Raw genomic sequence first — 49,258 nt, 5'->3', positions numbered from 1 at the left:
ACTGTTACCAGCATTACAAAGTAATACCATCGACATTGCTATTTCTGATATGACCATTTCTGAAGATAGAGCAAAATCTGTTGATTTTAGTAAACCATACTATATTGCAGGTAATGGTCTCGTTGTTAATATAGATAACACAAATATTAATAGCTTTAAGGATCTAGAAGGCAAGCGCATTGGTGTATCTATTGGTTCTACGGGTGCAGAGATTGCTAGCAAGATTCAAAATGCTGATGTACGCCAGTTTAATATCATCGTTGATGCCTTTTTAGAACTACAAAATAAAGGTGTCGATGTAGTTATTAACGATACACCGGTAAATGAATATTATGTTAATGGGAAGGGAAAAGGTATCGCAAAAGTCACTGGAGAGGACTATGATGCGGCACCACTTGGTATTGCTGTGAAAAAAGGTAATACAGAGGTCCTTACTAAAATTAACGATGGTCTAGCTAAGATTAAAGCGAATGGTAAATATGCTGAGATTTATAAAAAATGGTTTGGTAAAGAACCACCAGCAGAGGTGTTAAAATAGTTTGTAGATAGTACCAAAACGTATTATTTGATATAATACGCTTGGTAAGCCTCAAGTTGTAAGAGGCTTTAGAATGGGTGATATGATGGCTAAACGAAGTGCATTTTTAGATATTATTAAGGATAAGGGGGCCCTCGTCTTAGATGGGGCTTTAGGGACTGAATTAGAGAGTTGTGGTTGTAATATTCAGCATAAGCTGTGGTCCGCAAAAGTTCTCATGGAACAACCTGATGTTATCAAAAAAATACACATTGCGTACTTAGCTGTTGGAGCAGACATCATTCAAAGTTCTGGTTATCAAGCTACTGTAGCGGGCTTTAAAGGCTTAGGCTATGGTACAGAAGAGGCGATAGAGCTCGTTAAATTATCTGTTCGCCTAGCAGTGCAAGCGCGTAATGAGTTCTTAGAGGCAAAAGCGAGTGGAGCACTTATGTTACGGGGCATTACTCTCGGTGAAGAGACTCCAGAGGGAGTTAAGTATTTTTCAGAAGGTGCATTGCCTAAACCGTTGGTAGCGGCCTCTGTAGGTCCTTATGGGGCTTTCTTGGCTGATGGATCTGAATACCGTGGATATCCTGATGTGCAAACAGAATACCTTGAGGTGTTCCATATCCCTCGGTTAGCATTGTTTGCGGAAGAGAATCCAGATATATTATCCTTTGAGACGATACCATCTTATGCTGAGGCTATTGCTATTGCTCGTGCTATGTCTGATCCCTTTACATCAAAAGGTATTCCTGCGTGGATTGCCTTTGCTTGTAAGGATGGTCATCATGTAGCTAGTGGCGAAACTATTATTAAATGCGCTGAAATGATTGATAAGGTTCGTCCTATAACAGGTATTGGTATCAATTGTACTAAACCTGAATATGTAGAGTCCTTGATTAAGGATATTCGTACTGTTACGGACAAGCCTATTGCAGTATATCCAAATCTTGGTGAAAGCTATGATAGTAAAACTAAGACTTGGTATGGTGATCCAGCATCCTTTGTAGACTACGTAGATGTATGGCGCGAAGCGGGGGCTGAAATTATTGGTGGCTGCTGTAGAACGACACCTGAAATCATCGGTAATATTGCAAAGAAAATCCATAATTAATATGGTTAAATACATATAATAACAAAAGGCTATTCGAATTAAAGTCGAATAGCCTTTTGTTATATAGAGATAATACATAAAATATGAGATAAGAGATAATATATGCTATTTTGAAAGTATAAAAGAGGCGATACAAGTATCGCCTCTTTTTAGATAAATAAAAAAGCAGTGCCTAAGCACTGCTTTTACTATGGCGGAGAGACAGGGATTTGAACCCTGGGTACGGGATAACCGCACACATGATTTCCAATCATGCTCCTTCAGCCGCTCGGACACCTCTCCATGTATTCTGTTGTGTAACAGGTACTTGTATAGTATATGAAAAAGTTAGATTTATGTCAAGCGAAAAATAGTGAAAATCTTAGACTTTCATAAGACTTTTAAAGTATAAGAAAAAGCCGCCTTTTCAGGCGGCTTTTAGTTTGAGTATTATAATACTTCTTTGATTTCAGCAGCATCAATGGATGCTTTAATATCGTCTGCCATTTTTTCGATTTTTGGAAGATCTTCTGGTTTTAAAGAGGATTTGATATCAAGTGGTTCGGATATGATTTCAATGTCTTTGAAGTCGTTTTCAAAGTGGGATACCATGATTTTCATGGCCGCAGATGCCCAAGAGTGGTTACCAATGATGGATACCTTATGGTTTTGGAAGTTAAGTGCTTTCAATTCATGAATGAAGTTTTCCATAGTAAGGTATAGGTTCAAATTGTATGTAGGTGCAATTGTTACCAAATTAGTGTATTTCCAAGCATCAGCGATAATGTAGGAAGCATTAGTTTTGGAAACATCGTAGATTTTGATATCTGTAATGCCGCGTTTGGACAATTGCTTAGCCAATTGTTGTGCAATAGCACGAGTGTTACCGTACATAGAACCGAAGGCGATAACAACACCTTTTTTACAAGCTGTGTAGCTGGACCAGTGCAAGTATTTTTGCAAGATATAATCGATAGTTTCAGGTGTACGCCAGATAGGACCATGAAGTGGAGCAATACGCTTGATGTCAAGACCAGAAACTTTACGAATCGCATTTTGTACTTGAGGACCGTATTTACCAACTATATTTGTATAGTAACGACGAGCTTCATCTTCGTAGGTAGCAACGTAATCAGTTTGGTCTGCAAAGATATTACCGTTAACCGTACCGAATGTACCGAAAGCATCTGCAGAGAACAATGTACCAGTAGATTTTTCAAATGTACAAGTTACTTCTGGCCAGTGAACCATAGGCATAGTGTAGGAAACAAGAGTATGTTTACCTAAGCAAATTTCGTCGCCTTCTTTTACAGTGTAATATTGGTCTGGTTTTGGAGAATTGTAGAATTGCTCGAACATGCGGAATGTTGTAGCATTACCTACCATTTTACAGTTTGGATAGCGCTCTAAAGTGTCCAACAATGTTTGGCAATGATCTGGCTCCATGTGATTTACGATGATGTAGTCAAGATCGCGACCATTTAAAAGATGAGTTAAGTTGTCAAAGTATTCTTCGCGAATTTCAGCATCTACAGAGTCAACAACACAAGTTTTCTCATCATCAATGAAATAGCTATTATAGCTAACACCATTTGGAATAGGGAATAAGTTTTCAAAACGTTCAGTAGTCCAGTCATTACTACCAATCCAGTAGATATTATGGGTCATTTTCTGAGCACAATGCATAATAAAATCCTTTCTTAACTCACTTACGTATATATGTATCGATTTAAATGAAATTATTTTTGTAAATATGTCATCAACTTATAATACTAATATTTTCTAAAAAAATCAATATGGAAAAGCCTACTCTTAGGAGTAGGCTTTCACATGAAAGTATAGAAATTATTTAAAGTATTTTACACCAGATGTAAAGATTGGCATTTCTAATTGGCCAGGAATATTTTTACTAATACTAGTACCACAGCGTTCGGAGTGGGCCATTTTACCAAATACGCGACCATCAGGACTATAAATACCTTCGATAGCAGCGACAGATTGGTTTGGATTGAATCGGCTGTCCATGGAGGCGATGCCATCAAAGTCTACATATTGTGTAGCGATTTGACCAGTTTTATTGAATTCCAATACTTGTTGAGGGGATGCGATGAAGCGACCTTCACCGTGAGAGATAGGTACAGTGTAGATTTCGCCTGCTTTAGCATCACACATCCAAGGGGATTTAGTGGAGATTACCTTGGTATTGACCATGCGAGATAAGTGACGACCAATTGTATTGTACGTCAATGTAGGATGATCTGCAGTCAATGTTTCAATGTGACCGCCAGGCAATAAACCTAATTTGATAAGAGCTTGGAAACCATTACAGATACCAAGAACTAGACCATCTTGTTTATACAAGAGATTTTCTAAACCTTCTGCTAGGTATGGATTGCGGAATAGTGTAGCCATAAACTTACCAGAACCATCTGGTTCATCACCAGCACTGAAACCACCTGGGAACATAAGAATTTGAGACTCTGCTAATTTAGCTTTGATTACGTCGATGGATTCTTTTAATTGTTCTGGCGTTTGATTGCGGATGACAACGATATCTGCTTCTGCACCGGCACGCTCAAAGGCACGAGCTGAATCGAATTCACAGTTTGTACCTGGGAATACAGGAATGAGCACTTTAGGTTTGGCGCCTAAGGATGTGCTGCGTGGTTTAGTATGTTGGTCGTGAATGTACGCCACCGCTTCACCAACGCCATTTGGGGCGTGCATAGGGAATATATCGTTGAGTGGAGCTTCATAAGTTGCTTGGATCTCCTTGAGTGATACGGATTGATCCGCCCATTCAATAACTGGATTTGCTTGTGTTACACCGATTACTTTTAAACCTGGTAACTCTAAGAGATAGTTAACAGCTTTAATGTCTACCTCTACGATAAATGCACCAAGAGCAGGTTGGAAAATTGCACGTTCAGCATATTTATCGAATTTAACACCAATATTATTGCCGAGGGCCATTTTTGTGACAGCTTCAGGGATGCCGCCTTGTTCAACTACATAAGCGGAGTAAACACGACCTTTTTCAATTTGTTCTTGTAAGACGTCACAGTTTTCTTTGAATCGATCCCAATCAGGAGTGTCATCGTACATGCGAGGTACATCGAAGAATACGAGGCGATGGTCTACGCCTTTAAGATCTTGGCTCACAATGTTATCCACATGAGCTGTACCAACCGCAAAGGATACAAGGGTAGGAGGAACTGTAAGGTCCATAAATGTACCGCTCATAGAATCTTTGCCACCAATAGCGCCAATTTCAAGTTCTTTTTGTGCTTTATAAGCACCGAGAAGAGCTGCTACAGGTTTACCCCAAGATTCTTTAGAGTTAAGGCGTTCAAAGTACTCTTGTAACGTTAAGTACGCATCTTCACGACGACCGCCGAGAGCTACTAATTTAGCGACAGATAAAAGTACAGCATATTGTGCGCCATGGTATGGGCTCCAGTCGGATAACTCAGGTACAAAGCCGTGTGTCATGATGCTAGCAGTTGTAGTTTCACCATTTAATACAGGTAATTTTGCTACCATGCCTTGAGTCGGTGTTTTCTGGAATTTGCCACCAAATGGCATGAGCACAGTATTAGCACCCACAGTGCTGTCAAAGCGTTCTGCTAAGCCCTGTTGGGAAGCGGTGTTTAAATCGGATACAGCAGCGAGCCATTTTTCTTTGAAGTTATCTGCACTAGCAGAACCGCGTAAGAAGTAAGAACGATCTGCTGGAGCTTTTACAATAACCTCTTGTTGTTGGCTGGCGCCGTTTGTATTTAAGAAGTCACGGCTAATGTCGACGATTGTTTCCCCATTCCAGTTCATGATGAGGCGATTGGTATCGGTCACATCTGCTACGACTGTACATTCTAAGTTTTCTTCATCGCAATAAGCTTTGAATGTATCTACATCAGAAGCGGCGATAACACAAGCCATGCGCTCTTGAGATTCAGAGATGGCTAGCTCTGTACCATCAAGGCCAGCATATTTTTTAGGAACTAAATCAAGATTGATAGTTACGCCATCTGTTAACTCACCGATAGCAACGGATACGCCACCTGCGCCAAAGTCATTACAACGTTTGATAAGGGTAGTTACTTCACCGCGACGGAAGAGACGTTGAATTTTACGTTCTGTAAGGGCATTGCCTTTTTGAACCTCTGCCCCACATGTGGAAAGAGATTCTACTGTGTGTTCTTTAGAGGAACCGGTAGCACCGCCACAGCCATCGCGACCAGTTTTACCACCGAGTAATACCACAACATCACCAGCAACAGGCGTTTCACGGCGTACTTGATTGCGTGGAGCAGCACCGATAACGGCGCCAATTTCCATGCGTTTTGCTACGTAGCCAGGATGGTAATACTCTTTAACCTCACCTGTAGCTAGGCCGATTTGGTTGCCGTAAGAGGAATAGCCACGAGCTGCTTCTTGAGTAATTTTCTTTTGTGGTAATTTCCCTTCTAATGTATCTTCGAGGCTAGTATGTGGATCGCCAGAGCCAGTGACGTGCATAGCTTGGTACACGTAAGCACGGCCGCTCAATGGGTCGCGGATACAGCCTCCTAAACAAGTAGCAGCACCGCCGAATGGTTCGATTTCAGTAGGGTGGTTATGAGTTTCGTTTTTGAACAATAACAACCATTCTTCCGTTTTGCCGTCTACATCGACAGGAACGATGATAGTACATGCATTGATTTCATCGGATTCATCAAGATTTGTTAAACCACCAGCATGGCGCAATTCTTTTACAGCTAATGTAGCCATGTCCATGAGGGAACGAGCTTTTTTCTTAGTTGTATAGAGCTCAGCACGGCCTTCCATGTATTCTTCGAGGGCTTCTTCAATAGGGCCTGTGAAGCGACTGGCTTCGATGGAGATATCTGTTAACTCCGTCATAAATGTGGTATGGCGGCAGTGGTCGGACCAATATGTATCGAAGAGGCGAATTTCTGTAATCGTAGGATTGCGGTGTTCTACCTCTGCATACTGTTGTCGAATCATTTGAAGGTCTGCCAATGTCATAGCGAGGCCATAATTTTTGATAAGTTCTTCTAACTCCGCATCGCTCATTGCCGTAAAGCCATCAATTGTTTCTACTGGTTTTGGATCCTCTAAATCGAGCGCCAAAGTGTTAGGTAATTCAAGGCTTGCTTCACGGGAATCAACAGGGTTAATATAGTATGCTTTGATGGCATTTTCTTGTTCTTTTGTGAAAGTGCCTTCGATAGCAAATACACGAGCACATCTCACGATGTGACCGGAGGTGAGAGTGAGCATAGAAATACATTGTTCTGCGCTGTCGGCACGTTGATCATATTGACCTGGCACATATTCAACGGCAAACACAAAACCTTGTACTGTTGGGATTTCTTCTAATACTGTGTCCACAGGAGGTTCGGAGAAAATTAGATTTTTTGCAGCTTCTAAATCTTTTGCATCTAAATTTTCAATATCATAGCGCTCGTAGATGGTTACCCCTGTAGCAGGCATAGATAATTCCTGTTGTAAGGTATGTAACATGCGTTGTGCTTCTTGGTTGAAAGATTCTCGTTTTGTTACGAATAATCGTTGTATAGCCATTGTAGCCTCCTGTAATGTATATAATTCCCTATGGGATATTGACAAATTAAGTATAGTCGGTCTAGACTTATAAGTAAAGATAATCTTACTAATGAAAAGATTAGAAATACTAATAAATATGAAAAATTCATGAAGGTCATAAGACCTAATATTCATGAAAATTTCTACATATTCATTATATATTGAGAGTTCATAGTTATAATATAGTAAATGATATGTATAGTTAAAAGTAAGACGTTACTATTAGTATATAACAGAGGTGACTAAAATGGCAGTATCTGCAGATTTATATAGAACCTTTTTAGGGGTAGGCTTATATTTATCCTTTTCTCGTGCCGCAAAAGAATTAGGTGTGTCCCAATCCGCCATCAGCCAAAGCATTAAACAATTAGAAGGGGAACTCAATATGCCTCTTTTCGTGCGCACTACAAAATCTGTAGGGTTCACGCCAGAAGGTAAAGAATTGTTTGATACAGTAGCTAAAGCATTTTCTATTCTTGATAATGGTGTTACCCAATTACAAGAACGTGTTAGTCAAGCTTATGAAAGCTTGAATTTAGCTGCTACAGATACATTATGTCGCCATTTCTTATTGCCTTATTTCCATAAATGGCAATTGCAAGAAAGTGAAATCGGTCTACATATCATCAATCGTCCATCTCCTGATTGTGTAGAGTTAGTACTTAACAAAGAAGCGCAATTAGCAGTGGTTAATGATTATGAAGGTTTGCGAGATAATCCACAATTAGAAGTGACTACGCTTGCTACGATTCAAGACGTCTTCGTTGGGGGGCCTGACTATAAAGGAGCAGGGTTCTTCGATCAAGGTCGTTTGCTTAATGAGCCTATTTTGCTCTTGCATAAAGGTTCTGCGAGCCGCACCTTCTTCGATGAAGTTACTCATGGCGCATGCCGTAAACCTCGTTTTGAACTTGGTAGTGTCGATGTATTGCTAGACCTTGTGGAAATCAATATGGGCATTTCTATGTTGCCTAACCACGTGGTACAACAAAAAATGCAAGAAGGGACTATTGTTCGTATCGATACAGACATTCCTGTGCCGACTCGCGATATTGTGCTTGTACGTTCTCGATTGGTACCTCAATCTGAAGGGGCTGCTAGATTTACATCCTTGCTCGTTAACCGTGAAAGTAACCGCGATAAAATTTTATAAAAAGATAACACACTTTATGAATTTTCATAAAGTGTGTCTTTTTATATTTTAGGCTAGGTCTTTCTGTGCTATATTATATTGTTATAAACCTGTTGAATCCTACGGTTCAGAAGAAAAAGTTTTTTAAGTCTTGTATGTAATAATTTTTGGCAACCCATCTCTTGCGATTTTTACTAGTCGTATTATAAGACTTTTACTACATATAGGTTGACCCTGAGGGGCTATTTACGTTAAAATTTAAAGATAGTTATGCGGAGGTATAAGCACATGGAATTATTAAAAAAGCGCATTCGTGAAGAGGGTATTGTCCTCAATAATCGCGTGCTAAAAGTAGATGGCTTCTTGAACCATCAAATCGATCCACAATTGTTTAAAGCAATCGGTAAAGAAATCGCGGATCGTTACCGTGATGCAGGTGTGCAACGTATTGTTACCATTGAAGCATCTGGTATTGCGTTGGCATTGATGGCTGCTCTTGAGCTCGACGTGCCATTGGTATTTGCGCGTAAGAAAAAATCTATCCTTATGGTAGATGACGTATATCATAGTGTTGTGTACTCTTATACAAAAGAAGAAAACTACGATATTACTATTTCCAAAAAATTCTTGCCAGCTGGCGAAAAAGTATTGATCATCGATGACTTCTTGGCATCTGGTGAAGCAGCTATGGGCCTTGCTAAATTAGTTCAAGATGCTGGTGATGAAGTAGTAGGTATGGCCATTGCTATTGAAAAATCCTTCCAACCTGGTCGTGAACGCCTTGAAAATGCAGGTTACCGTGTAGAGTCTTTAGTTCGCATTAAAGAATTTAAAGACAATGGATGTGTATTTATCGAAGACTAATAGTCTGATTATTTGTAGAGGGAATTATGAATCAAAAAGCAGAAAAATTCGACTTACTTGTTGCTGATCTGAATAAAGGTGGCAACTCTTGGTTTACAAAGGAAGAAATGGCAGACGACCTTCATACTGTTGTGTACCACGGCCGTTTGGATGTTCATAATCATAGCTTGCCTGTATTCATCGTTGTGGATGATTCTGCATTCTCCTATGCGCGTATAGCTATCACAACAACATCTATTGATGAAAAAGTAATTCCTGCTGTATTAAAAGAGCTCAACACCTTAAACCAAGATTACAAAGTATCCAAATATTATGTAAGCACTGAAGATAACAATATCTACATGGACGTATCTGTTCCTGGCTTGACTGAACAATTCGATCCTACTGTAGTAGTAAATCTTTTGCTTGAAGTAGTCCAACCACATTTAGATGCTGTACATAAAGGCATTCTTAAAGTAGCTGGTTTAGCTTAATAGAGGTTGTTATGAATCCTAAAGCATTATTATTTGATAAGTTTTTGAAAGAAGAAGAAATTACATCCTTTGAACGTAAGGATTTTGATGATGAAGACGGTACAGTAGTATATCGTTCTTACATCAAATCCCCATTATGGGATATGCCTTTATTCGTTATTCTTGATAACAGTATTTATAGTGTCATTCGTTTAGTATTGGGCCCTGAAAAGGTAACAGCACAAAACATGGCTGCCTTAAATGCGTTAATCAACCGTGACAATGCGACTTACAAAAACTATAAACTCTATATTGATGAACAAGACTCCAGTTTATATTTAGATTGCGTATACATGTGTGGTGACGATGCGTTTGAACCTGCATTAATGTATGCGTTGATGTCTTCTATCGTAGATTACATCCCTGAATCTGTAGGTGAATTAAAAGCTGCTTTTGAAAGTGGTACTCACTAATTAATAGTAACTACAAATTAAGTGGTCTAATGTTCGGAAACGTATAAAAGAGGATAACCTGTTTTAAAACGGGTTATCCTCTTTTTTGTATTCTTAAAGAAATTATATTAATACTAATTAATATAATATATCTAAGTTATTCTTAGTAAGTTTTAGTTATTTCTCTATTTTACTAAACTATTTTGATATATATCTATATAACAAAATAAGAATTCTTTATAAAGTTCGGAATATAACGAATAATAAAAATAATTAATTAAAAAACATTCGAAAATAATGTTGCTTTTGAAAAGGTTAGGTGTTACAATTTGTGTACAAGAAGGAGGTAGCACCGTGAACTATGCAAATCAACAAACTCAAGGCAAGTCTACGGAGGCTATTTGTGCGCATTTTTCCCGGTCTATTTAGGCTGGGCTTTTTTATTAGGAGGATCTATGAAGGTCGGTATTATTATGGGCAGCAAGTCTGACCTAGACACAATGAAAAAGGCATCTGCTGTACTTGATGAATTTAACATTCCTTATGAAATGGTTATTGCTTCTGCACATCGTACGCCAGAGGCTGTAAAGGATTTTGTTACACGACTTGAAGATGAAGGGGCTATTGCTTTTATCGCTGGTGCTGGTGCAGCGGCCCACTTACCTGGCGTAGTAGCCAGCTTTACCACATTACCTGTAATCGGTATTCCTCTTAATGCAACGGCATTGAAGGGCATTGATTCCTTGCTTGCTATCGTTCAAATGCCATCTGGCATGCCTGTAGCAACTATGGCTGTAGATGGTGCTAAAAACGGAGCACTCTTTGCAGTCCAAATTGGAGCAGCTTTCAACAAAGAATTGAAAGAACAATATGTACAATATCGTAAAGATATGGCTGAAAAAGTCTTAGCAGATAATGCAGAGCTACAAGGCGCTATTAAACTATAATCGTTTGAAGCGTTTACATCATCATTTATACATCTTCGAATAGAAAAGAGTAAAAGGAGACATATCATGGCTAACATCGACTTGGAAAAATTAACATTATTGTACGAAGGTAAAGCAAAACAAGTATATCAAACAGATAACAAAGATGAGTACATCGTTCATTACAAAGATGATGCTACTGCATTCAACGGAGAAAAACATGATACTATCCTTGGCAAAGGCGTATTGAACAATAAAATTTCTTCTTTCTTCTTTGAATTGTTGAAAAAGGAAGGTGTACCAACTCACTTTGTTCGCCGCGAAGATGATCGCAATCAAACAGTACTTACTTTGGATATCATTCCTCTAGAAGTTATTGTTCGTAACATTGCAGCCGGCTCTATGGCTAAACGCTTTGGCATTGAAGAAGGTACATCTCTTAAACATCCAATCCTTGAATTCTGCTACAAAAATGATGAATTAGGCGATCCATTTGCCAATGAATCCCAAATCACAGCACTTGGCTGGGCGACTCAAGAACAATTAGATGTAATCTCTACTATTACTTTAAAAGTAAACGATATTTTGAAAAAATTCTTGGCTACAAAAAATGTAACCCTTGTAGACTTTAAATTAGAATTTGGTACACACAATGGTGAAGTACTATTAGGCGATGAAATCTCTCCTGATACATGCCGTTTCTGGGATGCTACAACAGGTGAAAAACTCGATAAAGACCGTTTCCGTCGAGACCTTGGCAATATCGAAGAAGCGTACAAAGAAATGTTATTCCGTCTTACTGGCGAACGCGCCTAAGGGGGCACAATGAACTACGATCCTGTTTTTGATAAATGGCATGAAGAGTGTGGTGTATTCGGTGTCTATGATAGAACCGTTGATGTAGCACGCTATGTATATTGGGGCCTTTTTGCGCTCCAACACCGTGGCCAAGAAAGTGCGGGTATTGCCGTTACAGATGGTCATGATGTAGAACTAAAAAAAGGCATGGGCTTGTTGACTGAAGCTATCAAAGAATTACCATCTTTGTCTAGCCATATGGGTACAGGCCATGTGCGGTACTCTACAACAGGGTCCAATAATCCACGTAATATTCAACCGTTAGTTATTCATTATCAAGGTGGCCAAATTGCAGTGGCTCATAATGGTAATTTAACGAATGCTTTAGCCATTCGTAAACGCCTTGAAGCAGATGGTTCCATTTTCCAAACGACTATGGATTCCGAGGTTATCGTAAACCTCATTGCTCGTTCTAAAGCCGGAACTCAGGTGGAACGCATTGCTGATGCAGCCCGTCAAATTGAAGGGGCCTTTTCTCTCGTTATTACTACGAACGACTCCTTGGTAGGGGTGCGCGACCCTCAAGGTTTTAGACCCCTGTGTTTAGGTAAAACTGAAAATGGTTATGTTCTCTCTAGTGAAAGCTGTGCTTTTGACGCCATTAAGGCTGAGTTCATTCGCCACATAGATCCAGGCGAAATGGTTATCATCGATGACTCTGGTGTGCGTAGCACCATTTATGCAGAACCAGAAAAAATCGACAAAAAGCTTTGTGTCTTTGAATATATTTATTTTGCTCGTGGCGATAGCCATATCGATGGTCAATCAGTTTACCAATCTCGGCTTAACATGGGGTGCGAACTATATAACGAAACTAAATATGATGCGGATATTGTTATGTCCATTCCAGACTCTGGCACAACAGCTGCACTAGGTTATGCCCGTGCATCGGGCATCCCTTTTGCAGAAGGTCTTGTTAAAAACCGTTATAGTGGACGTACCTTTATCAAGCCTAATCAAGAGGAACGGGAATTAGCTGTTCGCATGAAGCTTAATGCATTGCCTAATATTGTAGGTGGCAAACGGATTGTCCTCATCGATGATTCTATCGTACGTGGTACTACGAGTGGTATTATCGTTAAAATGCTAAAAGAAGCGGGCGCCAAAGAGGTTTACATGTGCGTAAGTTCTCCAACGATAGAGTATTCTTGTCACTATGGTATTGATACATCCGTACGAAAAGAGCTCATTGCAGCTACTCATACAGTAGATGAAATTAGAGATTATATTCATGCTGATAAATTACATTACTTGTCTCGTGAAGGTTTATGCCGCGCTATATCTGATGTAGCACCAAATGATTTATGCTTTGCCTGCTTCAATGGTGATTATAGCGTAGCGGTTCCTGCGGACCAAGAGGAAGGGGTCAAATATGTGCTCGAATAAAACTAGTTTAACTTATCGCGATGCAGGTGTTGACATCGATGCAGGCAATCGCGCTGTAGAGTTGATGAAAGAGTCCGTAAAACGCACTTATACTCCTGGTGTTGTAGGTGATTTAGGTGGTTTTGGAGGACTCTATTCCTTAGCTGGTCACTCTATGTCTGACCCTATGCTCGTATCTGGTACGGATGGTGTAGGCACCAAATTGCGCCTCGCTATCATGATGGATAAACATGATACAATCGGCCAAGATTGCGTAGCTATGAGTGTTAACGATATTCTTGTGCAAGGTGCTACACCTCTATTCTTCCTCGATTACATTGCAGTAGGTAAACTTGATCCTGTGAAAGTAGCAGATATCGTGCGCGGTGTAGCTGAGGCTTGTGAAGAGTCGGGCTGCGCTTTACTAGGCGGTGAAACTGCTGAAATGGCAGGATTTTATGATAACGATGACTACGATGTGGCTGGTTTTGCCGTTGGTATTGTTGATCGTCCTAAATTGATTACTGGTGAAAGTATCAAAGTGGGCGATGTAATTTTAGGCTTGCCATCTTCCGGCGTTCATTCCAATGGTTTCTCATTGGTTCGTAAAATCGTATTCGACCATAAACAATTGTCTATCGATACAGACATCCCAGAGTTTGGTAAAACCTTAGGTGAAGAATTATTGACACCTACACGTTTATATCCAAAAGCTGTATTGCCGTTGATTGAACAAGAGCTAGTAAAAGGCATGGTTCATATTACAGGTGGTGGTTTCTATGAAAACATTCCTCGCGTATTGCCAAAGGGTGTGACTGCAGAGGTAGACGTTACTACATGGCCACGACTTTCTATATTTACAAAACTACAAGAATGGGGCAATGTAGCATGGCCTGAAATGTACCGAACTTTCAACATGGGTATTGGCATGATCCTCATCGTTGATCAAAATGATGTAGAAAAGGTTAAAGAAAATCTTGGCAGTCGTGGTGAAGCTGTATATGAAATTGGCCGTATCGTAAGTGGTGATGGTCCTGTTGTCCTTAAAGGGGCTGAGTTTGATGCGTAATTTTAAAAAGCGATTAGCCCTCTTTGCCAGTGGCCGTGGCTCTAATGGGGAAGCACTGTATAAGGCTATGGAAGAAGGCTATATTAATGGTGAATTTGTTGTCATCATTACAGATCACGGCGATGCCGGTATTGTAGAACGCTCTAAATCTTGGAATATTCCACTTATTGTTATCAATCGTAGCGACTATGATTCTAAAGCTGGCTTTGAACAAGCTCAGTTAGATGCCTTAGAGCCTTATAAGGTAGATGGTATTGTATTGGCGGGCTATATGCGCATAGTTGGGGCTAAGCTCATTGAACGTTATGAGCATAAGATTTTAAATATTCATCCTGCATTATTGCCATCCTTCCCAGGCCTTCATGGTCATCAACAAGCTATTGACGGAGGCGTAAAGATTACGGGCTGTACGGTACACTTTGTTGATGCGGGAATGGATACGGGCCCAATCATTATGCAGAATACGGTTCCTGTACTACCCGATGATACAGAGGATACTTTGAGTGATAGATTATTACCTATTGAGCATAAAACGTATAAAGAGGCGTTGCGACTATTTTGTGAGGATAAGCTCACTATAAAAGGTCGCATTGTATATATTGAAGATTAATGAGAAAGCAAATGGAGAGGTTACATGATTAAAAATGCACTTCTTAGTGTTTCAGATAAAACAGGTATTGTAGACTTTGCGAAAGGTTTAGTTGAATTAGGTGTAACTATTTATTCCACAGGTGGAACCCTTAAAGCCATAACTGATGCGGGCATTGCAGCAAAAGCCGTAGAGTCTTTGACGGGTTTTCCTGAAATGATGGACGGTCGTGTAAAGACATTGCATCCAAAGGTTCATGGTGGTATTTTGGCAATCCGTGATAACGGGGAGCATCAACAAGCTATGGCGGATCATGGTATTGAACCAATTGATTTAGTAGTTGTCAATCTCTATCCATTCCGTGAAACCATTGCTAAACCAAATGTATCCTTAGAGGAAGCTATTGAAAATATCGATATCGGCGGTCCTACCATGGTGCGCTCTGCGGCGAAGAACCATGCGTATGTGGGTATTGTGGTAAATCCAGATCATTATGCCGAAATCTTAGCAATGCTTAAAGAACGTGGCGAATTGACTAAAGACTATCGCTTTGGTCTAGCGAAAGAGGCCTTTGCTCATACAGCTGCGTATGATGTAGCTATTGCTAACTACATGAGCGGTATCTTGAACGAAGGTCCTACACCTCCAGAATATTTAAGTGCTTATGAAAAGGTAACAGACCTTCGCTATGGGGAAAATCCGCATCAAAAGGCGGCATTCTACAAAGAAATTGGTACAGCTCATGGCATGGGGGCCTTGAAACAACTCCATGGTAAAGAGCTTTCTTATAACAACATCGTAGATATGGAAGCGGCTTGGAATATGGTGTGGGAGTTTACAGATCCTGCAGCATGTATTATTAAGCATACAAATCCATGTGGTGCAGCTACAGCAGCCACATTGCATGATGCTTATGTAAATGCTTACGAAGCAGACTCCGTATCTGCCTTTGGTGGTATCGTGGCTTTAAACCGTGAAGTCGATGCTGCTACTGCCGGAGAAATGAGCAAAATTTTCTTAGAAGTCATTATGGCACCTGCTTTCACAAAAGAAGCATTACACATTCTCGAAGCTAAGAAAAATATTCGCCTCATAGAATTATCTAAACCTGAGTCTGGCCAAGTGACAGTGAAAAAGGTTTCTGGTGGTCTATTGGTGCAAACAGAGGATGATATCCAAGAAGACCGCGCTCACTATAAAGTCGTTACAAAGGTGCAACCAATAGAGGAACAATGGAAAGCCCTTGAATTTGCTTGGAAGCTCGTAAAACACGTGAAATCCAATGCCATTTTGATTTCTAACGAAAAACGTACACTCGGTGTGGGGGCTGGTCAAATGAATCGCGTTGGTTCTGCAAAAATTGCTCTTGAACAAGCTGGTGAAGCTGCTAAAGGCGCTGTATTAGCATCTGATGCATTCTTCCCATTCGGTGATACTGTAGAAACAGCGGCAAAACATGGTATTGCAGCTATTATTCAACCAGGTGGGTCCATTCGCGATGAAGAATCTATCAAAGCTGCTGACGAAGCAGGCATTGCTATGGTATTTACAAGTATTCGTCATTTTAAACATTAATTCGTTTAGCATAATTGAGATTTACAGTTGAGCACTAGTTCATATTTAATCATTGATGCGTAATAATGATTGTAGAGGATATAAGTGCTTACATAAAATGATGTATTGATGGCGTTTAGGCGTCGATGGAGGACTTATGAAAGTATGTGTAATCGGTAACGGCGGCCGCGAACATGCCTTAGCATGGCGCTTGTCCATCAGCCCTAGCGTAACAAAGGTATACGCCATTCCTGGCAGCGCGGCTATGTCAGACTGTGCTGAGTTAGTTGGTATCGACTGGCAACAAAGCGACCTTTTGATTAGCTTTTTGAAGGACAACCAAGTTGATTTAGTCGTTGTCGGTCCTGAGGCACCTCTTGTAGCAGGCTTGGCAGATGTACTGAATAAGGCAGGAATTCCTGTCTTTGGCCCATCTAAAGCAGCTGCTCAATTAGAAGGCTCAAAGGTGTTTGCCAAGGATCTTATGAAAAAATACAACATACCGACCGCTGCGTATGGTGTATTCCACAAGGTCGATGAAGCAAAAGAATTTATCGCTCAAACGGGTGCACCTATCGTGGTGAAAGCTGACGGTTTAGCGGCTGGTAAGGGCGTTGTAGTAGCTATGACCATTGAAGAAGCGAATGCAGCTGTGGAAGACATGCTTAGCGGTAATCGTTTTGGTGAGGCAGGTAGCACCGTTGTTATCGAGGAATTCATGGAAGGTGAAGAAGCGAGCTTACTTGCTTTTGTCGATGGCAAAACAGTAGTTCCTATGATTGCCTCTCAAGATCATAAACGTATCTTTGATGGTGATAAAGGTCCTAATACAGGTGGCATGGGCACCTATGCACCGGCGCCAGTACTTACTGATGCATTGCGTGATGAAGCGATGAAAACAATTTTAGAACCTATGGTGGCTGCCATGCAAAAAGAGGGCATGCCTTATGTAGGTTGCCTCTATGCAGGGCTAATGATTACTGCTGAAGGTCCTAAGGTGGTAGAATTCAATGCTCGATTTGGTGATCCTGAAACACAAGTTGTATTGCCCTTACTAGATAGTGACTTAGGTCAAATCATGATGGCTTGTGCCACCGGCAATTTGACAGCTCATATGGTGAGATGGAAAGATTCCTCTGCGGCTTGTGTTATCCTTGCCTCTAAAGGATATCCTGAAACATCTTCCAAGGGTGATGTGATTCATGGTGATATTAAACAACATGATACAACCATCGTATTCCACTCAGGCACTAAACTAGTGGGTGAAGAGTATGTCACAAATGGCGGTCGCGTGCTTGGCGTTGTAGGCCTTGGTAAAGACCTTAGAACCGCGCTCGATAGAGCTTATGGACGTATAGAACACATCGATTTTGAGGGCATGCAATATCGTACAGATATTGGGGCGAAAGCTTTCAAATAAACTAAAGATCTTTTAAATCATGAAAACATGTATTTAAATAGTACAATAGCATTTCAAAATATAAAAACCTCTACATTTATGTATAGCGCATGTGGTGTAGAGGTTTTATTTTCTACCTTTTAACGGTTACCTATGATATAATAAATTAGATATAAAGAGGGCCCATCGACGTGTGATGGCGTTAGGCTCATCTCAAAATTTGGAAACTTATGGATGACGCCTGACGTGTAGAAGAAACCTTCTACACGTTAGGTGTTTTTACTATAGTCTATTTTTCGTATAGCGACGTACAACTATGAAATATAACAAAGAACCGTTAGAACTGAATAGTCCGGTGGCCTTTTGGCTGAACTTCCCCAATGAAGAACGCGTGTTTTGGGTGGATCGTCAGAGTGACCGTATCGTTGTAGGCGCTAAACGTCTGGCGACGGTCAAAGATGATGAGGACCGTCATAATTACGCTTACGTATTTTATGGGGATACTTTTTTTGAGACCTCCAAGGATCCTAAATGGTCTGGTATGGGCCATGAAATGATTGCTTTTACCCATTATTACATCGTAGAAAATGGGGAATCTTTCTACCTTCATGCTGGTGAAAGCGTGCCTATCGAGGATTTTGAAGTGCCTCGCGTACGCCATAACTACAAGGAAACTAGTGATGATAAGGCGGCTTGGGATAGCTTGATGAATGCTATTGCTGAGGGGATTAGCAGTGGTGAAATGACTAAGGTCGTTTCCTCTCGTGAAGTCCAGTTTACCAGCGATACCCCGTATAATGTGGCTAGTATTTTAGCCAATTTAGTAGATAACAATCCTAATTGCTTTATCTTTGGTTACGAAAAGGATGGACGTACCTTCGTGGGTGCCTCTCCAGAAATTCTAGTACGTCATCGTGGCAGTGAAATCCTTAGTTATGCCTTGGCTGGCACAGCTCCTAAGCACGGTTCTAACGCGTGGACTAAGGAGCAATTGTTAACAGATAAGAAAAATCTTTTTGAACATAACATCGTCCGCGATCGCATTGTAAATACTATGAAAGCGATTACTCCAGATGTGACTATAGGTGAAACGGGTATTATGGAGCTAGCTCACCTCTATCATTTGCGGACCATTATTACCGCAAAGGATAGTACGAAGTCCCTTGTAGAGTGGGCGAAATTGTTACATCCTACACCTGCTCTCGGTGGGGAACCGCGAGAAAAGGCATTGGCACTGTTGCAACAGTACGAAGCCCATGAGCGCGGCATGTACGCGGCTCCATTTGGCTTTATGAAGGATATGGGGGATGGCATCGTTGTCGTTGCCATTCGCTCTGCTCTCATCATGGATAATGTACTCTATGCCTATGCAGGGTGTGGCGTTGTGGCCGACTCTGATGCGGATGAAGAATACACAGAAACTAATAATAAAATGCGCACCATTTTGGAGGCGCTCTAATACATTTCCAAACCCTTAGGGGTTGTTGAAAGGGAATATAATGAACGAATATATTGCTGCCTTGGTAGACGAGTTCTATCAACTCGGCATCCGTCATGCCGTGTTTAGCCCCGGCTCTCGTTCTACGACGATGGCCATGCTTTTCACGGAGCATGAAGGATTTGAAACATATATGAATATAGATGAGCGCTCTGCTAGTTTTATGGCTCTTGGTATTGCAAAGGCTCATAAGGAACCAACCGTACTCGTTTGTACCTCTGGTTCGGCAGTGGCTCATTATTTGCCCGCTATTTTAGAGGCTCAATATAGCGGTGTGCCTCTCATTGTACTATCTGCTGATAGACCGCATACACTGTTACACGTAGGGGCTCCGCAAACAGTGGACCAACAGAAAATCTTTGGTACTGCTGTAAATTATTATGAAGAATTAGCAGTGCCTCAAGAGGCTCATTACTATACATATTCACGCCAAGTAGCGCGTAAGGCGTATATGAAAGCGATGGATACTAAAAAAGGACCAGTACATATCAATGTGCCGCTCTTTGAGCCATTGGTGCCTGAACTGGACCGTAAACACTTTGAAGCAGGACGTAGTCCCTTTAACGTGGTTAAGCCAAATTATAGCGGCGGATATAACTATGACCATAAAAGTAGTACAAGTCGTGTAAGCGATATTCGTAACGGTAATAATGAAGGCTTCCTTGCACAGTATAAGAATATTCTTATACTAGCTGGACCACAGGTAGATATTGCGGAATCTAACAGTATTCTTTCTTTTGCTGCTGCACTACAAGCACCTATCTTGGCAGATCCATTATCTAATGTAAGACGAGGTTATAACTCTGTTGATAGTCACAGTGATAAGGACTGCATCGATGCTAGTAATGTTGTTATTTCTACATATGATGCATTTTTAGCTGATAAAGAGCTATGGTCTGTGTTAAACCCAGATTGTATCATTCAGTTCGGCCGAATCGTTGTGTCTAAACGAGTGCAACAGATGGTAGCGAGTTGGGATAATGTAGAGTACATCGAGGTCAACCCTACGATGGATTCCTTGAATCCAACGGGCAAGACCACAGTACATATGCAAGCAAGTGTAGATGTGTTTACGAATCTGTATAGTGCAGTAAACGACTCTAATGCATATCTAAAAAAATGGCAAAGTTTAGAAGAAGCTGGCAAAGCTCAACTAGGTACAGCATTAGAGGAGCCAAGTTGTTTTGAAGGTCGTACGATACGCGAGTTACAACAGTATATTTCCGATAATGCACAAGTACTTGTGGCCAATAGTATGAGTATTCGAGACTTTGATTACTTCTGGTTTGGTGGAGAATCCACTGCCGTTATTTATGGCAACCGCGGTGTTAATGGTATCGACGGTACCATTTCTACTGCTCTAGGCCTTGCCACAAATGGTGTGCCTACATATCTTGTAACTGGTGACTTGTCGTTGTTCCACGATTTAAATGGATTGGCAGTCGCCAAAACACATAATCTCAATTTGACGATTATTTTGCATAATAACGATGGAGGCGGTATTTTTGAGTACTTACCGCAAAAGGGGACGAAGCACTTTGGTTACTTGTTCTCTACATCACAGGGGCTAGATTATAGTGGGGCTGCCAAACTCTACGGCTGTGGTTACACTAAAATCTCAAGTCCTGCTGAATTAAGATCGGTATTAGATAAGGCAAGTGCTGAATTAGGCGTTCATATCATTGAGATTCCTACAAATCGGGAATATAGCCGACAGCTACATAAAAAATATACAAAAGTTTCAGTTGATATGGAGGCATTACTATGAGTCAGTATTTTTGCAGTATTGTAGATAATGCTTTGTGTAATCCAGCTCAGCGCATGTACTTTGACTTAGGGGAATACCGCTACGGTTTGACTGTAGTTGGCGACGGGGAACCTATCGTGTGTTTTCACGGCTTCTCTGAATCGAGCTACACTTGGGATGCTATTAATCTGCCTGGATATCGCTTGGTCCGTATCGATTTGATAGGTCATGGTGATTCAGATATTCCTGATGAGGAACAGGCCTATACAATTCCTCAAATGATAGAGGACTTGCATACGGTTATTTATCATATGGTTGGCGATAGCTATTACCTCATGGGCTATTCCATGGGGGCCCGTATTGCGCTTTCCTATGCTTTGGAATATGAAAGTGAAATTAAAGGGCTTATTCTTGAAAGTGGATCTGTAGGCATCGCCTCTGAGGATGAACGAGCAGAACGCCGTAAGGCTGATGAAGACTTAGCCGTTCGCATTGAAAATCATGATGGTGCTTGGTTTGCCTCGCGTTGGGCGGAGATTCCTATTTTTGAAAGTCAAAAACAACTTTCAGAGGGCGTAGAGGAATTAATCTATCTACGTCGTTCCAATAATAGTACGTACGCCTTAGCATGTACATTGCGTGGCTCGGGACAGGGTGTCATGCCTTATGTAGGAGATAGATTAGAAAAATTCTCTGTTGAAGGCTTATATGTGAGTGGCGCATTAGATACAAAATATACTACAATAGGAAGAGATGTATTTGGCAAGTTGCCAAACTTTAAGCATGTCATCGTCGAAGGGGCGGGGCATAATGTGCATATAGAAAAACCGCAAATATTTGAACAAGCGGTGTTAGATTTTTTACAGAAGAAAGGTTAAGTCCATGAGTAAATTTGATTGGAAAGTATTGGATCGTAATTATGAAGATGTAATTTACGAAACATATAATGGCATTGCAAAAATTACTATTAACCGTCCAGAGGTGCGCAACGCGTTCCGTCCTAAAACAGTTATGGAGTTAATCGACGCTTTCACAGTGGCTCGTGAAGATAACGAAGTAGGCGTAATCGTATTGACTGGTGCTAACCACGGCAAAGGTGAAGATAAAGAAGCGTTCTGCTCTGGTGGCGACCAAAGTGTACGCGGTCACGGTGGTTATGTAGGTGATGATAATGTACCTCGCTTGAACGTTCTTGATTTACAACGTTTGATCCGTGTTATTCCTAAACCTGTTATCGCCATGGTTAATGGTTATGCTATCGGTGGCGGTCATGTATTGCACATAGTATGTGACCTTACTATCGCTTCTGAAAATGCTAAATTCGGTCAAACAGGTCCTCGCGTAGGTTCTTTCGATGCTGGTTACGGTGCAGGTTACTTGGCTCGTATGATCGGTCACAAACGTGCTCGTGAAGTATGGTTCTTGTGCCGTCAATACACTGCTGCTCAAGCGTATGAAATGGGCATGGTTAATACGGTTGTACCATTCGACAAATTGGAAGAAGAAACAGTTCAATGGTGTAGCGAAATCCTTGAATTGTCCCCAATGGCATTGCGCATGTTGAAAGGCTCCTTCAATGCTGATACAGACGGTCTTGCAGGCTTACAACAATTTGCAGGCGATGCAACATTGATGTACTACACAATTGATGAAGCTAAAGAAGGTCGTGACGCGTTCAAAGAAAAACGCAAACCTAACTTCAAACAATTCCCTAAATTCCCTTAATAGGGAGAGTTACTAGTCCTAAACTGAGGACTGATTAACTGTTAAAATAACAAGGGCGCCTCTATATGAGGCGCCTTTCTTGTAATATCTCTATATTTATGATATCTCGATTATTTATTGGTAATTAGTCGTTAGTGATTAGCTATTAGGTTTAGATATGAGGTGAGACGATGGAATGGTTACGTTATGGTGCAGAGCACTATCCTAATCGTATATGCATAAATGAATATACCTATAACGATATATACCGTGGCGTAGTCCATGTAGCTCGTACATTAGAACCTCTAAAAGCATCTCGCGTAGCCATCTTATCGGATAACTCTGTAACGATGGCGATTTACGTATTGGCAGCTATGCTCGTGCATAAAGAGGTACTACTGCTAAACGTACATCTTAAGCCTAAGGAAATAGAAAACCAATTAGCTCAGCTAGATGTTACTACCGTATTGCATAGCATTGAGCGACGAGATCAATTACCTAATTCCATTTCTACCATTGTTTTTGAATCGCTAGAAAGTATTTTATCAGACCTAGAGCCAGAGGATACCTTTGATTGGACCTTCAAAGATAGTGATGTGGCGGCCATCATGAATACCAGTGCCACTACGGGGCAGTTTAAGTCTGTTCCTCTTCGATGGGGGCAAATTAGAGCTCATGTACAAGCGTCTAAAGCGGTACTAGGTAAAACTGAACAAGATAATTGGCTCATGGTATTGCCCCTATTCCATGTAAGTGGTCTATCTATCTTGATGCGCTCTCTTTATAATGGTACGGCTGTTACTATATTGCCTAAATATGATGAAGCTCAAGTTCTCAAACTCATAGAGTCTGAAAACATCAATATGATGTCTTTAGTACCTACTATTTTGACTCAATTAGAGCCCAGTATTACATATCATAAATTGCGTGTTATCTTGCTCGGTGGTGAGTTCATTCCCATGGCGCTCATCGATGCTTGTGAAAAGAAATCCTTACCTATTTACAAGACCTATGGCATGACGGAAACCTTTAGTCAAAGCGTGACCTTCTCCGTATTGGATTATCCACATAAACGAGATTCCGTAGGCAGACCATTACCTGGCATGCAGGTTCGCATTGATAATCCTGATACAGACGGGGTAGGTGAGATTCACTTAACAGGTCCTATGGTTATGACTGGTTACATTAACAAGGAACCTATCGATGGGGACCTTAATACAGACGATATCGGTTACGTCGATGAAGAGGGATTTGTATATATTTTGAACCGTCGCAAGGACCTTATCATTTCCGGTGGTGAAAATATTTATCCTAAGGAATTAGAGGATCTAGTCTATACAGTGCCATCCGTTAAGGAATGTGCCGTTGTACCTGTGCCTGATGATAAATGGGGACAAGTGCCGGCGCTTTTTGTGGCCTTTCACGATGGTGAAAGTATGACTGCAGATGATATTCTGTCGTTTATGACCAAGTCCTTGGCGAAATATAAAGTTCCTAAATACGTAAAGATACTGCCTGCATTGCCTCGTAATGGTACAGGTAAAATCGTGCGCAATGAATTGCGTTTAGAAGATTGAGGCGCCTATGAATGATATTTTAAACTTTAAAAGTATAACTACATATCGCCTTAAATTGCCATTAAAGTTCAATTTTAAAACCGCTAAAGGTGAAGTAAAAGAACGAGAAACTATCGTCATTCGCATCGAGGACCAACAAGGTTATGTAGGTTATGGGGAATGTGTGGCTTTCACGGAGCCCTTTTATACAGCAGAAACTGTAGAGACATGCTGGCAAAAATTAGTTGATGACTATATTTTCAATCTCCGCTTGATGCGGCCTAAACCGCTCATGACCTATGTGCGTCAGTTACAGTTTTGGCTCAATCGAGATCATATGCCTATGACCATTGCCGCCTTAGAAAATGCATTGATTAACCTTCATTGCGAGCGATTAGGTGTAAATTCCGTTTCCTATATTATAGGGCAGCCTTTACAAGATACCATTGAAAGCGGCATTGTTATCGGGGATGTACCGATGGAACGATTGTTGGATGCCGTAGAAACTCATGTGGCGAATGGTTGTAAGCGCATCAAGTTAAAGGTGAATCCTACAGACGGCTATGAACGAGTATCCTTAATACGTAAGCATTACCCTGATTTAGTCTTGGCGGCCGATGCAAATCAAAGCTATTCTTATGGTGATATCCATAAGGTTCGCCAATTTAACGATTTGAATCTAGCTTGTATTGAAGAACCTTTTGCTATAACGACACTTCAATCCTATAAGGAGTGGAAGTGGGAACGACTCAATAACAACGATTGGCATATTGAAACGCCTATCTGTTTAGATGAATCCATATTGGGTTATGATGATTTATCTTATGCTATCGAGCACGGCTTAATCGATGTACTCAACATAAAGGTAGGGCGTATGGGTGGCCTTGTGCCGACCAAGGCCGCTATTAATCTTTGTAGAGAGTGTCATATTCCCTATTGGGTTGGCAGCATGGTAGAGTCGGGTATTTCTAAAATGATGCACGCTCAACTAGCGGCTCTAGGTGATTCCTATATGGCAGGAGACCTATCTGATTCTAATAGATATTTTGAACGAGATCTCATCTATCCAGATTTAACCTTTAAGGATGGTATTATGCAAGTTCCTGACGGAGATGGACTAGGTGTAACCGTCTTTGATGATAGATTAGAAGCGTATTGTGTGGAGAAACGAAGACTATGAATTTAATAGAATCCTTACAAATTGAACCGCCTCGTATGACGAGCGATACTACATGCATTGCAAAAATGAACTTAGGAGAATTCCACAAACAGCCTCAAGGCTATCTAAACGGTGGTGCCACCTTAGCATTTGCTGAAATCATCTCAGGCATGATGAGTAACGAACTCATTGGTCCAGAGAAATTTGGCGTAGGTCAATCTGTTACAGCCAACCATTTGCGCCCTGTAAGATGTGAAGGGACCTTAACGGCTTATGGCTCCTTACTTGTAAAAGGGAAGACATCCCATGTATGGCGCTTTGATATGATAGACGATGCGGAGCGCCTCATCTCACAAGTAACAGTGACCTTGGCGATAGTAGATTTTAATCGTTAACGTACATAGTTGTGAAAGGCAAAAAGGACAGCATATACTATTTTGGTATATGCTGTCCTTTTAACGTTTATGCTAAATATATAGATTATTGATCACTTAGCTAGTTAGTTACTTACTTACGAGTGATTGTATATAAGTCTTCGATATCTGGAATATCGTAAATAACCCATGTGCCGTCACCTAGATGACGCATCAAAATCTTTATGTCTTTAGTCATATTCTTTTTGTTGTTTTGAATGGTTGCTATAACCGTTGCAGTTTCGCCGTTGTCTTCAGTCTTTAGATTTTTAATCTCTACATCGTGCTCTTTAAATAGGCGACCTTCTACGAGACGGTCCACCATAGATTTATTATCATCATTTTGATTTGCTGTTTGACTATTGTTAGCAGGTGGTTCAGATTTAAAGCTATCTGGATCTTCAATATATTTTCTCATCACATCTTCGATGAGGGCAGGACCGAAAGTCTTTGTAGCAGCGACTGCAGCCTTGCCAAATGGATTAGATGTATCAATATATTTATTTCCTTCACGGTCTACGATGTTTTTTACGATGGATTTTACATCTACATGGCGCAAAACTTCATCTGCGTTTTTTTCCTGAACCGCTTGATGGATGATTTTTAATGTATAGGCTGGGCTATGTGGTACATACCATAAGAAATACCATGCGGCAGCTAAAGCACCTACAACAGCGATGATGAGGGCGATAATGACGCCTTTAGAACTACTTTTATTCACGGTGAATCCTTTCATTTACTTTGTATCGTAATTTTTCATAGCGAATATATACATATTGTAGCATATCCAGTAAAGTATAGTGTGATAATTTACACTTATACAGAAAACTGATGAAAGATAGTGATAAAGGGTGTATAGATGTAATTTAGCTATTATTTTCCGTTGTAAAAGCCTTAAAATAAGCATTATTCCTTATAACCCATGTTTTTAATAGAATTTTCATAAAAAAGTTCAAAAAAAATAGTTGCATTGGTCTAAAATCCATGGTATTATGTACAAGTAGTCAACGAGAGTTGATACGCGGCCCCGTGGTGTAGCGGTTAACATGTCGCCCTGTCACGGCGAAGATCGTCAGTTCAAATCTGATCGGGGTCGCCACTTTTTTTTTACAAAAAATCATGCCTCGGTAGCTCAGTTGGTAGAGCAACGGACTGAAAATCCGTGTGTCGACAGTTCGATTCTGTCCTGAGGCACCATTTTGTATTCCATGCGGTTGTGGTGGAATGGCAGACACGCCATCTTGAGGGGGTGGTGAGCGTACGCTCGTGAGGGTTCAAGTCCCTCCAACCGCACCACAAGATTAAAAGGACCTACAGTTCACTGTAGGTCCTTTTTGCTATCGCATTAAAAGTTGTGAGGGTATATGGGAGAGAGAAATGAATAAGAAATATTTTGTGCTAATGATACTTTCACTGACATTATTTAGTCAGTCTGGTTTGGCAGCAATAATAGATAGCCAGAATCAAAATATAAGTATTGAACAAAAAAATAATGCAAAATCAAAACAGTCTGTACAAACAGTAGCTCCGGTAAAACTAAATTTTGTTGAGATTATTCCTGGTGCTTTTAAAGCTGTTATAAAAGATAAATCGATAGATACGAAAGCACTTTCAATTGGCGATGAAATTATACTAGAGCGGATGGAGAAGGAGCACGGTTCTCAACGATTAAAAACATCAGGAAATCCCGATTTTGGAAGTGAATACAAAACGTTTGATCCACTTTACGATGATAAGGATGAAAAAGCGCTAAAAGAGATCAAAAATTATAATACTGAATCAACACGTAATCAAGGTTATTTTATTGGAGGCAGAAATAAACCCTTACGTATTGTGAGTCCCTATATGAAAAAGAATGGAAAAGGAGAAATTAAGCTAACTAATCCTGTTAATACTAAAGATTATCGAACTCGTGCTGATCGGGATGAAGCAAATGAAAAGGAACTTCGAGAATATTTAGATAATAATAAGGGGAAAGGACACGACCTATATACGGCTAGAACTAAAGCTGAGATTAGAGAATCTTTGGAAAGCTTTTTTAAACCTATAGCATTGATTCAGTATCCTATTAATAATCCAAAGGATTACAAAGAAATTTCTACTGCATCAGGATTTCCAAAGAAAATACCAAGTTTTGCTAAAAATATTCATATGCATGGTAATCCCAGTTTTTTACAAGGTAGGGCTTATGTACAACTTGCATTTGGCGGTACACCGGAACAATTAAAACCATATATTGAAGAAGCTATTTCTAACTCTAAAGTAGTTGTTTCAAAATCTGATATATCTAATGTGTATGTTAAACGATATATTGATTCGAATATGGCCTATGCAGATTCTCTGTTTGCATTAATTCCAAGGGCAATGCTGATTGTAAAGAATACAACCGTGCCGATGGGGAAATTTATACAAGACCAATCAGATAATCCTATTGATAAATCTGTAGATGAAATATATGAGTTAGAAAATCAAGTACTAGCAGAATTTAATAAGGTACAGATTGTAGATGAAAATATGAATTCGAAGTATAATAGATATTTTGAGACTCGTAAAAGAGTAGAAGCAGAGGGAGATAAATTAAAATCTAGCGAAACAAATAGAAATACATTGTCTAAAGATAAAATCTATCCAACCTATACAGAGGAGGAGAATCGAAAACTTCAGAAACAGTACTTGCATAGATTGTCATTTAATGAAGATTCGGTAGAAATACCGGATAATTATGTATTGTATGTATTTGATTTTGGTGGAAGTCGGAATCATCCATATTCTTTAGGTGCTGCGGTCAGTCCTGATAAAAACTATATAATTTATTTCTTACAACAAGGTTGATTATAATGAACAAAAAGGTAGTAACATATATATGGTACTACCTTTTTGTTATATCTGTATTGGCAGACATTTAGATTATGTGTACAATCATAGTAATTAATAATACATGTATGTGTGTAAGTTTATATATGAGAGAAGAGTATGGAATTTAATTATGGCGAGACGTTGCGTATCCGAAGTGATTTATATACGATCTTAGGCAAGATACGCTACATTGATACTCATGGGCATATATGGTATGAGTATAAGCTAGTTAAACATAGTAATAACGCAGCATTTTGGCTTCGTTGGGATAAGAAGCGAGATGCGTACCAGTTTTCCAAGTTGTGTGGTAAAGCACAGCCAGCAGATATGAAACCCGTAGATAGTGGTTATAAGATGGTAACGGGCACTTGGGGTGAGGTGGACGTAGGTACTACTGATACTGCTAAATGTAAAGAGTATGAAAATGCTGATGGTACGGCTACGTTTTCTGTTGAAGCATGGGCTTTTGAAACGGACTATTCAAAAGGCTTTTACATTAATAAAGAATATGTATCTGTGGAGAAAGATGTAGAGATGACCGATACCATTAAAGATAGAATGGATACGGTTAAGATAATGAAGTTCGTAGGACCTATCGTTTGGATTTTGGCGAATGTGCTAATTTTTATGCCAAGGTTTGATATTCAAATCCTGCATGATATACATAATTTTCTTACCTGGCCTTATATAGTAGGTGGGAATATAATCATTGGTATCATTGTGGCTTTTGTCCTCTTTAAAAGATAGCATCTAGAAAATCAGGGATATACTATATTAAAACAAAAGGTAGTAACATATCTACGTTACTACCTTTTTAGTTTGCTTAGGATTTTGTTATTATTAGTTAGCTTCAGCTAGTTGAAGTTGTTCGAGTTCTGCTTCTTTAGCATCTAATTCTTTTGCACCAAAGTGAGCCAGTACACAGAATGTAACACAAAGAATACATGCTACCAATAAGAGATAGAAACCTGCGTTCCACCCAAATTTGTCGGCTAATACACCGAATAATGTTGTACCAAGGTTGGCACCTACAATGTAGCTCATGAAACCGCGAAGACCAACGGCGGAGCCTACAGCAAATGGAGGTACAATATCCATAGTTTGAACAGAGGCTAGGAATTGAGGAATGTAGATTAGACAACCTACGATAGCAGCAAAGAATGTAACCCATAAGAGGGATTCACTTTGCCAATAGCCGAAGATACAGAAGAAGATAATGCTTACGGCGATAATTGCTGGTGGCATACGATAACCTTTAAAGAATTTATCGGAAATGTAACCTGCAAAAATAGTAGAAGGTATAGCAGCCCATTCAAAGAATAAGAATGCTACAGACATCTCTGCTTTGGAGAAACCTTTTACTTGTAATAGGTAAATTGGAAGCCAAGTAAGCATACCGAAACGAATCATGTAAACAAATGTATCTACTAATGATACGTACCAAGCATTTTTGTTTTTCAATACATATTTTACAAAAATTTCTCGTGTATTCATGTGCGGTGCTTCAGAGCTTCTATGTGCTTTATGAGCTGTATCTGCAATGATTTCACTTGTTGGTGGTAAGCCTTCACGCTCAGGGCTTTCTTTAATTAAGAAGAAAATAGCGATAGCCACAACTATGGCAATAATTGCAGGGATACCATAGCTACCTAATTGCCAATGATCTGTTGTAGTGAAATATAGTGCAGCTGCAACGATTGGCGCTACGATACCGCCACCAAGATTGTGTGAGATATTCCAAATTGCACCATAACGGCCGCGTTCTTGTTTTGGATACCATTTCGCTAGAGTAATGAAGGATGGACCTACACCAAAACCTTGGAAGAAACCATTAAGAACTACTAATACTAAGAAGAAGGCGAGGCTGTCGGCAAAGCTCATAAAAATGTTGATAATTGCACAGCAAATAAGACCGAAAGCCATAAATTTTGCAGGACTTGCTTTGTCTGCAAGACTACTCATAAAGCCTTTACTTAAACCGTAGGCGATAAGCATACCACTAGATAGCAAACCGATTTCTGTTTTGCTCATGTGGAGGATATCTGATAAGAAATGAGTTGATAAGGCAAAGTTGTTACGCACGATATAGTACGCTGCATAACCAATAAAAATACCAAGTAGAGATTGGAATCTGTATTTATAGTATAGATTCATAATCATACTTTGTGGTACAGATGATTTTGCCTCTTTAGGTTGTAGAAATGAAAACATAGTTATTACCTTTCTTTATTAATAACTAAATCCTGTTGCATTGATAATACTAACATTTTCATAGAATTCATGTAAATGATTTATAAGATAAAATTAAGCGTTAATGTTATAAAAATAATTTATAACATAGTTATGTTGCAGTAAAATGTATATAGTATAAATATGACTTTCAGTATGATAAGGATTTTTAAACTACATAAATACAGCAGTCTATAGTGTTAGAGTTGTATTGAAATTAATAGATTTATTTTGTTATAATCATACTGTTATTTAAAAATTATTATTCGTTATTAAGGAGTTTTGCTATGAAAGGTTTTACTAAACGTGCAATTCTTGCTGCTTGTGTTGGTGCAGCAATGCTTATTTCTGCAGGTTGTGGTTCCAACCAAAATGCACAAAATACACAATTGACATATAATGGTTCCTCCACATTGGCACCAGTTATTTCTAAGATCGCTACAGATTTCACAGAGAAAAATAAAACTTGGAATCATGCAGATAGTTCTTTGCCAGATAAAGATATTACTATTTATGTATCTTCTGGTGGTTCTGGCACTGGTATTAAAGCGGTTATCGATGGCACTGCGGACTTCGGTTTAGTAGCTCGTGAAGTGAAAGACAGCGAAAAAGCAAAAATCAAAGATTACAATGAAATTAAAGTAGGTATTGATGCCTTAACAATTGCAGTAAATCCTGAAAATCCTTTATATGCTGTAAAAGATAATCTTACTAAAGAAGAAATTATTAAAATCTTCTCTGGTGAGTACAAAACTTGGAATCAAGTAGATCCTTCCTTGCCAAATCAAGAAATCATCGTAGTAACACGTGACCTTGGTGGCGGTGCTCATGAAGTATTCCAACAAAAAATTATGGGTTCTGTAGAAGTAACTAAAGACGCTATTCAAGCTCCATCCATGGGTGCTCTTGTAACTAAAGTTAAAGAAAATCCATATGCTATTGGTTACGCATCTTATGGCATGTTGGGTCAAAACAAAGGCCAAATCGTTGCTTTCAAAGTTAATGGTGTAGCACCAACAGATGAAACGATTACGGATGGTTCTTACATGATTCAACGTCCACTTCTTATCGTAGGTAAAGGTAATATGGGCGGCGTAGCAGACGCTTTCACAAAATACTTGAAGTCTGAAGAAGGTCGTAAAGTTATTCATAAAATGGGCTTTGTTCCTGTAAACTAATCAGATAGAATAAAAGCAAGGCTGCGGCCTTGCTTTTTTCTTATGAAAGGAGAGTCTATGCATTTATCAGATCGTTTTACATCTGGCATAGTACCGATTATGGCGGTATCTGTTCTCGCCTTATATATAGGGCTCATGCTCTATATGGCGATAGAGGCGTGGCCCGCTTTGATACATATGTCTTGGACGGATATTGTAACCGGTGCAGTCTGGAAGCCTATGGCACAAAGTCCTGTATTAGGTCTGGCCTATATTATTTCTGCTAGCCTCTATGTATCTCTGTTATCTTTGATATGGGCGTTGCCCTTGGGGATTGGTACCTCTGTAGGTTTGAGTCTAGGCGTATCGCCACGTATTCGTCAATTTTGCTTATCTACTATAGATATGATCGCCGGTATACCTTCTGTTATTGTTGGTTTTATCGGGCTTGCCGTAGTGGTTCCGGCCATTCAATCGATGTTTTCTTTGTCTACCGGTGAGTCTATTTTATCGGCTAGTCTCGTATTAGCCTTTATGATTTTGCCTTATATTGTGACTCACTGTACGGAATCTATCGAAACCTATCGTCAGCGCTATGAAGAAACGGCTTTGGGCCTTGGCATATCGCCGTGGCATACTATGAAAGCTATCGTACTACCTAGTGCTAAAGGTTCGATCATTCTTAGTTCTGTGCTAGCCTTCTCCCGGGCTATGGGAGAGACCATGGCCGTTATGATGGTTGTCGGTAATGCTCCCATCTTGCCTAATTTACTGGGTAAGGCTGAGCCAATTCCATCTCTTATTGCGCTTGAAATGGGTAGTGTAGAGTATAATAGCTTGCATTATAGCGGTTTATATGTAGCAGCTTTAGTATTGCTAATGATTTTGATACTGACTAATGTTCTAGTCTATATGTATTCTTGGAAAACTAGAAAGGACGGTCATCATGAAGCTATCTAATCTTGCATTAGCTACTTGGGCTTATGGCAGTCTAATCCTCGTTATGGCAATACTCATCGCTGCTTGTACTTATATTGTGTATCATGGGGGGCCATTAATAACTGTTGATTTCCTCTGGCTCTACCCAGCGGGCATGCCTCTCGGTGTAGAAGGGGGCATATTCCCTGCCATAATCGGTAGTATTTTAGAGGGCTTATTAACGGCTTCTATGGCGGCTGTTGTAAGTATTCCTTGTGCCCTTTACATGGTATATGGCAATATTTCTCGTTGGAAATCAGAATGCTTTTTATTCACTCTACGCTGTATGTCCGGATTACCATCTGTATTAATTGGCTTGTTCGGTTATAGTGTGCTGATTTTATATTTAGGTATCGATAAAAGCTTATTATCTGCGTCGATTACGTTAACGGTAATGGTTATACCTTTTATTACGTTGCGCCTTGTGAAAGTATTCCATGAGTTTCCTCGTGAAACGTATGAGGCGGCTCTCAATATGGGGCTTTCACCAAGTTATATATGGATACATATGGTCATACCGAGTGCCATGCGCGACGGATTGAGCGCTATAGCCCTTGGAGCGGCCTATGCGATGGGGGCCACCGCACCGATTATGTATACTGGTGCCGTATTATATACTCGGTCCATACCGAATATAACGGATCCATTTATGGCATTGCCATATCATTTGTACATTTTGGTAAACGAAGGTTATTCAGTAGATTTAGCCTATGCTACAGCCTTTGTACTGATGGTTATATTACTTTGTATTAATATCATTTGTCGCTGGATAGGAGGGCGGTCTTGATGAGCATCATATTAGATATTAAAAATATAGAGGTGTCCATTGATGAGCATTCTATTTTGCAACACATAACCTTGCCTATTACAGAATATGCTATTACGGCTGTTATTGGGCCGTCTGGTTGTGGTAAAAGTACATTGTTAGCTACGCTTAACGGTAGCTTACAGGCACCGAAAAAAGTCACTAATGGACAAATTATTTACGATGGCCTATCGGTAGACTCAATGGATCCGCAAATGTTACGTCGCCAAATCGGTCTTATCGGACAACAACCGACTGTATTTCCTGGCACCATTGAAGATAATATGGTATTTGCTCTAAATTATTATAAAGAGTTATCCTCTGCAGACAGAAAGGCTAAAGCGATACAATGTTTAGAGCAGGCTGGATTATATAGCGAAATTAATGGCGACATGAAGCGCTTGGCAAGTTCTTTATCTGGTGGTCAACAACAGCGCCTGTGTATTGCGCGAAGCTTGACCGTAGATCCTCGAGTAATGCTCTTTGATGAGCCGTGCTCTGCCCTTGATATAAAAAACAGCTTGCATATTGAGGCATTGCTAACAGAGTTAAAAGTAAAACAAACGATTGTCATTGTTACTCATAATTTACAACAAGCTAGACGCATTGCAGACTACACTGTCTTTATGAATGATGGCCGAGTTGTAGAGTGGGGCGCTACAGCGCAAATATTCTCTGATCCACAACAAGAATTAACTCGTGATTACTTGGCTTTTGGCGGATAATCTTGAAAATTTTATATTTTTCAAAAACTTAAAGATAAAATTTCTATAAACTGTTGACATATTTCGTTTAAAAATGTATATTATAGGTGACATACTGGCGTGTCGTTAAGGGACTGTGAGAGAGTTTAGCCAGACTTACATCTGATATAGTTCGAGAGTAACTATATACATAAGAAGGCGTACCGCTGAGAGACGAGAGAAGGGCGGTATGCCTTTTTTGTATGTAACATACGATGTAGCTTGTTTTTTACAATCTAATAAGCAATGTAAATTATTAATATTATAAATATAAAATTTTATTAAAATAATGGTGGTTACGAGTTTAAAATATGGACTCAGACCTCCTTATGTAATACAATGTATTACATAAGGAGGTGCTTTTATATGGCAAATATTTCAGTCCGACTAAATGAACAAGAAGAAGAGTTATTTAAAACCTATGCTGAGTTTATGGATGAAACACTTTCTACCCTCTTTAAGAAGGCTTTACTAGAAAAGATTGAAGACGAATTTGATCTTAAGGTAGGTCAAAAAGCATTAGCAGAATACGAGCAAGATCCAGTTACCTATTCTGTGGCGGAAATGCGTGCAAAATATGGCTTATAAGCTTGAATTTTCTAAACGGTTTGACAAGCAATTTTCTAAATTAGATAAATCAACGCAACGCTATCTTTTTAATTGGCTCATAAAGAATGTAGATAATGTAGAAAACCCTAGGTACTCAGGCAAATCATTGACGGGTAATAAAACCGGTCTGTGGCGTTATCGCATTGGTAATTATAGAGTCATCGCTGACATTAATGACCATAGATGCATCATTTTAGCCTTAGAAGTTGGTCATCGAAAAGACATTTACAAATAGAGGATATATTATGAAATACTTACGTCGTGAACTTAATCAAGTGGAAAAAGAATACTTAAAACAATTTGGACAAGACTCGTTGAACCGTGTTGTTCTACACGATCCAGATACGAAGGATAAACAAGAAGTACAAGATACTATTGATATCCTAAAAGAAGCTATGGCAAAAAATAAACCTCTAGAACAAGTTCCAGAAGATATGTGGAAACTAATTGAGTTTTAACTACGGCATAAATCCTGTTGCAGGTGTGTCCGTTAATCCAGAGCAAACTAGAGTAATTTATTTCCTCAATACAGTACAATAAAATTAAAATAAAGCAAAACAAAAGGCACATTGTTGAATGCTTTTCCTAATATAAGGAGAAATTCAATAACAATGTGCCTTTATTTTATAAGTTGTAGAGTTCTGGTTTACGGTCCCTAAAGATATTAATTTTGTTGCGAATGTCTTCGACTACGGTAAGGTCGATATCTACGGAAGCAATGCCTTCGTTCGTATCCATTTCGAGGAGGTTCGTGCCCCACGGATCATAAACGGCGGAGTGACCTGTGCTTTGAACGCGACTAATAGTACCGCATCCGTTGACTGCGCAAAGGAACAATTGGTTTTCAATTGCTCGTACTTCGTTTAGTACTTGCCAGTGGCGTAGTCGCATCGTAGGCCATTGGGCGGGTACGAATAAGAGTTCAGTACCTGGTAATGCAGCCATTCTCACTAGCTCAGGAAAACGAATGTCGTAACAGATAACTGTGCTACAAGGGATCCCATCGAGTTCAAAATGGGTCGTATGAGTGCCACTAGCAAAGTATTTGTCTTCTTTAGCAGGGCTAAAGCCGTGCATTTTGGAATACTCACCTACGAGGGTACCTTCACGGTTGTAAGCATAGGAGGTATTGAATACAAGATCATCTTTTGCCACAGCGACAGAGCCTCCTACGATATTCACGTTGTGCTCTTTTGCAAAGGCGCTGAGCAAAGATTTTGTCCTTTCCCCATTTCTGTCGGCAATCGTAATTAAATCATCTGATGGGTGAAAGCCTGTATTCCAAGTTTCAGGTAAAACAATAATATCAGGATTTTCTGCAAGTGATTGAGTGAGTAACTCTTGAACACGATTGTAATTGTATTCTACGTCATTTACGTGAACGTCCATTTGTAAGAGGGTTAAGCGTTTTTTCATGGCAAATCCTTTATCGATTAGAAGCGTATAATGTTAGTAATTTGTATTATAATTAGAATATTAAAGCATTCTTTAGTGTATTACAATATGACAATACATAATTTAGATAACATTAGATGGTTTGGAGAAAGTATGGAATTAACAGAGGTTATACAAGCACGAACTAGCGTGCGCAAGTATAAAGCATCACCGTCACTGGGAGATGACATAATTCAAAGTTTAGTAGAACTTGGCATGCGAGCCCCTTCGCCTAAAAATCGGCAGCCTTGGCAGGTTATTCATGTGACTGGCGTGGAGAAGGAATATTTTGTAAATCTCGGCTTTCAAGTGCTAGATCAATATAAAGAACGTAAAGAACATTTTGGTAGTTTGGAAATTAGTCTTAAGGCTATGAAAATAGCTAGCGATTTACTCTTTGTGTTTAACCCTTATGATCACCTACCTGACTATAGTCGAGTGTGGGAGAAAAGTGATTTGCAAGCCATAGGTGCTTTTGTGGAACATATTTTATTGGGCGCAAAAGCGATTGGGTTAGGTACACTTTGGATGAATGATGTGTATTTTATGCAATGTGAAAGTAAAGCCTTTTTGAATATTTCTCATGATGTACAGGCTATCATTGCCATAGGTGTTCCAGATGAGCCTATGTATCCTAGACCTAGAAAATCGATTGATGAGGTACTAGTAAAGCGTTAGTTTTTTACTAATCTTCATAGAAATGTTATAATATTCTGTATATAATTGTGTTCTGATAGAGGAGGACCTATGAAACGGATTCCGTTGGTAACACTATTAGTTGTGGCATTGGCAATGGTTATGGCAGGTTGTGGATTGCTTTCACAAAAAACAGAGCCTACTAGCTCAGCGCCACCTGTAAAAGAAGTAAAAGAAGTTAAGATGGTACATCCATCGGGCATTCCTGTCCTTATGTATCATAAAATCGGCGACGATAAAGATAATGATGCGGTTATTCGTGAGGATCTATTCAGAGAGCAAATGAAGTTCCTCAAAGATAATGGCTATAATCCATTGACGATGGACCAATTGTATGAATACGTTGTAAATGGTGCTGCAGTACCTGAAAAGCCAGTTGTTTTAACCTTTGATGACGGTTATGCAGATACATATACAATCGTATATCCACTCATGAAAGAGTATGGATTCCCAGCCACTGTGTTTATCAACCCTGGCGATATTGGAACGCGTTTAACTTGGGATCAAGTGCGTGAAATGCACAAAAATGGCATCACTATTTCTAACCATGGTTTCCAACATGTAGAAATGGGCCAATTATCCGAAGAGAAACAAATTGAAAATATCAAAAAGGCTCAAGAAGCACTGGCTAAAGAGATAGGCATCAAGGATAATCCTTGGTTCTGCTATCCATATGGAGATAAAAATGAATTCACCGACTCAGCATCTAAAAAGGCTGGTATAAAAATGGGTATGGCTATGAAATCTGGCTGGGCTCATACCGGTGATAATCCATATAATATTTTGCGTGTTTGGGTAGGTAATGCGGTAGATATCAAGCATTTTGAAGAACGCATTAGCACCGAGCATTTCACTGATTTATAAGGAGAAATACATTGTTCAAAAAGAATTGGGTAAAGTTCATCATCATGGTGTTCTTATTTACCGTTGTAACCTCACCATTCGTGGTGCTCTTTGGACCATTTAATAATGTAAAGCGTGCCGTTATTGGTGCGATCTTACAATCTCGTCATCCTCATTACATTACATGGCTGTTCAATGAAGAAGAATTGCAATCTATTTTGGGGACTGTTGGGGTTGTTAAAAGCCAAGATTTGTTCAAGTTTAATGCTCGTGAAGACAAGTCTTTAAACCTTGAAAAAATTCAGTCTGCTCGTTATGTAGGCTATATTTTAGAAATTCCAGACCCTCGCCGTATTCAAGTAGGCACAGCAGCTAACATTCAAGAAAAAGGCGATACTACAAGTAATATTGCTAAAATGAATAATGCGGTAGCTGCTATTAACGGCGGTGGTTTCCATGATCCAAATGGTACAGGTACAGGTCGTTTACCGTATGGCTTTATCTTGCATGAAGGGGAGTACATTATCGGTAAGGATGTAGGCCCTGATGAAGATGTAGACTTTGTGGGCTTCTCTAAATCTGGTAACCTTATTGCTGGTAACTATGATAAAACTCAACTAGCTGACATGAAAGCCATGGAAGGGATTACCTTTGGTCCCCCTCTTATCGTGGATGGTAAGAAGATGATTACTGAAGGTGATGGTGGTTGGGGCGTAGGCCCCCGTACTGCTATCGGTCAAAAGAAAGATGGTACAGTACTATTCCTCGTAATCGATGGTCGTCAACCGGGTTACTCCATTGGTGCTACCTTGCGTGACGTTCAAGATATTCTCTTTGAAAAAGGTTGCTACATTGCAGCGAATTTAGATGGTGGTTCTAGTTCTACTCTTTACCTCAATGGTAAAGTTGTGAACAAACCAGCCGATTTGTTAGGGGAACGCATGATCCCAACGGCGTTTATCGTGAAATAGGAGGACACATGAAACCTTTTACGCGTGTACTGAGCGCCTTTGCGGTAGGTATTCTTCTGCAAGGTGGTATATACTTATACCTTGATCAATATATGTTTGCACCGACTACGGAATTTAACGTAGCAGGTGCATCAAAAGATGATACGAAAAACTTCCCTGATGTAAAGGAAGGCACTAAATATGTATCCTATGACCGTCAATTTATGGCGGTTGTTACAGAAAATTCTTTGAAAATCTACAAGGCTAATGAAATTAAGCCTACAACGATAGATTTGAAGGGCCGTTCTATTAGTTACTTCAACTGGATGCCGGACCGTAACTATGCCATCATGGGCCTATATGACTCTCGCGATGTTGTTATGGCTCGTCTCAATGCAGATGATCCGGAACACGAAGTTGATACAAAGCTTGAAGACTTACCGAAAGGTAGTAAAATCGTAGATGCTGCGTATTCTGAAGCGACAAATGTAGTATACATGAAGGTAAAAGTTCAAGAACATGTATATCGTATTTATCGTACAGATGCTAACTACGATACGCGTCGAGTGTATATGCAAGCTACGGATATCGGTCATATCGGTGTCTTCTACGATGAAGATAACTTCTTCTACGATAATGTTAAAACTGGCGATATCTTTATGTTTAATGGTATCGAAGGTGGCTGGCGTGTTATCAACCCACCAGGGCGTTTCCGCTTAATTGGTGTTGATACAGATAAGACAATCTACATTGCTCGTGTTGATGAGGACAATAATGCATTGACTGTTTACACTGGCAAATTAGGTGTAGGTTTCAAACCAGTTTATAAATACAATCATCCTACTACTTTCAATGAATTAAAATTGTCTGAAGTAAAAGACATTATCAAGAATGGTAGTGAAGAAACTAAAAAGGTGACAGAAGACGACACATCTTCTAAATCATCTGACACTAGTGATAGTAAAAAGAAATCTTAAGAAAAAGCCTTTATAATGCTTCATTATAAAGGCTTTATTCCTATTAAAGTATGTACCATAAGGATATCTATGAATATATTATTTGTACGCCTTAGTTACATTGGGGATATACTGCATGCTACACCTGCGGCGCGCTGGATCAAAGAACAGTATCCAGATGCCAAGCTACATTGGATTGTAACGCCTAGTATGGTAGAGCTGTTAGAAGGAAATCCCTATGTAGATGAAATCATTCCTTGGGAACGGGATGAATACGAGGCACATTCTAAAAAACTGCATATCCCGACGATGTGGCGCATGTGGTGGGAATTGAAGGCTAAGTTAGAGCCCTACAAATTTGATGTAGCAGTTGATGTGCAAGGTCGACTGATAACCGGTCTTGTTCTATTGGCTTCTGGTGCGCCTATTCGCTTAGGACTAGGTGGTACAAAAGAGTTAAATTGGCTGTTTACAAACTTTAAAACAAAGCCAAGTACAGACCATGTTATTAAGCGATATGTAGAGGTGGCACAACTTTTAAAAGAGGCTGTTGCTAAACAGGCTGATTTAGATACACCTCTTAAATCTGTTGATAGTGCTCTGGAACATAAAACATTAAATAGTGGTAGTGCTAAGAAACTGTATCATATGGATTTCTATGTACCATCGAAGCTACATGCTTGGGCAGAAGAAAAGTGGGAAACCATTGATAATCATACTTCTTTAAATCGTGGAGAGGTAGAAAAGCCTCTACGTGTAGCATTGGTCTTGGGTACGTCGTGGGCGACGAAAGAATGGCCGCAGGAGAAATGGTATTCTCTTATTAAATCCCTTCAGTACAGAGCAAATTTTGTTTGTTTAGGGGGGCCTAAAGAGGCTACTCAATATAAACCGTTGATGGATACCTTGGCAGCAGAGGGCATTGATAATATCATACTGAATATGCTAGGTAAAACGACACTTCAAGAGGTAGGTGCCTTAATTGAAAGCTGCGACGCAATAGTTACAGCTGATACAGGTTCATTACACATTGCGTTGGCTCTGAATAAACCTGTAGTAGCACTATTTGGTCCTACAGATCCAAAACTGTGGGGACCGCTGACGGGTAATTTTAAAGTACTAGTAAATGATGAATTAGATTGTTTGGGTTGTCGTAAACGACGCTGTCCTAAGCCCGCCCAATATTGTATGTCTGGCATTGAACCAGTACGTGTTAAAAAGGCAATTTTCGAGTTGATAGGAGATAGAAATGGCAAAGTTTAAAATTCAAAAAGGTTTATCCGATGCGGATATGTTGAAAAACCTTAAAGATACAGATAATTTTGAAGATACTATGCTTGATATGGAACGGGCCGCTAAAAAGCCTGTAGTTCATCAAAGTCCAAAGCAAAAGGAAGATGCTTTTTATCGTGAGTTCTTAACTGAAAAAGTGGAGACTATGATTGGTAAAATGCTTCTCGACATCAAGATGGAGTACTTCAAAGAAGGTGAAGGTGCCTTCTCTATTCAAGTTAAAAGAGATGGTAAGAATATCGTTCTTGAAACGGCTCCTAAAAAGGTTAAACCTGAAAAATAATTTGTATAATAAGTAATATTAAAAATTAAGAATAAACCTGAACCTGTCCATAAATGGACAGGTTCTTTTGTATATTTATGTAATTGTTGTAGTGGGGTATATTATCAATAAAATTGATAAGCTTATAAGTGTACCGATGTTTATCGAATTACTACATTTATAAATACCGATATAGTTTGACAGCTTTTTAATAATAACTAAAAATTATTACGGTATAATTTTTGGTTTCTCATTAAAAAGAGCAATTACAGAGAAATTGATTTGATTAAACATACACGCTAAACTTCAGCTCTTCTGTAGTTTTGTGTGATTTTTATCACGAAAAAATCATCTTCAAATACATGAATTTATGAGTAAATAGCATAATATAGTTGTTGACAAAGAATTTTATAAGTAGTCTAATATAAGTATGTCTTAACGATTTATAGAGTGTTTGGCTTGTGTGAGCAGACATCAAAAAAATCGTAAAAAAATAGGTATGAGATAGTTGTTTGATGTATGTATAAATTTACATACTCAGACTATTTCGATTTGGAGGATTAACATGGCTAAAAAATTAAGAATTTGCGAAACCGTTCTTCGCGACGGTCATCAATCTATTTTGGCAACACGCATGCGTTATGAGCAAATGGAACCAGTACTTGGTCTTTTAGACGAAATCGGTTACGAAGCTCTTGAGTGTTGGGGCGGCGCTACTTATGATAGCTGTCTTCGTTTTTTGAATGAAGATCCATGGGAACGCCTTCGCAAATTGAAATCCAATTTGAAAAACACTCCATTACAAATGTTACTTCGTGGCCAAAACTTATTGGGCTACAAACACTACTCTGATGATGTAGTAGAAGCATTCTGTAGTGCAGCTGTTAAAAACGGTATCGACCGTATCCGTATCTTCGACGCATTGAATGACCCACGCAACATGGAAGCTGCTATTAAGTACTCCAAAAAAGCTGGTGCACACGTTCAATCCGCTATGGTATACACAATTTCTCCAGTTCACACAACTGAAAGCTTCTTGAAAGTAGCTGAAACTTTGGTAGAAATGGGTACTGATTCTCTTTGTATCAAAGATATGTCCGGTTTGTTGGGCCCTGCTGATGCATATGATTTGGTTTCCACTTTCAAAAACCGTTTCGGCGAATTGCCAATCGACTTGCACAGCCATTTCACTTGCGGTCTTGCAAGCACAGCATACTGGGAAGCTGCTAAAGCTGGCGTAGATATCATCGATACTGCTATCTCCCCATTCGCTCATGCAACTAGCCAACCAGCTACTGAAACTATGATCGAAATGTTCAAAGGTACTGAATATGATCTTGGTCTTGACCTTGATAAATTCATCCCATTAGTTGACCACTTCCGTAAAGTTAAACAACAAATCGCTGAAGAATTTAACTTGAAACCAGCTAGTGATGTAATCCCAGCTGTTCGTCGTTACCAAATTCCTGGCGGTATGTTGTCCAATACTCAAAACCAATTGAACGAAATGGGTATGGGCGACCGCTTCTTCGACGTTATGGATGAAATGCCACGCGTTCGTGAAGACTTAGGCTTCCCTCCATTGGTAACTCCAACATCCCAAATCGTTGGTACAATGGCTATGATGAACGTTATGATGGGCGACCGTTATAAAATGGTTCCTAACGAAGTTAAAGACCTTGTACGCGGTAAATATGGTGCGTTGCCTGGTACTATTTCTGACGAAATCCGTCAAACTATCATCGGTGATGAACAACCTATCACTTGCCGTCCAGCAGATCTTATCGAACCTGAATTGGAAGGTTACCGTCAAGATTTAGCTTCCAAAGGCTACAATGGTATCACTGACGAAGACGTATTGACTTACGCTATGTTCCCAGAAGTTGCTATTAACTTCTTCGAAGCTAACCGTCGTTAATCCAAACTATAAAAGAGGATTCTTAGGAATCCTCTTTTTTTGCGTTTAAATTTAGGAATCTCCTTTTTGCGCTTAGATTTATAAAGTGAAAAATTTCAATAGTTATTTTATATTTTATAATTTAGAGTTTTTATAAAAAGTACAGAGAATATTCTATTAATTGTACTTAATTCTCAAGTTATTAATATAAGTAAATACTGAGATTTAGTATAATATAAGATACCCGGATGCGTGTGAAAATATATAGTGTGTGAAAAATATTAGATATTAAAAGGAGTGAGGAACCCTTGTATAATCTACCAATTATAAACTGACGATGAAAGAAAGGTGAAAATTATATTGTATTTTTGCCTATTTTACTTGCTTTAACTATTAAAAATAGCGTAAACTATAAGAAGTATCTACTATTTATGATATTGAGGTAACCCTGTGAATTTACAAATACGGATTTGGATATCCAATGTTGTGCTCTTTGTTGTACCTATCTTAATAGCAATAATCTTATTTTTGCTATATTTTACAGGTTTGCGCATATTGGCTAATGCCGGTTACTATTTGCGTATTGAGCAGGAACAACAGTTTAAAAGTGTCAGTCGAATCACTGAAACAATTACCTTTTATGGGTTGGAAAACAACTTAATAGATAGCTTGGTTAAACCTAGCTATAGTCTACTCGATCCAAAGGAAGTATATGTAGAAGTACTAGATCAAGGGAACATGGTGTATAGCTATGGTAATCCACAAATCTACAGTGCATCTGCAATCGTTGGTCTTATCGATGTAAACCCTGAATTACAGGGCATCGTATATCAGTCTAATAATACTTTTGTGTATGAAATGCGAAAATACGATGGGCGTCATGCCTACGTATATCATATTGCTATTAAGCGTGCTACTCATGGTAGTGATAGCTTAATGGAATCTGTATCCTTCTATATTATTATAGTTTCTATATTGCTCTTTATTGTTACATTCTTTGCAATCAATCGATTTGTTACACGGTTTATCATGATTCACGTTAAGAACATGACAAAATCATTAGAAATGGCAAATCGTCAGATTGAAATGGAACAAGAGCAGCAAAAAGAATTGCTGGCGGGTATCTCTCACGATATTCGAACGCCACTGACGGCTATAAAAGCCTATGCAGAAGGTGTTCGTGATGGTATTGCACCAACGGAAGAGCAGCAAAAACGATACATGGGTATTATTTTGAAACGCGCCAATGATTTAGACTCAATGTTAGAGGAATTATTCCTCATTACTACATTGAACTACAAAAAAGAATCTCGTCCATCTGAGCGAATTGAACTAGGTCAGTATGTGCGGGACTTTGTAGAGGATCATTTAGCTCCGTATCAATCGAGAGGCCTTGAAATTAAGGCTCGCATTGCTACGGAAACTGCTTTCATCAATGCAAATCCACAATTGTTACAACGGGTGTTACAAAATGTACTGAACAATAGTACTAAGTACAAAATAGCCGACCTTGGTCATTGTATCATCGATGTAACTAGTGATGATGATTTTGTATACTGTGTCATCAGTGATGATGGTCCGGGGGTACCACCAGAATCTTTAGAACGTCTGATGCGCCCGTTCTACCGTGTAGATTCGTCTCGTACGAACCCGCAAGAAGGTAGTGGCCTAGGATTATCTATTATTCGTCGAATTATGGAAATCTTTGAAGGCCGAGTTGTGATTGAAAATGTAAGACCACATGGTCTACGTATTATATTAGAATTTCCTAAACAAGGAGAAGAATCATGAGTGAACATATCTTAATTATTGAAGACGATTTGGATATTGCCAATATTGAACGTGATTATTTAATGGTGGCAGGCTACGATGTAACTATTATGACTAATGGTACCGATGGTATCGAAGCAGCTTTGAATACTCCTGTAGACCTTATCATCCTTGATGTTATGTTACCAGAAATGGATGGTTTTGAAGTTTGTCGACAAATTCGTGACAAAGTTCGTGTGCCAATTGTTATGGTAACAGCTCGACTTGATGATATTGACAAAATCCGTGGTTTAGGTGTAGGCGCTGATGACTACATTGAAAAACCATTCTCTCCATCTGTATTGATTGCAAAAATCAAAGCTATGTTAGCACAATATAAGCGTTTAACAGAGCGTGATGCTATGGAAACCAATGCTATTCAATCCGGAGAAATCCGTCTTGATCCTAAGATGATGAAAGTTTGGGTAAACGAAAAAGAAGTTCATCTTAAAAAGAAAGAATTCCAGTTATTAGAATTCTTAATGCGTAATCGTGATATCGTATTTAGTAAAGAAGAATTATACTCTCGCGTTTGGGGGTTAGACTCCTATGGTGATTATGCAACAGTAGCTGTACATATCAACCGTTTACGTGAAGAAATTGAAGATAATCCATCTGATAGTAAACATATTATTACTGTATGGGGTGTGGGTTATAAATTTGTTTGATAACTGAAAAGGATATTCATACTATATTCACGTTATTCGTGGCGGTTGATTAAGTATGAATTTACAGAGGGTTATTATATAGATATAATCAAAGTTTTAACAATATTTTATAATGTTACTTTGATAATTTAGATATACAATGTATACTAATTCTAGTAAGGCTGAAGTTTGATTCCGGAAAAGTACAAACTAAACTTCTCTCTCTTAATAAGTTCTCTCTCAAACTTTTCTGGGTCATATATACTCTCTCTCTCAACAGTCCTTACACTCTCAAACTATATGCATAAAGGGCATTCGTTAGCGACGGCTAGTGAATGCCCTTTATGTTTTTTTGAGTATATTAAATTGTTAGCTTGCATTGTGAATGCTAGAGGACTATAATAGGTTCATCAAAATCAATTTTATAAAATTGATTCTTGAGATACTTTGTAAAATAATGTAAGACAATAGAAAAAGGAGATATATGGAATTTTCAAAATATAAGAAAACCGTCATTGCTTGTATCCTTGCTTTGGGCATTGGTGTAGGCGGTGGATATTATTTCTTTGGTAGCCCTGCTGGCACACAACAAACGGCGGTAAGAGAACAAACAAAACAAACTAAACCAATTACTGAAACCCGCAATACTTACGTAGTGCAAGCCGTTAAAGAATCTGGTCCAGCGGTAGTAGGGATTACTACAAAGGTGTTCCAAAAGGATATCTTTAACCGTACCATCTATGCTGGTGAAGGTGTTGGATCTGGTGTACTTATAGATAATGAAGGACATATTGTAACGAATAACCATGTTGTAGCAGGTGCTAAAAATGGTGAAGTTACCGTATCATTATCTGACGGATCTACTGTAACAGGCACCGTTATTGGTACAGATTCACAAACAGATTTGGCTGTTGTTAAAATTAAACCTCCTAAAGATATTAAGCCAATTAAAATCGGTGACTCTGATTCAGTACAAGTTGGTGAGCCTGCCATTGCTATTGGTAATCCACTAGGCCTTGAATTTAAAGGTTCTGTTACATCTGGCGTTATCAGTGCTTTAGCACGTACTATCGATGAACAAGGTCAACGTTTCCCATTGATTCAAACTGATGCAGCGATTAACCCAGGTAACTCTGGTGGAGCTCTCATCAATGCGGATGGTGAATTAATCGGTATTAATAGTTCTAAAATCTCTAAAGAAGGTATTGAAGGCATGGGCTTTGCCATTCCAATTAACTCTGCTATGACTATCGTTGATTCTATTATTAAAAATGGTAAGGTCATTCGCCCGTATATCGGTGTGTGGGCCGTAGATCGTCAAACAGCAGCGCGTAACAATGTAAATTATGAGGGCGAAGGTCTTCTTATTGTTCAACTTGATGCGAATGGTCCTGCTGCACAGGCTGGTTTAGTGGAAGGAGATACAATTGCTCAAGTTGATGGTAAGGATATTAGCACATTGTTAGAATTAAAAGAGCAAATTGACGCTAAGAGCCCTGGTGATACAGTTTTAGTATCTTATACTCATAATGGAAAAATGAAAAGCACACAGATTAAATTAGGCCAAGCAACTTCAAAATAAATAACTGATGTTAGAGTAAATAGATTATTCTAAAATCAATGAAAAATCCTCATCCGTTGGATGGGGATTTTTATGTTATAGCCGAGGTATGTACGATACATATAGGGTGACATAAATAAAATTAGAAAAATATGATAGTTTCACCTTATAAAAATAGATATTATCAGTGTTTATAGGTTGTTTGAATTATAAAAATATATTTTTAACAAGGTACCTTGCATTCCGAGGTACCTTGTGTTATTATGTATTTGTCAGTACATGATAGTGACCGTAAGAGAGCTTTCACATTGGCAGGCAAGCACAGTCTAAAAGGGAGGAACTATGCAAGTTCAATTAAAAAAAGGTGTTATGGATATGCTAGTGCTAGCATTACTAACACAAACTGATCGATATGGGTATGAAATTGTAAGCACTATTTCAGAATATATTGAGATTTCTGAAGGAACGATATATCCATTATTTAATAGATTGAAAAAAGAAAAGTATGTTGAAACATATTTAAAAGAGTCCTCTACAGGACCATCTCGGAAATATTATCACATCACAGAAGATGGACGTGCCGCATATAACAAGATGCGCCAAGAATGGGATGAATTTTCTGGTGTCATCAATATCCTATTGAAAGGAGTCGACTATAATGAACAAAAATAGCTTTTTAGAAGCACTGCGCAATATATTTAAAAAGGCCCGTGTTGCTGATGTAGAAAGTATTATCGAGGTTTATGAAGAACATTTTGCTGTAGGTTATGAAAAAGGCCTTACAGATAGTGAAATCATTAAATCTTTGGGAACCCCAGAGGAAATCTATGCATCTTATGTAGATGCAGGTATTATTACAGATACGTTAGGCCAAGATGGTGGTGAAAGTAAATCTGTTAATATGCAAGCAATCTATGCAAGATTTGATGATTATAAAGAACGTTTATTACCACAATTACCAGGTATGGCTAAAAAAGCATCCAAAACATTGTTATCTATTGGAAGTGCTTTGTCATATATCGTAGGAGTTTTAATATTCATTATTACGCCAGCTATCCTATATTTACTTGGAAGCTCATGGCAACCGTTTGAGAATGTAACGGCATTTCCTGCATTATCATTGGTAACTTTAGTTGCACTTGGTGGTGTAGGTCTCTTTGGGGGCCTTACATGTATCTTTATTGGTATTGAACTTCGTGGTGTACGCGAACGTTATTTCAGCAATGTAGATTAAGGAGGACCTATGAGACGAATTATAATTGCAGCAATTCTAACTGTAATCAGTGCTGTAGGGGTAGGTACATCATTTGCTGTAAATGATTTACCAAATTTTGGTGAATGGATGAAAACCAATGAACAACAGTTTAGAAAGCCACATAGACATGATGGTTCTAATATGCATATGGACCAACATATGATGGATAGAAATAATCAAATGATGCCTCAAAATGGTATGGGGCCAAATAATGGTCAACATATGTACCAAAATTGTCAAAACCAAATGATGCCTCAAGATGGTATGGGACGAAATAATGGTCAGTATATGCATCAAAATGGCCAAATGCCGCAAGGG

General features: G+C 39.2%; 47 protein-coding genes and 4 tRNA genes. 45 read left to right on the top strand and 6 right to left on the bottom strand.

The genetic code is table 11. The features are described from left to right. Nucleotides 1-538, top strand: a 538-nt coding sequence (locus tag RYM16_RS04020) for a transporter substrate-binding domain-containing protein (protein WP_314982459.1), incomplete at its 5' end; no start/stop codon positions are given. A gap of 73 nt (nt 539-611) precedes the next feature. Continuing rightward, entirely contained in the window at nt 612-1,637 is a 1,026-nt protein-coding gene (mmuM, locus tag RYM16_RS04015) for a homocysteine S-methyltransferase (RefSeq protein ID WP_314982457.1), read from the top strand. Nucleotides 1,638-1,828: 191 nt separating this feature from the next. Here mmuM and RYM16_RS04010 read toward each other — a convergent pair. From RYM16_RS04010 to RYM16_RS04000, 3 genes are all read right to left on the bottom strand, one after another. Further along, a tRNA-Ser gene (locus tag RYM16_RS04010) sits at nt 1,829-1,919 on the bottom strand. A 147-nt stretch (nt 1,920-2,066) separates the two neighbouring features. Next, complete coding sequence (locus RYM16_RS04005) at nt 2,067-3,302, bottom strand: FprA family A-type flavoprotein (RefSeq protein ID WP_314982455.1); 1,236 nt, start codon at nt 3,300-3,302, stop codon at nt 2,067-2,069. A 159-nt stretch (nt 3,303-3,461) separates the two neighbouring features. Next, the gene (locus tag RYM16_RS04000; RefSeq protein ID WP_314982453.1) at nt 3,462-7,202 is read right to left on the bottom strand and encodes a phosphoribosylformylglycinamidine synthase; all 3,741 of its coding nucleotides are present in this window, start codon (nt 7,200-7,202) and stop codon (nt 3,462-3,464) included. 268 nt (nt 7,203-7,470) lie between these two features. Here RYM16_RS04000 and RYM16_RS03995 point away from each other — a divergent pair, with 268 nt between their 5' ends. From RYM16_RS03995 to RYM16_RS03910, 18 genes are all read left to right on the top strand, one after another. Further along, nucleotides 7,471-8,376, top strand: a complete 906-nt coding sequence (locus RYM16_RS03995; protein ID WP_105081467.1) for a LysR family transcriptional regulator — start codon at nt 7,471-7,473, stop codon at nt 8,374-8,376. A gap of 267 nt (nt 8,377-8,643) precedes the next feature. Continuing rightward, nucleotides 8,644-9,219 carry a xanthine phosphoribosyltransferase gene (locus tag RYM16_RS03990; protein ID WP_278470622.1) on the top strand — a complete coding sequence of 192 codons (576 nt, stop codon included), beginning with the start codon at nt 8,644-8,646 and terminating at the stop codon, nt 9,217-9,219. 26 nt (nt 9,220-9,245) lie between these two features. Then, nucleotides 9,246-9,692, top strand: a complete 447-nt coding sequence (locus RYM16_RS03985; RefSeq protein WP_314982451.1) for a hypothetical protein — start codon at nt 9,246-9,248, stop codon at nt 9,690-9,692. 11 nt (nt 9,693-9,703) lie between these two features. Continuing rightward, nucleotides 9,704-10,144, top strand: a complete 441-nt coding sequence (locus tag RYM16_RS03980) for a hypothetical protein (protein ID WP_105098368.1) — start codon at nt 9,704-9,706, stop codon at nt 10,142-10,144. Nucleotides 10,145-10,578: 434 nt separating this feature from the next. Further along, entirely contained in the window at nt 10,579-11,070 is a 492-nt protein-coding gene (purE, locus tag RYM16_RS03975; RefSeq protein ID WP_296001971.1) for a 5-(carboxyamino)imidazole ribonucleotide mutase, read from the top strand. A gap of 66 nt (nt 11,071-11,136) precedes the next feature. After that, nucleotides 11,137-11,865, top strand: a complete 729-nt coding sequence (purC, locus tag RYM16_RS03970; RefSeq protein ID WP_314982450.1) for a phosphoribosylaminoimidazolesuccinocarboxamide synthase — start codon at nt 11,137-11,139, stop codon at nt 11,863-11,865. Nucleotides 11,866-11,874: 9 nt separating this feature from the next. Beyond that, on the top strand, nt 11,875-13,293 hold the full coding sequence (purF, locus tag RYM16_RS03965) for an amidophosphoribosyltransferase (protein WP_314982449.1): 1,419 nt from the start codon (nt 11,875-11,877) through the stop codon (nt 13,291-13,293). Continuing rightward, nucleotides 13,280-14,341: a phosphoribosylformylglycinamidine cyclo-ligase gene (gene purM / locus RYM16_RS03960; protein ID WP_314982447.1), complete on the top strand. Its 1,062-nt coding sequence runs from the start codon at nt 13,280-13,282 to the stop codon at nt 14,339-14,341. Before purF ends, purM begins: the two co-directional genes overlap by 14 nt. Next, entirely contained in the window at nt 14,334-14,951 is a 618-nt protein-coding gene (purN, locus tag RYM16_RS03955) for a phosphoribosylglycinamide formyltransferase (protein WP_314982445.1), read from the top strand. Before purM ends, purN begins: the two co-directional genes overlap by 8 nt. A gap of 24 nt (nt 14,952-14,975) precedes the next feature. Beyond that, nucleotides 14,976-16,505: a bifunctional phosphoribosylaminoimidazolecarboxamide formyltransferase/IMP cyclohydrolase gene (gene purH / locus RYM16_RS03950; RefSeq protein WP_314982443.1), complete on the top strand. Its 1,530-nt coding sequence runs from the start codon at nt 14,976-14,978 to the stop codon at nt 16,503-16,505. A 136-nt stretch (nt 16,506-16,641) separates the two neighbouring features. Beyond that, nucleotides 16,642-17,904 carry a phosphoribosylamine--glycine ligase gene (gene purD, locus RYM16_RS03945; protein ID WP_314982441.1) on the top strand — a complete coding sequence of 421 codons (1,263 nt, stop codon included), beginning with the start codon at nt 16,642-16,644 and terminating at the stop codon, nt 17,902-17,904. A 295-nt stretch (nt 17,905-18,199) separates the two neighbouring features. Beyond that, nucleotides 18,200-19,342, top strand: coding sequence for an isochorismate synthase (locus RYM16_RS03940; protein WP_314982440.1), 1,143 nt, complete (start codon nt 18,200-18,202; stop codon nt 19,340-19,342). Between the two features lie 40 nt (nt 19,343-19,382). Next, complete coding sequence (gene menD / locus RYM16_RS03935; protein WP_314982439.1) at nt 19,383-21,149, top strand: 2-succinyl-5-enolpyruvyl-6-hydroxy-3-cyclohexene-1-carboxylic-acid synthase; 1,767 nt, start codon at nt 19,383-19,385, stop codon at nt 21,147-21,149. Further along, nucleotides 21,146-22,006, top strand: a complete 861-nt coding sequence (menH, locus tag RYM16_RS03930; protein WP_314982437.1) for a 2-succinyl-6-hydroxy-2,4-cyclohexadiene-1-carboxylate synthase — start codon at nt 21,146-21,148, stop codon at nt 22,004-22,006. The genes menD and menH overlap by 4 nt, the downstream gene beginning before the upstream one ends. A gap of 4 nt (nt 22,007-22,010) precedes the next feature. Then, on the top strand, nt 22,011-22,853 hold the full coding sequence (gene menB, locus RYM16_RS03925; RefSeq protein ID WP_288187435.1) for a 1,4-dihydroxy-2-naphthoyl-CoA synthase: 843 nt from the start codon (nt 22,011-22,013) through the stop codon (nt 22,851-22,853). Between the two features lie 170 nt (nt 22,854-23,023). Beyond that, complete coding sequence (menE, locus tag RYM16_RS03920) at nt 23,024-24,409, top strand: o-succinylbenzoate--CoA ligase (protein ID WP_314982435.1); 1,386 nt, start codon at nt 23,024-23,026, stop codon at nt 24,407-24,409. 7 nt (nt 24,410-24,416) lie between these two features. Continuing rightward, complete coding sequence (gene menC / locus RYM16_RS03915; RefSeq protein WP_314982433.1) at nt 24,417-25,568, top strand: o-succinylbenzoate synthase; 1,152 nt, start codon at nt 24,417-24,419, stop codon at nt 25,566-25,568. Beyond that, nucleotides 25,565-25,942, top strand: coding sequence for a PaaI family thioesterase (locus RYM16_RS03910; protein ID WP_314982431.1), 378 nt, complete (start codon nt 25,565-25,567; stop codon nt 25,940-25,942). The genes menC and RYM16_RS03910 overlap by 4 nt, the downstream gene beginning before the upstream one ends. Nucleotides 25,943-26,054: 112 nt before the next feature. On the opposite strand, the gene RYM16_RS03905 is transcribed toward RYM16_RS03910, so the two are convergent. Continuing rightward, entirely contained in the window at nt 26,055-26,696 is a 642-nt protein-coding gene (locus tag RYM16_RS03905) for a DUF2939 domain-containing protein (protein ID WP_314982430.1), read from the bottom strand. A 287-nt stretch (nt 26,697-26,983) separates the two neighbouring features. Here RYM16_RS03905 and RYM16_RS03900 point away from each other — a divergent pair. From RYM16_RS03900 to RYM16_RS03880, 5 genes are all read left to right on the top strand, one after another. Next, nucleotides 26,984-27,059: transfer RNA gene (locus tag RYM16_RS03900), tRNA-Asp, on the top strand. Nucleotides 27,060-27,081: 22 nt separating this feature from the next. Further along, nucleotides 27,082-27,157: transfer RNA gene (locus RYM16_RS03895), tRNA-Phe, on the top strand. A gap of 13 nt (nt 27,158-27,170) precedes the next feature. Beyond that, nucleotides 27,171-27,256: transfer RNA gene (locus RYM16_RS03890), tRNA-Leu, on the top strand. A gap of 81 nt (nt 27,257-27,337) precedes the next feature. After that, nucleotides 27,338-28,792 carry a hypothetical protein gene (locus tag RYM16_RS03885; RefSeq protein WP_314982428.1) on the top strand — a complete coding sequence of 485 codons (1,455 nt, stop codon included), beginning with the start codon at nt 27,338-27,340 and terminating at the stop codon, nt 28,790-28,792. Between the two features lie 141 nt (nt 28,793-28,933). Continuing rightward, entirely contained in the window at nt 28,934-29,563 is a 630-nt protein-coding gene (locus tag RYM16_RS03880; RefSeq protein WP_314982426.1) for a DUF4178 domain-containing protein, read from the top strand. 93 nt (nt 29,564-29,656) lie between these two features. Here the strand turns inward: RYM16_RS03880 and RYM16_RS03875 are convergent, their stop codons facing one another. Next, nucleotides 29,657-31,027 carry an MFS transporter gene (locus RYM16_RS03875; protein ID WP_314359182.1) on the bottom strand — a complete coding sequence of 457 codons (1,371 nt, stop codon included), beginning with the start codon at nt 31,025-31,027 and terminating at the stop codon, nt 29,657-29,659. Nucleotides 31,028-31,332: 305 nt separating this feature from the next. Between RYM16_RS03875 and RYM16_RS03870 the strand changes: the two genes are divergently transcribed. The 7 genes from RYM16_RS03870 (at nt 31,333) to RYM16_RS03840 (ending at nt 35,795) form a co-directional block, all read left to right on the top strand. Further along, the gene (locus RYM16_RS03870) at nt 31,333-32,223 is read left to right on the top strand and encodes a phosphate ABC transporter substrate-binding protein (RefSeq protein WP_288187438.1); all 891 of its coding nucleotides are present in this window, start codon (nt 31,333-31,335) and stop codon (nt 32,221-32,223) included. A 57-nt stretch (nt 32,224-32,280) separates the two neighbouring features. After that, nucleotides 32,281-33,162 (top strand): phosphate ABC transporter permease subunit PstC, encoded by an 882-nt coding sequence (pstC, locus tag RYM16_RS03865; RefSeq protein WP_314982424.1) that lies wholly within the window; start codon nt 32,281-32,283, stop codon nt 33,160-33,162. Continuing rightward, complete coding sequence (locus RYM16_RS03860) at nt 33,149-33,967, top strand: PstA family ABC transporter permease (protein WP_273298922.1); 819 nt, start codon at nt 33,149-33,151, stop codon at nt 33,965-33,967. Before pstC ends, RYM16_RS03860 begins: the two co-directional genes overlap by 14 nt. Next, nucleotides 33,967-34,710, top strand: a complete 744-nt coding sequence (locus RYM16_RS03855) for a phosphate ABC transporter ATP-binding protein (RefSeq protein WP_273298923.1) — start codon at nt 33,967-33,969, stop codon at nt 34,708-34,710. Before RYM16_RS03860 ends, RYM16_RS03855 begins: the two co-directional genes overlap by 1 nt. A 384-nt stretch (nt 34,711-35,094) precedes the next feature. Next, entirely contained in the window at nt 35,095-35,316 is a 222-nt protein-coding gene (gene relB / locus RYM16_RS03850) for a type II toxin-antitoxin system RelB family antitoxin (protein WP_009352129.1), read from the top strand. Further along, the gene (locus tag RYM16_RS03845; protein ID WP_273298924.1) at nt 35,306-35,572 is read left to right on the top strand and encodes a type II toxin-antitoxin system RelE/ParE family toxin; all 267 of its coding nucleotides are present in this window, start codon (nt 35,306-35,308) and stop codon (nt 35,570-35,572) included. The genes relB and RYM16_RS03845 overlap by 11 nt, the downstream gene beginning before the upstream one ends. Nucleotides 35,573-35,582: 10 nt before the next feature. Continuing rightward, nucleotides 35,583-35,795 (top strand): hypothetical protein, encoded by a 213-nt coding sequence (locus RYM16_RS03840; protein ID WP_009352194.1) that lies wholly within the window; start codon nt 35,583-35,585, stop codon nt 35,793-35,795. A 166-nt stretch (nt 35,796-35,961) separates the two neighbouring features. Here RYM16_RS03840 and RYM16_RS03835 read toward each other — a convergent pair whose 3' ends face one another. Continuing rightward, on the bottom strand, nt 35,962-36,753 hold the full coding sequence (locus RYM16_RS03835; RefSeq protein ID WP_314982422.1) for a carbon-nitrogen family hydrolase: 792 nt from the start codon (nt 36,751-36,753) through the stop codon (nt 35,962-35,964). A 132-nt stretch (nt 36,754-36,885) separates the two neighbouring features. Between RYM16_RS03835 and RYM16_RS03830 the strand changes: the two genes are divergently transcribed. The 13 genes from RYM16_RS03830 to RYM16_RS03770 all read left to right on the top strand — a co-directional run. After that, nucleotides 36,886-37,449, top strand: coding sequence for a nitroreductase family protein (locus RYM16_RS03830; protein ID WP_314982420.1), 564 nt, complete (start codon nt 36,886-36,888; stop codon nt 37,447-37,449). Between the two features lie 69 nt (nt 37,450-37,518). Next, on the top strand, nt 37,519-38,331 hold the full coding sequence (locus tag RYM16_RS03825; protein ID WP_314982418.1) for a polysaccharide deacetylase family protein: 813 nt from the start codon (nt 37,519-37,521) through the stop codon (nt 38,329-38,331). An 11-nt stretch (nt 38,332-38,342) separates the two neighbouring features. Further along, nucleotides 38,343-39,281, top strand: a complete 939-nt coding sequence (locus RYM16_RS03820; RefSeq protein WP_314726680.1) for a phosphodiester glycosidase family protein — start codon at nt 38,343-38,345, stop codon at nt 39,279-39,281. A gap of 8 nt (nt 39,282-39,289) precedes the next feature. Beyond that, nucleotides 39,290-40,237 (top strand): hypothetical protein, encoded by a 948-nt coding sequence (locus tag RYM16_RS03815; protein WP_314982416.1) that lies wholly within the window; start codon nt 39,290-39,292, stop codon nt 40,235-40,237. Between the two features lie 69 nt (nt 40,238-40,306). Continuing rightward, a complete protein-coding gene (locus tag RYM16_RS03810) occupies nt 40,307-41,479 on the top strand; it encodes a glycosyltransferase family 9 protein (RefSeq protein ID WP_314982414.1) in 1,173 nt (390 codons plus the stop codon). After that, entirely contained in the window at nt 41,466-41,792 is a 327-nt protein-coding gene (locus RYM16_RS03805) for a hypothetical protein (protein WP_314982412.1), read from the top strand. Before RYM16_RS03810 ends, RYM16_RS03805 begins: the two co-directional genes overlap by 14 nt. 544 nt (nt 41,793-42,336) lie before the next feature. Continuing rightward, on the top strand, nt 42,337-43,689 hold the full coding sequence (locus tag RYM16_RS03800) for a pyruvate carboxylase subunit B (protein WP_314982410.1): 1,353 nt from the start codon (nt 42,337-42,339) through the stop codon (nt 43,687-43,689). Nucleotides 43,690-44,196: 507 nt separating this feature from the next. Continuing rightward, on the top strand, nt 44,197-45,459 hold the full coding sequence (locus tag RYM16_RS03795) for a sensor histidine kinase (RefSeq protein ID WP_399553770.1): 1,263 nt from the start codon (nt 44,197-44,199) through the stop codon (nt 45,457-45,459). Continuing rightward, complete coding sequence (locus tag RYM16_RS03790) at nt 45,456-46,145, top strand: response regulator transcription factor (RefSeq protein ID WP_004693664.1); 690 nt, start codon at nt 45,456-45,458, stop codon at nt 46,143-46,145. The genes RYM16_RS03795 and RYM16_RS03790 overlap by 4 nt, the downstream gene beginning before the upstream one ends. 463 nt (nt 46,146-46,608) lie before the next feature. Next, nucleotides 46,609-47,706, top strand: a complete 1,098-nt coding sequence (locus RYM16_RS03785) for a trypsin-like peptidase domain-containing protein (protein WP_314982406.1) — start codon at nt 46,609-46,611, stop codon at nt 47,704-47,706. 321 nt (nt 47,707-48,027) lie between these two features. Next, on the top strand, nt 48,028-48,357 hold the full coding sequence (locus RYM16_RS03780; protein WP_314982404.1) for a PadR family transcriptional regulator: 330 nt from the start codon (nt 48,028-48,030) through the stop codon (nt 48,355-48,357). Beyond that, nucleotides 48,344-48,919 carry an HAAS signaling domain-containing protein gene (locus RYM16_RS03775; RefSeq protein WP_314982402.1) on the top strand — a complete coding sequence of 192 codons (576 nt, stop codon included), beginning with the start codon at nt 48,344-48,346 and terminating at the stop codon, nt 48,917-48,919. Before RYM16_RS03780 ends, RYM16_RS03775 begins: the two co-directional genes overlap by 14 nt. 9 nt (nt 48,920-48,928) lie before the next feature. Then, on the top strand, nt 48,929-49,258 hold a 330-nt coding region (locus tag RYM16_RS03770), incomplete at its 3' end, for a transcriptional regulator (RefSeq protein ID WP_314982401.1).

It is taken from the genome of uncultured Veillonella sp. (assembly GCF_963524655.1).
Lineage (GTDB): Bacteria > Bacillota > Negativicutes > Veillonellales > Veillonellaceae > Veillonella.
The sequence above is the reverse complement of the archived record's forward strand: the minus strand, read 5'-3'. Positions and strand labels throughout refer to the sequence as shown.

Excerpts from the sequence above, each read along its gene's own strand:
- mmuM (WP_314982457.1), top strand. The coding sequence starts at position 612 with ATGGGTGATATGATGGCTAAACGAAGTGCATTTTTAGATATTATTAAG.
- RYM16_RS04005 (WP_314982455.1), bottom strand. The coding sequence starts at position 3,302 with ATGCATTGTGCTCAGAAAATGACCCATAATATCTACTGGATTGGTAGT.
- RYM16_RS04000 (WP_314982453.1), bottom strand. The coding sequence starts at position 7,202 with ATGGCTATACAACGATTATTCGTAACAAAACGAGAATCTTTCAACCAA.
- RYM16_RS03995 (WP_105081467.1), top strand. The coding sequence starts at position 7,471 with ATGGCAGTATCTGCAGATTTATATAGAACCTTTTTAGGGGTAGGCTTA.
- RYM16_RS03990 (WP_278470622.1), top strand. The coding sequence starts at position 8,644 with ATGGAATTATTAAAAAAGCGCATTCGTGAAGAGGGTATTGTCCTCAAT.
- RYM16_RS03985 (WP_314982451.1), top strand. The coding sequence starts at position 9,246 with ATGAATCAAAAAGCAGAAAAATTCGACTTACTTGTTGCTGATCTGAAT.
- RYM16_RS03980 (WP_105098368.1), top strand. The coding sequence starts at position 9,704 with ATGAATCCTAAAGCATTATTATTTGATAAGTTTTTGAAAGAAGAAGAA.
- purE (WP_296001971.1), top strand. The coding sequence starts at position 10,579 with ATGAAGGTCGGTATTATTATGGGCAGCAAGTCTGACCTAGACACAATG.
- purC (WP_314982450.1), top strand. The coding sequence starts at position 11,137 with ATGGCTAACATCGACTTGGAAAAATTAACATTATTGTACGAAGGTAAA.
- purF (WP_314982449.1), top strand. The coding sequence starts at position 11,875 with ATGAACTACGATCCTGTTTTTGATAAATGGCATGAAGAGTGTGGTGTA.
- purM (WP_314982447.1), top strand. The coding sequence starts at position 13,280 with ATGTGCTCGAATAAAACTAGTTTAACTTATCGCGATGCAGGTGTTGAC.
- purN (WP_314982445.1), top strand. The coding sequence starts at position 14,334 with ATGCGTAATTTTAAAAAGCGATTAGCCCTCTTTGCCAGTGGCCGTGGC.
- purH (WP_314982443.1), top strand. The coding sequence starts at position 14,976 with ATGATTAAAAATGCACTTCTTAGTGTTTCAGATAAAACAGGTATTGTA.
- purD (WP_314982441.1), top strand. The coding sequence starts at position 16,642 with ATGAAAGTATGTGTAATCGGTAACGGCGGCCGCGAACATGCCTTAGCA.
- RYM16_RS03940 (WP_314982440.1), top strand. The coding sequence starts at position 18,200 with ATGAAATATAACAAAGAACCGTTAGAACTGAATAGTCCGGTGGCCTTT.
- menD (WP_314982439.1), top strand. The coding sequence starts at position 19,383 with ATGAACGAATATATTGCTGCCTTGGTAGACGAGTTCTATCAACTCGGC.
- menH (WP_314982437.1), top strand. The coding sequence starts at position 21,146 with ATGAGTCAGTATTTTTGCAGTATTGTAGATAATGCTTTGTGTAATCCA.
- menB (WP_288187435.1), top strand. The coding sequence starts at position 22,011 with ATGAGTAAATTTGATTGGAAAGTATTGGATCGTAATTATGAAGATGTA.
- menE (WP_314982435.1), top strand. The coding sequence starts at position 23,024 with ATGGAATGGTTACGTTATGGTGCAGAGCACTATCCTAATCGTATATGC.
- menC (WP_314982433.1), top strand. The coding sequence starts at position 24,417 with ATGAATGATATTTTAAACTTTAAAAGTATAACTACATATCGCCTTAAA.
- RYM16_RS03910 (WP_314982431.1), top strand. The coding sequence starts at position 25,565 with ATGAATTTAATAGAATCCTTACAAATTGAACCGCCTCGTATGACGAGC.
- RYM16_RS03905 (WP_314982430.1), bottom strand. The coding sequence starts at position 26,696 with ATGAAAGGATTCACCGTGAATAAAAGTAGTTCTAAAGGCGTCATTATC.
- RYM16_RS03885 (WP_314982428.1), top strand. The coding sequence starts at position 27,338 with ATGAATAAGAAATATTTTGTGCTAATGATACTTTCACTGACATTATTT.
- RYM16_RS03880 (WP_314982426.1), top strand. The coding sequence starts at position 28,934 with ATGGAATTTAATTATGGCGAGACGTTGCGTATCCGAAGTGATTTATAT.
- RYM16_RS03875 (WP_314359182.1), bottom strand. The coding sequence starts at position 31,027 with ATGTTTTCATTTCTACAACCTAAAGAGGCAAAATCATCTGTACCACAA.
- RYM16_RS03870 (WP_288187438.1), top strand. The coding sequence starts at position 31,333 with ATGAAAGGTTTTACTAAACGTGCAATTCTTGCTGCTTGTGTTGGTGCA.
- pstC (WP_314982424.1), top strand. The coding sequence starts at position 32,281 with ATGCATTTATCAGATCGTTTTACATCTGGCATAGTACCGATTATGGCG.
- RYM16_RS03860 (WP_273298922.1), top strand. The coding sequence starts at position 33,149 with ATGAAGCTATCTAATCTTGCATTAGCTACTTGGGCTTATGGCAGTCTA.
- RYM16_RS03855 (WP_273298923.1), top strand. The coding sequence starts at position 33,967 with ATGAGCATCATATTAGATATTAAAAATATAGAGGTGTCCATTGATGAG.
- relB (WP_009352129.1), top strand. The coding sequence starts at position 35,095 with ATGGCAAATATTTCAGTCCGACTAAATGAACAAGAAGAAGAGTTATTT.
- RYM16_RS03845 (WP_273298924.1), top strand. The coding sequence starts at position 35,306 with ATGGCTTATAAGCTTGAATTTTCTAAACGGTTTGACAAGCAATTTTCT.
- RYM16_RS03840 (WP_009352194.1), top strand. The coding sequence starts at position 35,583 with ATGAAATACTTACGTCGTGAACTTAATCAAGTGGAAAAAGAATACTTA.
- RYM16_RS03835 (WP_314982422.1), bottom strand. The coding sequence starts at position 36,753 with ATGAAAAAACGCTTAACCCTCTTACAAATGGACGTTCACGTAAATGAC.
- RYM16_RS03830 (WP_314982420.1), top strand. The coding sequence starts at position 36,886 with ATGGAATTAACAGAGGTTATACAAGCACGAACTAGCGTGCGCAAGTAT.
- RYM16_RS03825 (WP_314982418.1), top strand. The coding sequence starts at position 37,519 with ATGAAACGGATTCCGTTGGTAACACTATTAGTTGTGGCATTGGCAATG.
- RYM16_RS03815 (WP_314982416.1), top strand. The coding sequence starts at position 39,290 with ATGAAACCTTTTACGCGTGTACTGAGCGCCTTTGCGGTAGGTATTCTT.
- RYM16_RS03810 (WP_314982414.1), top strand. The coding sequence starts at position 40,307 with ATGAATATATTATTTGTACGCCTTAGTTACATTGGGGATATACTGCAT.
- RYM16_RS03805 (WP_314982412.1), top strand. The coding sequence starts at position 41,466 with ATGGCAAAGTTTAAAATTCAAAAAGGTTTATCCGATGCGGATATGTTG.
- RYM16_RS03800 (WP_314982410.1), top strand. The coding sequence starts at position 42,337 with ATGGCTAAAAAATTAAGAATTTGCGAAACCGTTCTTCGCGACGGTCAT.
- RYM16_RS03790 (WP_004693664.1), top strand. The coding sequence starts at position 45,456 with ATGAGTGAACATATCTTAATTATTGAAGACGATTTGGATATTGCCAAT.
- RYM16_RS03785 (WP_314982406.1), top strand. The coding sequence starts at position 46,609 with ATGGAATTTTCAAAATATAAGAAAACCGTCATTGCTTGTATCCTTGCT.
- RYM16_RS03780 (WP_314982404.1), top strand. The coding sequence starts at position 48,028 with ATGCAAGTTCAATTAAAAAAAGGTGTTATGGATATGCTAGTGCTAGCA.
- RYM16_RS03775 (WP_314982402.1), top strand. The coding sequence starts at position 48,344 with ATGAACAAAAATAGCTTTTTAGAAGCACTGCGCAATATATTTAAAAAG.